Origin of the sequence: Agromyces cerinus (genome assembly GCF_016907835.1) — a bacterium.
Lineage (GTDB): Bacteria > Actinomycetota > Actinomycetes > Actinomycetales > Microbacteriaceae > Agromyces > Agromyces nitratus.
This window is the reverse complement of sequence record NZ_JAFBCT010000001.1, coordinates 2,334,953-2,390,965: the sequence shown is the minus strand read 5'-3', so window position 1 is coordinate 2,390,965 and position 56,013 is coordinate 2,334,953. Positions and strand designations below refer to the sequence as shown.

The following is a 56,013-nucleotide window of genomic DNA, read 5'->3' as shown; positions in this document are numbered from 1 at the left end:
CGGGCGAGGAGCTCGACCTCGACGGTGTGCGGCTGCGCGCCTTCGAGCGCGACGGCGCACTCGCGCTGCGCGTCATCGATCCGGATGCCCCGAGCCGCACCTCGCTCGTCGGCATCGAGGCCTACCCGCCCTCGTGGGAACGCGTCGTGACCGGCAGATTCACCCCGGCAGGCGACGGCGCGACCCTCGACGTGACCTCCGTCGACGGTCACGAGTCGAACGATCGCCTCGGCGGCGCGATCGAGCTCGAGATCGACGGCGTACCCGTCGCCCTCACCGTCACGCGCGACGATCACGGCCTCTCGGCGGTGTTCGCCGATGCCACGAGCGGCGGCGAGAGCTACCGCTTCCGGTTCCTCCGGGTGCCCGAACCTGCGGCCGACGGCACGGTGGCCGTCGACTTCAACCGCGCGTACCTGCCGCCGTGCGCGTTCTCCGACGAGTATGTCTGCCCGCTGCCGCCGCTCGGCAACCGCTGGCCGGTCGCGCTTCGTGCGGGGGAGCGGCTCGCCACGCGGCATCCGCTGCCCGAGGTCGACGCGCACGTCGATGCCGAGGCCGACGCCGCCTGATCGCGGGCAGCGAACCGCACTGTCGACGGCCGGTGCACCCGTGGTGGGATGAAGCATGACTTCTGTTCCACGCATCCAGCTCAACGACGGCCACTCGATCCCGCAGCTCGGCTTCGGCGTCTTCAAGGTCGACCCCGACGAGACGGTGCGCATCGTCAGCGGTGCGCTCGAAGTGGGCTACCGCCACATCGACACCGCGCGCATCTACGGCAACGAGGAGGGGGTCGGCACCGCGCTCGCCGAATCCGGCATCGCGCGTGAAGAGCTCTTCATCACCACGAAGCTCTGGAACACCGACCACGGCACGCAGTCGACGTTCGACGCGTTCGACGCGAGCCTCGATCGGCTGGGTCTCGACTACGTCGACCTCTACCTGATCCACTGGCCGTCGCCGAAGGGCGACCGGTACGTCGAGGCGTGGAAGGCGCTCGAGCAGATCCGCGTGAGCGGGCGTGCGCGATCGATCGGCGTCTCGAACTTCCTCGTGCCGCACCTCGAGCGGCTGCTCGCCGAGACCGATGTCGTGCCGGCCGTCGACCAGATCGAGCTGCACCCCGCCCATCAGCAGCCGGCCACCGCTGCGTTCGCCGAGCAGCACGGCATCGCGATCGAGGCCTGGGGCCCGCTCGGCCAGGGCAAGTACCCGCTCTTCGAGGTGCCAGAGGTCGCGGACGCCGCCGAGACGCATGGCAAGACGCCGGCGCAGGTCGTCATCCGCTGGCATCTGCAGCGCGGCCACATCGTCTTCCCGAAGTCGAACCGGCGCGAGCGCATGGCCGAGAATTTCGACGTCTTCGACTTCGAGCTGAGCGACGCGGAGGTGCAGGCGATCACCGCGCTCGAGCGCGAGGGCCGGGTCGGTTCACACCCCGACGACGTCGACTGACGGATGCCTCGGATCCCCGTACTTCGGCGCGACACGCCCGGGATGCGCTCCGGATTTGTCCGGGTGCGGGGATCCGCGTAAATTCTTACTCATCGCCACGGCGGTGCGGGAAGCGGCTGAGAGATCAGGGCTTCCCGGCCGAGACGGCGAGATTCTTAGCCAAATAGCCTCGTAGTCGCATTGCGACTCGGTGATTTCAAGCCTAAGATGAAACCCCCACTTCAGAACGAACATGATCTTCGGGTCGTGTTCTTGTTGTGTGAACAACTGCTGTTTCAGTCCGAGCGATCTTCAGATCCGAGTGGCTGAGTGACATCGAGCGATCGAGTCCGGCAAATGAAGTGGTACGGTAGGTAGGTTGCCCTGAGGGCAGGTCAAGAGACCGAAACTCGGGTGCGTCCGTTCCTTGAGAACTCAACAGCGTGCACTATGTTCAATGCCAAATTATTGAACCCCGACCAGTCCTTTGGGGCTGGGGAGGATTCCTTTGGATTGATGGACAGTCAGTTTGATTGTTCTTTCAGTCAGAGATTGAAACTCTCAATGCTCTTCGGAGTGTTGGAACCATTTTTTTTGGAGAGTTTGATCCTGGCTCAGGACGAACGCTGGCGGCGTGCTTAACACATGCAAGTCGAACGATGAACCTGGAGCTTGCTCTGGGGGATTAGTGGCGAACGGGTGAGTAACACGTGAGTAACCTGCCCTGGACTCTGGGATAACCCCGAGAAATCGGAGCTAATACCGGATAGGACCTGGAACCGCATGGTTTTGGGTGGAAAGTTTTTTCGGTCTGGGATGGACTCGCGGCCTATCAGCTTGTTGGTGAGGTAATGGCTCACCAAGGCGTCGACGGGTAGCCGGCCTGAGAGGGTGACCGGCCACACTGGGACTGAGACACGGCCCAGACTCCTACGGGAGGCAGCAGTGGGGAATATTGCACAATGGGCGAAAGCCTGATGCAGCAACGCCGCGTGAGGGATGACGGCCTTCGGGTTGTAAACCTCTTTTAGTAGGGAAGAAGGGCTTCGGCTTGACGGTACCTGCAGAAAAAGCACCGGCTAACTACGTGCCAGCAGCCGCGGTAATACGTAGGGTGCGAGCGTTGTCCGGAATTATTGGGCGTAAAGAGCTCGTAGGCGGTTTGTCACGTCTGCTGTGAAATCCCGAGGCTCAACCTCGGGCCTGCAGTGGGTACGGGCAGACTGGAGTGCGGTAGGGGAGATTGGAATTCCTGGTGTAGCGGTGGAATGCGCAGATATCAGGAGGAACACCGATGGCGAAGGCAGATCTCTGGGCCGTAACTGACGCTGAGGAGCGAAAGCGTGGGGAGCGAACAGGATTAGATACCCTGGTAGTCCACGCCGTAAACGTTGGGCGCTAGATGTGGGGACCATTCCACGGTTTCCGTGTCGTAGCTAACGCATTAAGCGCCCCGCCTGGGGAGTACGGCCGCAAGGCTAAAACTCAAAGGAATTGACGGGGGCCCGCACAAGCGGCGGAGCATGCGGATTAATTCGATGCAACGCGAAGAACCTTACCAAGGCTTGACATATACGAGAACGCCGCAGAAATGTGGAACTCTTTGGACACTCGTATACAGGTGGTGCATGGTTGTCGTCAGCTCGTGTCGTGAGATGTTGGGTTAAGTCCCGCAACGAGCGCAACCCTCGTCGTATGTTGCCAGCACGTAATGGTGGGAACTCATATGAGACTGCCGGGGTCAACTCGGAGGAAGGTGGGGATGACGTCAAATCATCATGCCCCTTATGTCTTGGGCTTCACGCATGCTACAATGGCCGGTACAAAGGGCTGCGATGTCGTAAGGCGGAGCGAATCCCAAAAAGCCGGTCTCAGTTCGGATTGAGGTCTGCAACTCGACCTCATGAAGTCGGAGTCGCTAGTAATCGCAGATCAGCAACGCTGCGGTGAATACGTTCCCGGGCCTTGTACACACCGCCCGTCAAGTCATGAAAGTCGGTAACACCCGAAGCCGGTGGCCTAACCCTTGTGGAGGGAGCCGTCGAAGGTGGGATCGGTGATTAGGACTAAGTCGTAACAAGGTAGCCGTACCGGAAGGTGCGGCTGGATCACCTCCTTTCTAAGGAGCACTGGCCACTTTGGTGGTCCAGGCATGCCAGATCAGACCGAACGTGTCTGCTGGCAGCTCATGGGTGGAACATTGACATAGGTGCTCGTCTGAATGGTTCAGACCTAGTACGCCGCTTCCTTTGGGGAGTGGTTGGAACGGTGGGGGCCGGCCGGTCGGGTGCATGCACGCTGTTGGGTCCTGAGGGGCCGGACAACTTCCCGCGCTTCGGCGTGGGGGTGATGGTTTCTTACAGACCTTCACGAAGCCGATGGGTTTTGATTCGGTGGGTGTGGGGGTTCTGGCCGTCTGTTGAGAACTACATAGTGGACGCGAGCATCTTAGAAACGGGACTTCGGTCCTGTTTCACAATAGGTGAGTCGCCAAGGGGTCGCCTTCGGGTGATCTTGTTGGCGTATTCACTGGTCAATTTCGCAGCATCGCCCTCGGGTGGTGTTGCACGATTCGATCTCATGTGATTTTCAAGTTTTTAAGAGCAAACGGTGGATGCCTTGGCATCTGGAGCCGAAGAAGGACGTCGTAATCTGCGATAAGCCTCGGGGAGCTGATAAACGAGCTGTGATCCGAGGATTTCCGAATGGGGAAACCCCGCCAGGCCCTTTGGGTGACCTGGTGACTCCCGCCTGAATATATAGGGCGGGTAGAGGGAACGTGGGGAAGTGAAACATCTCAGTACCCACAGGAAGAGAAAACAACCGTGATTCCGTTAGTAGTGGCGAGCGAACGCGGAAGAGGCTAAACCGAGCCATGTGTGATACCCGGCAGGGGTTGCATGGTCGGGGTTGTGGGACCTTTCGGACTGTACTGCCGTGCAGTCACGGTGACGCGTCAGGTATAGACGAACCGGATTGAAAGCCGGACCGGAGTGGGTGTGAGTCCCGTAGTCGAAATGCCTGGCGGCCCGGAGAGGTATCCCAAGTAGCGCGGGGCCCGAGAAATCCCGCGTGAATCTGTCAGGACCACCTGATAAGCCTAAATACTCCCAGATGACCGATAGCGGACAAGTACCGTGAGGGAAAGGTGAAAAGTACCCCGGGAGGGGAGTGAAATAGTACCTGAAACCGTTTGCTTACAAACCGTTGGAGCCTCCTTGTAGGGGTGACAGCGTGCCTTTTGAAGAATGAGCCTGCGAGTTAGTGATATGTGGCGAGGTTAACCCGTGAGGGGCAGCCGTAGCGAAAGCGAGTCTGAATAGGGCGATTCAGTCGCATGTCCTAGACCCGAAGCGAAGTGATCTATCCATGGCCAGGTTGAAGCGACGGTAAGACGTCGTGGAGGACCGAACCCACTTCAGTTGAAAATGGAGGGGATGAGCTGTGGATAGGGGTGAAAGGCCAATCAAACTTCGTGATAGCTGGTTCTCTCCGAAATGCATTTAGGTGCAGCGTTGCGTGTTTCTTGCCGGAGGTAGAGCTACTGGATGGCCGATGGGCCCCAAAAGGTTACTGACGTCAGCCAAACTCCGAATGCCGGTAAGTGAGAGCGCAGCAGTGAGACGGTGGGGGATAAGCTTCATCGTCGAGAGGGAAACAACCCAGACCACCAACTAAGGTCCCTAAGCGCGTGCTAAGTGGGAAAGGATGTGGAGTTGCACAGACAACCAGGAGGTTGGCTTAGAAGCAGCCACCCTTGAAAGAGTGCGTAATAGCTCACTGGTCAAGTGATTCCGCGCCGACAATGTAACGGGGCTCAAGCACGCCACCGAAGTTGTGGCATTGACATTGATGGTAGGCCTTCGTGGTCCAGCCGTGTTGATGGGTAGGAGAGCGTCGTGTGGGCAGTGAAGCGGCGGTGTGAACCAGCCGTGGAGGCCACACGAGTGAGAATGCAGGCATGAGTAGCGAAAGACGGGTGAGAAACCCGTCCTCCGGAAGACCAAGGGTTCCAGGGTCAAGCTAATCTGCCCTGGGTAAGTCGGGACCTAAGGCGAGGCCGACAGGCGTAGTCGATGGACAACGGGTTGATATTCCCGTACCGGCGAAGAACCGCCCACATGAAATCAGGAGTGCTAAGCATCCCAAGACGCGTGGATCCCTTCGGGGACGATCGTGAGGCGGCATGCGACCCCATCTGGTGGAGTGAGCGTATTAACAGGTGTGACGCAGGAAGGTAGCCCAACCCGGGCGATGGTTGACCCGGGGCAAGCGTGTAGGCCGAGCGATAGGCAAATCCGTCGCTCATGATGGCTGAGACGCGATGCGGATAAAAAGTGGGTGATCCTATGCTGCCAAGAAAAGCATCGACGCGAGGTTCCAGCCGCCCGTACCCCAAACCGACTCAGGTGGTCAGGTAGAGAATACTAAGGAGATCGAGAGAATCGTGGTTAAGGAACTCGGCAAAATGCCCCCGTAACTTCGGGAGAAGGGGGGCCTAAGGCGTGAATGGACTTGCTCCAGGAAGCGCTGCAGGGCCGCAGAGACCAGTGGGAAGCGACTGTTTACTAAAAACACAGGTCCGTGCTAAGTCGCAAGACGATGTATACGGACTGACGCCTGCCCGGTGCTGGAAGGTTAAGAGGACCGGTTAGCCGCAAGGCGAAGCTGAGAATTTAAGCCCCAGTAAACGGCGGTGGTAACTATAACCATCCTAAGGTAGCGAAATTCCTTGTCGGGTAAGTTCCGACCTGCACGAATGGCGTAACGACTTCCCAGCTGTCTCAACCGCGAACTCGGCGAAATTGCATTACGAGTAAAGATGCTCGTTACGCGCAGCAGGACGGAAAGACCCCGTGACCTTTACTACAGCTTGGTATTGGTGTTCGGTGTGGCTTGTGTAGGATAGGTGGGAGACTTTGAAGCTGGCACGCTAGTGTCGGTGGAGTCATTGTTGAAATACCACTCTGGTCACTCTGGATATCTAACTTCGAACCGTGATCCGGTTCAGGGACAGTGCCTGGTGGGTAGTTTAACTGGGGCGGTTGCCTCCCAAAAAGTAACGGAGGCGCCCAAAGGTTCCCTCAACCTGGTTGGCAATCAGGTGGCGAGTGTAAGTGCACAAGGGAGCTTGACTGTGAGACTGACAGGTCGAGCAGGGACGAAAGTCGGGACTAGTGATCCGGCAGTGGCTTGTGGAAGCGCTGTCGCTCAACGGATAAAAGGTACCTCGGGGATAACAGGCTGATCTTGCCCAAGAGTCCATATCGACGGCATGGTTTGGCACCTCGATGTCGGCTCGTCGCATCCTGGGGCTGGAGTAGGTCCCAAGGGTTGGGCTGTTCGCCCATTAAAGCGGTACGCGAGCTGGGTTTAGAACGTCGTGAGACAGTTCGGTCCCTATCCGCTGCGCGCGTAGGAAATTTGAGAGGATCTGACCCTAGTACGAGAGGACCGGGTTGGACGAACCTCTGGTGTGCCAGTTGTTCCGCCAGGAGCACCGCTGGTTAGCTACGTTCGGGATGGATAACCGCTGAAAGCATCTAAGCGGGAAGCCGGCCTCGAGATGAGATTTCCATACCCTTCGGGGTGAGAGGCTCCCAGCCAGACGACTGGGTTGATAGGCCGGATGTGGAAGACAGGACTAACGACTGTCGGAGCTGACCGGTACTAATAAGCCGATAACTTGATAATCACTACACTCACACACGTTTGAACATGTTCATGAAAAGGCCGTGTGAGTGGCCAAAGATACGCTCGCGTCCACTCTGTGGTTCCCTTCAGACGGAAACCCAACACATAACTCAACATTGTTGAACCCGCACCACCACACCCGCACGCGGGTGCAGGATGGTGCGGTCACCGAGACCACACACCCACCCCAACCCTGTTGGCGGGCGAGGTGTGGCAAGAGTTTCGGCGGCCATAGCGCGAGGGAAACGCCCGGACACATTCCGAACCCGGAAGCTAAGACTCGCAGCGCCGATGGTACTGCAGGGGGGACCCTGTGGGAGAGTAGGACACCGCCGGACATAATTTCGAAGAGAGCCGCCCAAGGTTGGGCGGCTCTCTTCGGTTTAACACCCACACACCACACACGAGCACGCATGCACGATGCAGTCGAGAAACGGCCGCCCAAGGGGCGGCCGTTCGTGTTTCCGATGAGTCGTCGGGTCGCGTCGCTATCCTGAGGGCATGGGGAGCCGACTCGGCGATGCGATGAGCCCCTACCTGCGTGCTCACGCGGCGAACCCGGTCGACTGGTATCCGTGGGGGGAAGCAGCCTTCGAGGCCGCCAAGCAGCGGGATGTGCCGGTGCTGGTCTCCATCGGCTACGCCACGTGCCATTGGTGCCACGTGATGGCACGGGAGAGCTTCAGCGACCCCGCGGTCGCCGCGGTGATCAACGACGGATTCGTCGCGATCAAGGTCGATCGAGAGGAACATCCCGACGTCGACGCGAGCTATCTGGCAGCGGCCTCCGCGTTCACTGGAGAGTTGGGCTGGCCGCTCACCGTGTTCGCCTCCCCGGAAGGGCACGCGTTCTACGCCGGCACCTACTTCCCGCCACGCGAGATCCGCGGGGTTCCCTCCTTCAGTGCCGTGCTCGCCGCGGTCGGCACCGCCTGGCGTGAACGGCGAGCAGAGCTCGACGCAACGGCGTCCGCCGTGGCCGAGGCGCTGGCGGCGGCATCCGCTGTTCGTACCGGAGGCGCGCTGCCCGGTCCCGCCGAACTCGCAGGGACCGTCGCAGCGCTCGCTGCTGGGGAGGACCGTGTGCACGGCGGGTTCGGCAATGCGCCGAAGTTCCCGATCGCCCCGGTGCTCGCCTTCCTGACCGCTGCGGGTGGACCCGGGCGGGCACTGGCGGAGCGGACCGTGCGGCTCATGGGTGCGTCCCCGCTGCACGACCCGGTCGACGGCGGTTTCTTCCGCTACTCGACGCAGGCGGACTGGAGCGAGCCGCACTACGAGCGGATGCTCACCGACAACGCGCTGCTGCTCCGCGTCGCGACCGAACTCGGGCGGGCGTGGCCGAACGACGAGCACACGGTGTCGATCGCCGACGGCGTCGCGAGATTCCTGATCGACCGGTTGCAGCTGCCGGACGGCGGCTTCGCGAGCGCACAGGACTCCGAGAGCGTGATCGACGGCGAGCGCAGCGAGGGCGGGTACTACCGCCAGGATGCCGACGGGCGCACCAGGCTCGCTCCACCTCCGCTCGACGAGAAGGTGCTCACCGGGTGGAACGGACTCGCGATCGGGGCACTCGCCCGGCACGGCTTCGTGCGTCGCGACGACCGGTCGGTGACGGCGGCGCGACGCAGCGCGGAGCTGCTGCTGGCCACGCATGTGCGGGCGGACGGCAACCTGGTGCGTGCCTCCCTCGACGGGCGGGCCTCGACGGCCGTCGCCACCCTCGAAGACACGGGCATGTTCGCCGGCGGGCTGCTCGAGCTCGCCGCAGTGACCGGTGAACCGGGTTACGCCGTGTCGGCGCGCGCCCTGATCGATGCGGCCCTTGCGGCCGCGAGCGACGAGGGCGACGGCGAGGGCCGGCTTCCGTTCGCGGCGCCCGGCGGGGGAGATCCCGTGCTGCGGGCGCGCGGACTCGCACTGCCCGACGACCCAGCGGAGGGCGCCGCGCCGTCGGGGCTCACGGCGTGTGCGGATGCCGCGTGGCGGCTGTACCTGCTCGGAGCGGGGGATGCGTACCTCGCGTCGGCCGAGCGCGCGATGGCCTCGGTCGCGGGCATCGCGCTCGAGCGGCCGCTCGCGTTCGGCGGGTCGCTCGAGCTCATGGCGAGGCTCGCCGCCCCGGTCGTGCAACTCGTGACGGTCGTGCCCGAGCCCGAGCCCGTCCCCGAGCACGAGCGCTCGAGCGCGGATGACGGAGCGGCATCCGACGAACCCGCACTCCTCGCCGCGACTCGGGGGCAGGAGGCCTCCGTCGCCGTGATCGTCGACGAGCGGCAGGCGCGCGCGTTCGCGGAGGCGGGATTCTCGTTGTTCGAGGAGCGCACTGCGCGGAACGGGGTGCCGGTCGCCTACCGCTGCGAGGCCTTCGTCTGCGGGCTGCCGGTCGAGGACCCGTCGATGCTCGGTTCGCTCGGGCCGCGCGAATGAGGTGGGCCGGCACCGGGGTGCGCACGGGAACTCCGGGATCCGTACGATGAGAGCATGATGCAGCCCGCGAACCACCGAACCGGCACGATCGCGATCGCGGCGGCCGTCGATGCGGTGCTCGTCGTCGTCTTCGTGTCGATCGGCCGGAGCAGCCATGCCGAAGGGCTCGACCTCGCGGGCGTCGCGGGCACCGCGTGGCCGTTCGTCGCGGCACTCGCCGTGGGCTGGATCGTGGCGCGAGCGTGGCGGCATCCGCTCGCGATCTGGCCGACGGGCGTCGTCGTGTGGGCGGTCACCGTCGTCGGCGGCATGCTGCTGCGTGCGCTCAGCGGTCAGGGCACGCAGTTCGCCTTCATCATCGTCGCGACCCTGACCCTCGCCGCGTTCCTGCTCGGATGGCGACTCATCGCGCTGCTCGTGACCCGCCCGGGCCGGGCGCGCACCGCCGACGCCTCGCGAACCGATCCGGCATGAACCCGATCGAGTGGCTCTTCGACGCTCAGCTCGTGATCGGCGACCAGGTCATCCTCTGGCGCGAGATCGTCGGCAACGGGTTCGGGCTTGCGAGCGCGCTCGGCGGGCTGCGGCGCAAGGTCTGGGCGTGGCCGGTCGGCATCGTCGGCAACGCGCTGCTCTTCACGGTCTTCATGGGTGCCCTCTTCGAAACGCCGAACCCGGTGAACCTGCTCGGGCAGGCCGGGCGGCAGCTCATGTTCATCGCCGTCTCGATCTACGGCTGGGTGCGCTGGTCGCAGCACCGGCAGGTGAGCGACGCGGCGGTCGAGCCGAGGTGGGCGAGTGCGCGAGCGCGGATCCTGCTCGGGGTCGCGCTCGTCGGCGGCACGCTCGTGCTCACCCCGATCTTCCGCGCCCTCGGCTCCTTCGAACCGGTCTGGGCCGACGCGTGGATCTTCATGGGCTCACTGCTCGCCACCTGGGGCATGGCGAAGGGATGGACCGAGTTCTGGCTGATCTGGGTCGCCGTCGACATCGTCGGGGTACCGCTGCTCATCAGCGCCGGCTACTACGCGTCGGCGCTGCTCTACGTCTTCTACGGGCTGTTCACGATCTTCGGCTTCATCACCTGGATGCGCGTGCAGCGGGTCACCAGCGCGACGGCACCCGGTCGAGCACCAACCACACCGCCGAGCTGAGCTCGGGGTGCTCGAGGGCGATCTCGCGCAGCAATTCGTACTCGAACTTCTGAACATCGCCCTCGCGAGCGGCGGGGTGGTAGGCGCGGGCGCGCACGCTGCGCCAGCGCTCGGAGTGCATGCGATCTTCACGCAGCGTCGCGACGACCTGTTCGTCGACTGACGGCAGGTCGGGCAGGAACACCCACGGGTCTTCGCCGAGGCGGCATCGGAGCTCGATGAGCGCCGAGAGCTCGTCGCGTGCGTCTTGACGCAGCCGTTCCAGTGTCGTCGACTCTGCCATGCGCGCCTCCCCTCGCCTCTTCTCGATCGTAATCAACGCTAAACGCACCGTGTGACGGGCGGGTTACAGGGCGTAGCCCGACGTGTACGCCAGATGACGAATCGATGACGGTCGGCATCGTCGATTCGGAGGGCGGCTGCTTGAATGGTGCGCACTGCCGGGGGCTCGACGCCGGCCGAACCCGAGGGGCGCGAGTTGACCGAGTACCTGATCCTGCACGGCTACGAGAACCGGCGCCCCGACGGGCACTGGGAACGCTGGCTCGCCGCCGAGCTCGAGGGGAGCGGGGCATCCGTTCGCTACCCGCAGCTGCCCGACCCCGACGACCCGGTGCTCGACGACTGGATCGCCGCGATCGAAGCGCAACTGGTCGGCACCGAGCCCGCCTCGCTGACCGTCGTCTGCCACAGTCTCGCCTGTGCGGCCTGGCTCGTCTTCGCCGCTCGGCGCGCGGCAGCGGGGCGAACGGATGCCGCGGCGCATCGTGTGCTGCTCGTCGCCCCGGTCTCGGACCCGGTGCTCCGGGGCATCCCACAGATCGCAGGGTTCGCTCTCGGCGGCGACCCGGTGCACGCCGCCGCGGAACACGTGATCGTGGTCGCGGGCGACACCGACCCGTACTGCCCCGAAGGGGCGGAGCCGGCGTTCGTCGAGCCGCTCGGGGCCGAGCACGTCATCGTGCAGGGAGGCGGGCACCTCACGATCGAAGACGGCTTCGGCCCGTTCCCGCTCGTGCTCGAGCTCGCGACCCGCTGACCGAACCGCCGCCGCGCTGGTGCGCTTGAATGGTCGGATGAGCACCGAGCCGCATCCGTCGCCCCTCACGCCCGCCGATGACGCTCGAGTCGACGAACTCCTGGGCCTCCTCCGCACCGACCTCGTCGCTGCGGACTTCACGGTCGCTGCGCTCGAGGCGCTCTGGGGAGACGACGCCGCAGCGGCCCTGCACCGGGGTGAGCGCGTGCCCGCGCGGCGAGTGCTCGACGCCCGCAGGCGGGAGCACGGGGCATCCGCCGGTCTCGCGACGCTCGCCGAGCTCTTCGTGCTCGGCGTTCCCGTGCCGCGCGGCGAGCTCGGCGAGGCGCTCGTCGGGCTCGGGGTCGACGGGGCCGTCGAGCTCGGGCTCGTGAGCGAGGTCGGCGAGGCTGGTGAGGCCGTCGTCTCGGGCGGCGAGGCATCCGTTCGCGCCCGGCTCGACCTGCGTCCCTATGCCTTCACCGACGCGCTCGGACACGGCGAGTGGTGGATCCTCTCCGACCTCGGCGAGCTCGCCCTCGGGCACGCGCTCGGCGAGCACCACGTGCTCGGCGTCGGGGGCGCGTCGATGACGCTCTCGGGCCTCATGCTGCCGACGCCCGCCCGATGCGTGCTCGACCTCGGCACCGGTTGCGGGATCCAGGCGATGCACGCCTCCCGGTTCGCCGACCGCATCGTCGCGACCGACATCTCCGAACGGGCGCTCGAGATCGCGCGGCTGAACCTCGTGCTGAATGGCATCGACGGCGTCGAACTCCGGCTCGGCAGCCTCTTCGAGCCCGTTGCGGGCGAGCGGTTCGACCGCATCGTCTCGAATCCGCCGTTCGTCATCACCCCGCGCATCGAGGGCGTGCCCGAGTACGACTACCGCGACGGCGGCATGGTGGGTGACGCCCTCGTCGAAGCGGTGATCCGCGGGGCCCACGACCACCTCGAACCCGGCGGCGTCGCCCAGTTGCTCGGCAACTGGGAGTATCGCGACGGCGGGGCCCCAGACGGCGACGCGGGCGGCGCCTCCGACGGACTCGAGCGCGTCGGCGACTGGGCCGCCGCGCTCGAGCATTGGGTCATCGAGCGCGAGGTGCAGCACGTCACCGAGTACGCCGAGACGTGGATCCGCGACGGGGGAACGAGGCCCGGCACCGCCGAGTTCGACCGGCTCTACGACGCCTGGCTCGACGACTTCGCCGCGCGCGGGGTCTCGCACGTCGGCTTCGGATACGTGCTGCTGCGACGAGCGGATGCCGCGGCATCCGCTGACTCGACGGCCGGTGCCGGCCGGCTCGCGCGGCTCGAACGGCTGCACGGCCCCCTCGGCTCGAACGAGGCCGGACTCGGCGCGCATCTGGCCGACTGCCTCGTCGAACACGACCGCCAGGCCGCCCTCGACGACGCCGCGCTCGCCGCAGCCCGGTTCACGACCGCCGGCGACGTCACCGAGGAGCGCCACTACTGGCCGGGCGATGATGACCCGACCGCGATGCTGCTGCGGCAGGGCGGCGGCTTCGGGCGCGCGATCAGCCTCGACACGGGACTCGCCGCCCTGGTCGGGGCGAGCGACGGGGATCTCTCGGTCGGTGCGATCGTGTCCGCCCTCGCCCAATTGCTCGAGGTCGACGAGACGGCGCTCGCGGCCGATCTGCTTCCGGCGGTGCGCACGCTCGTCGACGACGGCATGCTGCGTTTCGCCGACTGAGCCCGGCTGGGCTGCGCGGCGTCAGACGGTGCCGGCGGGCGGCCAGACGCCGATGATGAGCGCCATCACGACCACGGTCACGAACTCGTGCCCGATGTTCAGGATCGTGAGGCCGGGCGGTCGCCCCTCGAACACGTCGTGCGTGATGAAGCGCGCGGCGGTGAACCCCGCCCAGAGCATGAGGCCCGTCGTGATCGCCATCAGCAGGTAGTTGCCGCCGAGCGCCTGCCACGCGACCTGGGTCGCGATCGCGAGCACCCATGCCGAGATGAAGCTCACGATGAGCGTCGTGAGGATCGGCCCGACCGCTCCGCGGTCGCCGGAGTCATCGACCTTCGCGACCCGCATCCAGTAGTTGCCGAAGACCTTCGGCGTGTACCAGATCGATCCCACGAGCATCGTCGACAGCGTCGCGACGATCACGGCCCAATAATTCACGTCGATCAGCATTTCAGCCTCTCCCGCGACCCGCTCGGGCCCCTGTGGTCGGCAGTCTAGACCCGCGTGCAGCCGCGCCGCGGTATTCTCGTGGTCGCACATCCGAAAGCGAGCCCATGCCCGACAGTCCGCTCTCCGCCTCACCGTACGAGGTGCTCGGTGTCGCGTCCGATGCCGACGACGCGACGCTGCGGCTCGCCTATCGTCGTGCGCTCCGGAGCGCCCACCCCGACACGGGCGGCGATGTCGTGCGCTTCCATGCCGTGCAACTGGCCTGGGAGCTCGTCGGCACTCCCGACGCGAGGGCGCTCTTCGATCGCGGTGCCCGCGGCGGCGCCCCCGTTCCGAGCCGCGAGGCGTGGGCCCCGGCCGCACCGAAGCCGCGCCGCGACTCGCGTCCGCTCGCACGAACCTACGGCCACCCCGGCGGGCTGTCGCGCGAGCGCTACCTCGGCCTGATCCGGGAATGGGCAGGCCGCGGCGTGACCGTCGCCGACCCCTACGACCCCGCGCTCGTGCGGAGCGCGCCCCGCGACATCCGCCACGTGCTCGCCGACGCCCTCGCCGAGGAGGCGAGCGCCCGCGCGCTCTCGACGCTCGGCATCGCCTACACGGTCTGGCACGACGTCGCGACGGATGCCGCCGGCCACGGCCTGCCGCCGAAACTCGATCACCTCGTGCTCGGCCCCACGGGGCTCTTCGCGATCCAGTCCGAGGACTGGGGTGGACCGGTTGCCATGAAGCGCGGCGAACTCGTCGGTGCGGCGCTCGACGGCGAACGCCCGATGCGCGCGCTCGCCGCCCGTGCGAAGGCCATCGGGCGGGCCGCCAAGGTGAAGCCGACCGCCCTCGTCATCGTCGTGCCCGACGAGCACGCCGAGGAGTCCCTCGAACTCGGCGGCACGAATCGCGGTGCCGTGGTCGCGCTCGTACGCCGCTCGCGCCTCTCGAGCGCGGTGCGCGAGGGCCTGCCGGGATCGGCCCACCTCGGCGGCACCGAGGTCATGGAGGTGCGTTCGCGCCTGCAGGCCGTCGTGCGCTTCGCCTGACCTGCCGAGCGGCGAACTCGACCCCGGGGCGCAGGCGGTGTTGGATGGGGGGATGCCCGCATCACGCACCGACGCCTACATCGCCGACTTCGCCGAGTTCGTCCGCGCCTCGCCGTCGTCGTACCACGCCGCAGCCGAGGTTGCCCGGCGACTCGAGGCGGCCGGCTTCGACCGACTCGACGAGCGCGACGAGTGGCCGGCCGGCGGCGGCCGCCACGTGGTCGTGCGCGACGGCGCCGTCATCGCCTGGGTGGCACCGGCATCCGCCGAGGCCGCGACGCCGTTCCGGGTGCTCGGCGCCCACACCGATTCGCCCTCGTTCAAGCTGAAGCCGCGCCCGACGACCAGCTCGGAAGGCCTGCTGCAGGCGGGCGTCGAGGTGTACGGGGGGCCGCTCCTGAACTCCTGGCTCGACCGCGAACTCGAGCTCGCAGGGCGCGTCGTCACCGACGACGGCGCCACGCACCTCGTGCGCAGCGGGCCGATGCTGCGCATCCCGCAGCTCGCGATCCACCTCGACCGCGAGGTCAACAAGGGGCTCGCCCTCGACAAGCAGCGGCACATGCAGCCCATCTGGGGCGCCGGCGCCGAGGGCGACATCATGGGCGTGCTCGCGGCCTCCGCCGGTGTGGCGGCCGATCGGGTCGTCGGCCACGACGTGCTCGTCGCCGACACCCAGCCGCCCGCCCGGTTCGGCCTCGACGACGCGCTGTTCGCGTCGGGCCGCATGGACAACCTGAGCTCCGTCTACGCTGGACTCGTCGCCCTGCTCGCCGCTCCGAGCGATGCCGCGCACGTCAGCGTGCTCGCCGCGTTCGACCACGAGGAGCTCGGTTCCGAGTCGCGTTCGGGGGCGAGCGGCCCATTCCTCGACGACGTGCTCGTGCGCATCGGCGCCGGGCTCGGGGCCGGCGACATCGAGCGGCGGCGGGCCTACGCGGCATCCTGGATCGTCTCCTCCGACGCGGGCCATGCCGTGCACCCGAACTACCCCGACCGGCACGACCCGGCGAATCGCCCGGTGCTCGGCGGCGGCCCGCTGCTGAAGCTGAACGCGAACCAGCGCTACGCGAGCGACGCCGAGGGCACCGGCTTCTGGGCATCGGTCTGCCGGCAGGCGGGCGTCGCGACGCAGCCGTTCGTCTCGAACAACTCGATTCCCTGCGGCACGACCATCGGCCCGCTCTCGGCGACCCGACTCGGCATCCGCACGGTCGACGTCGGCGTGCCGCTGCTCTCGATGCACTCGTCGCGCGAGCTCGCACACGTCGACGACCTCGTCGCCCTCGGCGCCGCGGTGACCGCCTTCTTCGCGGGCTGAACCGGAGCTCCGCGGGCTCGCACCCCTGCGCAGGGCCGGGTGGCCGGGAGTGGCGGGAAGTCGCGCCACGACGGCGCGATTTCCCCTGCCCTCGACCGTCGACGGATGACAGGGTGAACAGCATGACCGAGACGATCACGGCCGCAACGCCCGCCGCACCGACCGCATCCGCCCTCTTCGCCCACGTCGCCACGAGCGACGCGGCGATCGCGCACTTCCGTGATCGCCTCGAGTTCGAATCCGACGTCTCGGATGTCGCCGCCGCGCTCGCCGGCGGCGACCCAGGCTTCGTGCTCGTCGACACGCGCAACGATGCCTCCTGGGCTCAGGGTCACGTGCCCGGCGCCGTGCACCTGCCCGGGCGCCGCATCGCGGCCGACGCGGCCGAGCTGATCCCCGCGGGCACGCCGATCGTCGTCTACTGCTGGGGTCCGGGCTGCAACGGGGCGACGCGTGCTGCGCTCGAGTTCGCGCTGCTCGGCCACCCCGTCAAGGAGATGCTCGGCGGATTCGAGTACTGGGTGCGCGAGGGCTTCGCCTACGACTCCGTCGACGGGCCGGCGCAGCTCGACGCCGACCCGCTCACGAACATCGCCGAGGCGGGGCTCGGCGGGCGCGCCGTCGTCGACGGCGCCATCAGCTGCGCCTGCTGACGCGGGCGCATCGAGCACGGGCGGGCGCCGGCCGGGACACCGGCGCCCACCCGGCAGTCATCATGCGGCCGTGGCTGCTCGCCTCACCGCAGCGGGCCGCGCCGGCTCTCGAGCCACATCGTGTGTTCGCGCAGGCCGTTGCGCACGGCCGCCTTGATGATCAGGTAGCCGATCCAGAGCATGAGCCCGAGCACGGCGAGATAGATCAGGAGGCCGATGACGAGGCCGATGAGGCCGGCGCCCCAGAACAGTTCGGGCATATTCGGGTCGGGGGTGTCCATCTGCACAGCGTGGCAGACGCTCGCGAGTCGCGCGAGAGTCCCGATCGGGGGACACGACGTGCGAACCGCGCGGCGGTCAGCACTCGATGACGTTGACCGCGAGGCCGCCTTCGCTCGTCTCCTTGTACTTCGTCATCATGTCGATGCCCGTCTGCCGCATGGTCTCGATGACGGTGTCGAGGGAGACCACATGGGTGCCGTCGCCGTGCAGCGAGAGCCGCGCGGCGGAGACGGCGGTCGACGAGGCGATCGCGTTCCGTTCGATGCAGGGCACCTGCACGAGGCCGCCCACGGGGTCGCAGGTGAGGCCGAGGTGGTGCTCCATCGCGATCTCGGCGGCGTTCTCGATCTGCCGAGGAGTGCCGCCGAGCACGGCGCACAGCGCGCCGGCGGCCATCGCACACGCGGAGCCGACCTCGGCCTGGCAGCCTCCCTCAGCGCCCGAGATCGACGCGTTCTTCTTGACGAGGGAGGCGATCGCCGCCGCGGTCAGCAGGTAGCGGCGGATGCCGGCGGCATCCGCGCCCGGGACGAACTTCAGGTAGTAGTGACCGACCGCCGGGATGATGCCCGCCGCGCCGTTCGTCGGGGCGGTGACCACCCGACCGCCTGAGGCGTTCTCCTCGTTGACCGCGAGCGCGAACGCCTGCAGCCACTCGGTCGAGGTGTCGCGCAGGTGCTCGTCGCGGTCGTACTCCTCGAGACGCTGCCGCACCTGCGATGCGCGCCGCCTCACGCGGAGGCCGCCGGGCAGCGTGCCGTCTGCCGACAGGCCGTTCGCGACGCACTCGGCCATCGCCGCCCAGATCGCGTCGAGGCCGTCGTCGATACCCTGCTCGCCGTGGACGGCGACCTCGTTGAAGCGGGCCACGTCGCAGAACGAGACGCCGTGCTCCTCGCAGAGCGCGAGCAGCTCGTCGGCGGTCGAGTAGGGCAGCGGATGCCGCAGCGCCTCGGCCTCGGAGGCGGTCTCGCCCTCGCGGCGGATGAACCCGCCGCCGACCGAGTAGTAGGTGTCTTCGGCGAGCGGCAGCGGGTCGTCGCCCCATGCCTGCAGCGTCATCGCGTTGGGATGGCCGGGCAGGCGGGTGCGGGGGACGAGCGCGACGTCGCTGCGGAGCATCCGGATCGGGTGCGTGCCGGCGATGCGCACCTCGGCGCCGTCGTCGCCGAGCGCCGACCAGGCGCCGCGCACCGCGTCGGGGTCGCAGTCGTGCGGTTCGAGGCCGGCCAAGCCGGCGATGACCGCATCGGGGGTGCCGTGACCGAGGCCGGTGGCGCCGAGCGAGCCGTAGAGCGAACACGTGATGCGGGTGACCCGGTCGAGCACGCCGTCGCCCGCGAGTCGCTCGGCGAAGGCCCGTGCGGCGCGCATCGGGCCGACGGTGTGGGAACTCGAGGGGCCGATCCCGATCGAGAAGAGATCGAGGGCTGAGACGAACGCTGTCACCCCTCAAGGCTACGCCGGGCGCCGCGCAGCGTTGTGCCGGGAATTCGCAGAATCATGCGCATGCGGCGACCGACGCGCTCGTTCGCCGCGCTATCGGGGACGTTCGCGCAGGCCCACGTTTCGGACGTCGCAGCGCTGCCCGTCGGCCTGCGCGCGGCTCGTAGGCTGGATGACGATGCAGCACCTCACTCCTCCCTTCGTCATCCGCCCGATCGGCGACGCCGAAACCACGATCGAACCCGCCCTCATCGCTCGGGCCTTCGAGGCGGGTCCGTACGGGCACCTGCCGGTGAGCGAGGAGCGACGTGCGCTTCAACGAGACGTGGCGGGGCGCGCGGCATCCGGTGCCGTGCTCGTGGCCGTCGCCGACGGCGGCGACGAAAGCGGCGACGGCGCGCAACTGCTCGGCACGGCGAGCGTGCTGCGTGCGGGCACGCCGTACTCGCGGGTGGCAGTCGGCGAGGAGGCCGAGGTGCGGCTCGTCGCCGTCGACCCCGCAGCGCAGGGCGCCGGCATGGGCGAGGCCCTCATGAGGGCGAGCATCGAGACCGCCCTGGGCTGGGGTGCCGATGCGTTGCTGCTCGACACCGGTGAGCGCAACCTCCGCGCGCAGGCCCTCTACGCGCGGCTCGGCTTCGACCGGCAGCCCGATCGCGACGAGCATTTCGGCGACGTCCTGGCGTTCGCCTACCGCTTCGCCCTGCAGGACCGGGCCGACATCCGCGTACGACTCATGCGTCCCGACGAGGTCGAGGCGGTCACCGAGCTCGTCGAATCGGCGTACGCGAGCGACTTCGAATTGAATGACGCGTATCGCGCCGACATCGTCGCGGTGGCCGAGCGCGCGCGCGACCACCAGGTCTGGGTGGCGACGGATGCCGCGACCGGCGCGCTGCTCGGCACGGCATCCACCCCCGTGGCGGGCGCGGCGATCTCGCCGCTCGCGCGAGACGGCGAGCTCGACTTCCGCTTCCTCGGCGTCGCCGCCGACGCCCGTCGCCGCGGTGTCGGCGAGGTGCTCGTGGCGCACGTGATCCGGCTCGCGCGAATCCGCGGCCTCGAGCGAGTCGTGCTGAACACCGGGCCCGACATGCTCGCGGCGCAGCGGCTCTACGACCGTCTCGGATTCCAGCGGATGCACGAGCGCGAGTTCACGTTCGAGCGCCCCGACGGCACGAGCTTCCTCATGATCGCCTACGGGCGCGACCTCGAGGCATCCGCCGCCTGAGCGCCCGTCGCCGAGGTCAGCGCGCGGCGATCGGTGTCGTGCGCGCCATCCACTGCTCGGGCTGGTCGAGCGGACGGAACCCGAACCGTTCGTAGAGGCCGTGCGCGTCGGCGGTCGTCAAGCCGATGCGTCGGAGCCCGAGCGGTTCGAGCGTCGCCATGACCTGCTCGATGAGCGCCACGCCGATGCCTCGACCGCGGGCCTCGCTGTCGACGAACACGTCGCACAGCCAGGCGAAGGTGACGCCGTCGGTGATGACGCGCGCGTAGGCGAGCTGCGCGCCGCTCGCACCGTCGTAGATGCCGTAGTTGCGCGAAGCCGCGACCGCCGTCTCGAGTGCCGCACGCGAGCGGCCCGCAGCCCAGTACGACTCGTCGGCGAGCCAGGTGTGCACCCGATCGAGGTCGATTCGTGCGGGGTCGGCGGAGAATTCGAAGTCGGCGGAGTCGTGCATTCCCCGATGCAATCGCAGCGGGGCACGTGGGGCAACGGCCAATTCGCGGTCGGTGGCCCGCGCCGCTCCGGGAGCCTGCGCCGCTCTGGGAGAATGGTGCGATGTCGACGACTGCATCGCACCGGCCCGAACGCTCATCATGGGGCAGGCGCGCGGTTCGCGTGCTGCTCGCGGTGCTCGTCGTGCTGACCCTCGTCGTCGTCGGGTTCCTGGTCTGGGCGAAGACCGTGATGCAGGGCGAGCGACCGGCCTCGCTCGAGGCATGGACCGATGAGCGCGTGAGCATCGAATCGTTCGACGACTCGATCGTCATGACGCCGGTCGACGACGCATCCGATCGCGGGCTCGTCTTCATTCCCGGCGCCAAGGTCGATCCCTATGCGTACATGGCCAAACTCGTCGACGCGGTGGCTGAGACCGGCACGACGGTGGTCATCACCAAGCCGATCCTGAACCTCGCGTTCTTCGACCAGCGGCCGCTCGAGACGTTCACCCGCCACGCGCCCGAGGCGTCCGAGTGGTACGTGGGCGGCCACTCGCTCGGTGGAGTGCGCGCGTGCATGATGGCGGCCGACGAGGAGGTCGCCGGCGTCGTGTTCTTCGGCTCGTACTGTGCGAACGACCTGAGCGGATCCGGACTCGCCGTGCTCAGCATCTCCGGCAGCGACGACGGGCTCAGCACTCCCGACAAGATCGAGGGCGCGGCGCACCTGCTGCCCGCCGACGCGACCTTCGTCGAGATCGCCGGCGCCAATCACGGGAGCTTCGGCGACTACGGAGTGCAGCCCGGCGACGGCGTGGCGACGGCCTCCGACCGCGAGGTGCGCGACGAGATCACGCGTGCGCTCGCGGAATTCTGGGGCGAGTAGGGGGAGGAGCGCCGGGCGAACCGGGCGTCGCTACAGCCGACGCGGGAGTGCAACGCCGTTCCGTTCGGCGATTTCAAGCAACTTCAGTTGACAAACTGAGATAAGCAACCTAAGTTGCTTGCATGACCCCGTACATTCCGGACCCGACCGGTGCCGAAGCCGACGACCTGGCCGCCGTCGTCGCCCTGCGCGAGCTCGCCGACCGACTCGAGGACGCGGCCGTCGAGCGTGCGATGCGCTCCGGTTGGAGTTGGACGCAGGTCGCCGAGGCGCTCGGCGTCACCCGTCAGGCCGTGCACAAGAAGCACCACCGCCGGCTCGAACTGGCCGGCATCGAGCTGAGGAGGCGCAATGCCTGACCGTCTGGACGACGACGCACTCGATCCGACGCTGAAGCAGGTCATCATCAACGCCATCGACGAGGCGATCGACCGCGGCGCGTCGAGCGTCGAGGCCGAGCACCTGCTGCTCGCGATCTCGGCCGGCCACGACTTCGCCGGTCGCACGCTCGCCGAGTTCGGTCTCGACCACGACGGCGTGGACGCCGCGCTCCGCGGTGAACGCGAACGGTCGTTGCGTGCAGCCGGCATCGAGCCCGTCGCCGAGGAGCGACTCGTGGCGACGCGGAAGTCGCGACCGACCTGGGGAGCCACGGTGCGCGAAGCGCTGCGACGCGCTGACTTCAAGACCCACCGGAAACGTGGCCGCGCGGAGCGTGAACGACTCGCCGTCGCCGACGCGCTCGTCGGCATCCTGCGCGCCGATCTCGGCACCGTTCCCCGTGCACTCGCCTACGCCGGCGTCGATCGAGCGGCGCTCATCGCCGCCCTCGGTCGAGCCTGATGCCGCGCTGATGGCAGGGGCAGAGCTGATGGCAGACGAGGGGACGACGGTGAACATCGATGAGCTCGCGATCGAGGTCGAAGGACTCCGACTGCGGTACGGCGCGACCGACGTGCTGCACGACGTGTCGTTCCGGGTGCACCGAGGCGAGGTGCTGGCCCTGCTCGGCCCGAACGGAGCGGGCAAGACGTCGACGATCGAGATCCTCGAGGGGTTCCGCATGCGATCCGCCGGTCGCGTCGACGTGCTGGGAACCGACCCTGCGCGAGGCACCGAGCAGTGGCGTGCCCGCATGGGCATCGTGCTGCAGTCGTGGCGCGACCACCCGAAGTGGCGCGTGCGCGAACTCCTCGCGTTCCAGGGCTCGCTCTACGAGCCCTATTCGACGGAGTCGATCCGCCGGCCGTGGGAGGTCGACGACCTCCTCGCCGCCGTCGGCCTGTCCGAGCAGGCCGATCGGCCGATCAAGGTGCTCTCGGGCGGCCAGCGCCGCCGGCTCGACGTCGCGATCGGTCTCGTGGGGCGACCGGAGCTGGTCTTCCTCGACGAACCGACGACGGGCCTCGACCCGAAGGCGCGACGCGACTTCCACGAGCTGGTGCGGCGCATCCGCGACGAGTACGAGACCACGGTGCTCATCACGACGCACGACCTCGACGAGGCGGAGAAGCTCGCCGACCGGATCGTCGTCCTCGCGGCCGGGCGCATCGTCGCCGACGGCACGTCCGCACAGCTGACACGGCAGATCGCCGGGCACGACGAGGTCCGCTGGGTGGCGGGAGGCGAGCACCTCGTGCGACATGTTTCCGACTCGACCGCGTTCGCGCGCGAGCTGTTCGCTCGCGACGGGGCGGAGATCCGCGAGCTCGAGATCCGCCGGGCATCGCTCGAAGACGCCTATCTGGCGCTCGTGCGGAACGCCGAATCGGCCGCGGTCGAGCCGGTCTCGGCAGAACCGGTCGCCCCCGTGCCGGAAGCGAATGGGGCATCGCGATGACCGCCGTCGGCCCCGCGCTCCGCGCCGGCGTCGGGCGCGGTCTCATCGAACTGCGGCAGGCGTTCACCGGCATGGAACTCGTGGGCCAGTTGCTCTGGCCGGTGGCCACGCTGGTGGCGGTGACCTTCCTCCGCGATGTCGCCATCGGCGGCTCCGGCGCCACGCTCGGCACGATGATCCTGCCGGGTGCGCTCGGCATGTTCGTCGCCTTGGGCATGCTGCTCGTCGTGCAACAGCTCGCCGCTGACCGCGAAGACGGCACGCTCCTGCGCGCCAAGGCGACGCCCAACGGCATCCGCGCCTATCTCGTGGGCAAGCTCGTGCAGATCTCGGCGACGATCCTCGCGTACCTCGCCATCGTCCTGATCCCCGGTGTCTTCCTCGTCGAGGGCCTCGAGATCGCCGATCCGAGCTCGTGGATCACCTTCGCGTGGGTGCTGGCGCTCGGTCTCGTCGCGACCCAGGCCATCGGGGTGCTCCTCGGATCCATGATCGCGACGCCGCGCGGCGCCGGGTACCTCTCGCTCCCGATCCTCGGGCTGATCGCGATCTCGGGCATCTTCGCCCCGATCACCGGCCTGCCCGAGTGGTTGCAGTGGATCGCGCAGGTGTTCCCGATCTACTGGCTCGGTCTCGGCATGCGCGCGTCGTTCCTGCCCGACGGCGCGGTGGTCGTCGAGATCGGCGAATCGTGGCGGCAGCTCGAGACCGCGGCCGTGCTCGGCGCCTGGGCGATCGTCGGGCTCGTGCTCGCGCCGATGGTGCTGCGGCGCATGACACGTCGGGAGTCGGGATCGCGCGTGGCCGAGCGCCGCGAGCAGGCGCTGCGGCGGGTCGGCTAGCGCTCGACCCGCACTCGTCAGCGAACGGTCTTGCGCGCCGTGATCTGGCCGGTGTCGAAGCCGAGCAGGTGCAGGCCGCCGTGGAAGCGGGCGTGCTCGACCTTGATGCAACGGTCCATGACGACGGTGAGCCCCTGCTCTTCGCCGTAATAGGCGGCCTCCTGGTTCCAGATGCCGAGCTGCACCCAGATGGTCTTCGCGCCCGAGGCGAGCACCTCGTCGACGACCTGCGGGATGTCGGAGCCGCGGCGGAACACCACGACGATGTCGGGCACCTCGGGCAGGTCGGCGAGGCTCGCGTAGGCGGGCTGGCCGAGGATCTCGGTCTCCATGGGGTTCACGAAGTACAGCCGGTAGTCGCTCGACTGCTGCAGGTACGTGCCGACGAAGAAGCTCGAGCGCTGCGGCTTCGGCGAGGCGCCGACGATCGCGACCGACTTCGCCGCGTTCAGGATCTTGAGCCGCTGCTTCGCATCGGGCCCGGTCCAGGTCCGCTGCGACTTCAGCAGCTTCGCGAGCGGTGAGCTCGCGGGCAGTTCGCACGAGAGCCCGTTGACGAGGCGCACGGTCTCGAGGTCGTCGCCTTCGAGGGCAGCGGATGCCGCGCCATCCGTCTCGTTCAGCGCCGTCGTCTGACTCAGCACCGCCGTGCTCGTGGCTTCTGCGGTCATCGTGCTGCTCCCGTCGCGATCGTGAGGGCCTGGTCGAGGTCGTCGATGATGTCCTCCACATCCTCGATGCCCACCGACAGTCGCACAACCCCGGGCAGGACGCCGGCGTCGACGAGCTGCTGCTCGGTGAGCTGCGCGTGCGTGGTGGATGCGGGGTGGATGATGAGCGTCTTGGCGTCGCCGATGTTGGCGAGGTGGCTGGCGAGGTTGACGTTCTCGATGAGCGCCTGACCGACGGCTCGGCCGCCCTTCACCTCGAAGCTGAACACCGAGCCCGGGCCCTTCGGCAGGTACTTCAGTGCCCGGTCGTGGTGCGGGTGGCCGGGCAGGCCGGCCCAGAGCACGCGTTCGATGCGCGGGTCGGCGTCGAGCCACTCGGCGACGGCGCGGGCATTGTCGATGTGCGCCTGGATGCGGTACGGCAGCGTCTCGACGCCCTGCGCGAGCAGGAACGCCGAGTGCGGTGCGAGGGCGGGGCCGATGTCACGGAGCTGCTCGGCGCGGAGCCGCGTGAGGAACGCGTACTCGCCGAAGTTGCCCGACCACTGGAGGCCGCCGTAGCTCGGCACCGGCTGGCCGAACAGCGGGAACTTCTCGGAGTGCCAGTCGAAGCGACCGGACTCGACGACGACGCCGCCGAGCGTCGTGCCGTGCCCGCCGAGGAACTTCGTGGCGGAGTGGGTGACGATGTCGGCGCCCCACTCGATCGGGCGGTTCAGGTAGGGGGTCGCGATCGTCGAGTCCACGATGAACGGGATGCCGTGGGCGTGCGCGACGTCGGCGAGCGCCTCGAGGTCGGCGATCTCACCCGAGGGGTTCGCGATCGTCTCGACGAAGAGCGCCTTCGTCGTGTCGGTGATCGCCGCGGCATAGTCGGCGGCGTCGGCCGATTGCACGAACGTCGTCTCGATGCCGAAGCGGCGGAGCGTGACGTCGAGCTGGGTGATCGAACCGCCGTAGAGGTTCGCCGAGGCGACGATGTGGTCACCGGTTCCCGCGAGGCTCGCGAAGGTGATGTACTGCGCGCTGAGTCCGGAGGCGGTGGCGACGGCGCCGAGGCCGCCCTCGAGGCTCGCCACGCGCTCCTCGAAGCTCGCGACGGTCGGGTTCGCGAGGCGCGAGTAGATGTTGCCGTACTTCTGCAGGGCGAACCGCGCCGCAGCATCGGCGGTGTCGTCGAAGACGAACGCGCTCGACTGGTAGATCGGCAGCGCGCGAGCGCCCGTCACCTGGTCGGGGATGTTGCCCGCGTGGATGGCGCGGGTCTTGAAGCCGTATTCGCGGTCTGCCATGCGGCAACGCTACTGCGGGCCGCTGCGGGCGCGGTTCGACGGCGTAACGCAGGGCAACGGATGTCGCGGAGGGCGCGCGCCGCACGCGATACCGTGGGGCTCGTGATCCTCGAACACGCGCTGCTGCCCGTCGTCCCCGGCCGGGAGGCCGACTTCGAGACGGCATTCGCCGAGGCGAAGTCGATCATCGCCGCCATGCCCGGCTTCATCGACCTGCGCCTCTCGCGCTCGATCGAGACGCCGAACGAGTACCTGCTGCTCGTGCAGTGGGAGAGCGTCGAGGCCCACGAGGTGGGGTTCCGCGGGTCGGCCGAGTACGGTCGCTGGCGCGAGCTGCTGCATCGGTTCTACGAGCCGTTCCCGGTCGTCGAGCACTTCGCCGAGGTCGCGCGCGCGCGCTGAGCGGGCTGGTGCGAGCGGTCGTGAGCCGCGGCTTCCGCTCGACCTGCTGCACATGGCCTGCACAGGCTGCGTTGCTAGCATCGTGACCAGGTCGCCGACTGCGGCCCCGGACGAGGGATCAGTACCCGGAACGCGACAAGACTGGCCACAGGAGTGAACAAAATGGCCTGGGTCATCCTCATCGTGTCCGGCGTGCTCGAAGCCGTCTGGGCCACCGCGCTCGGCAAGTCCGAGGGCTTCACGAAGCTCTGGCCGTCGGTCATCTTCTTCGGCGCACTCGCCCTCTCGATGGGCGGACTCGCCTGGGCCATGCGCGACATCCCGACCGGCACCGCCTACGCCGTCTGGGTCGGCATCGGTGCGGCGCTCACGGTCGTCTGGGCGATGGTGACGGGCGAGGCGGATGTCTCGTGGATCAAGATCGCCCTGCTGGTCGGGCTCGTCGGCTGCGTCGTCGGCCTCAAGTTCGTCGACGGCGGCAGCCACTAGGCGCGAAGGGCGCCGACAACGCCGCGAGCGGATCGACCTGGACGCCGCCTGCTACGGCGCCGACGCCCGACGCACCAGCCGGTACGGCGCCTGCTCCACCCGCGTCGGCGAGGCGGGGTCGTCGACGAGGCGCAGCACGGATGCCACCGCGAGACGCGCGAGTTCGCGGAGGTCGGGCGCGATGGTCGTGAGCGGTGGCGTCGCGAACGCCGACTCGGGTGCGTCGTCCCAGCCTGCGACGGCCAGCTGGGACGGTACGTCGATCCCGGCCTCCCGGAGGGCGCGGAGCGCGCCGATCGCGAGCAGGTCGTTCGCGCAGACCAGTCCGTCCAGCCCATCGAGTCCTCGTGGGCGGGTGAGCAGAGCACGGGTGCGGGCGTAGCCCTCCTCGCGCGAGTAGTCGCCTTCGGGGGAGTCGCGGTTCCACGGCGAGATCTCCAGCACGTCAGCCGGGTCGGGCTCGAGGCCTGCCCGCCGGAGCGCCCAGCGGAACCCCTCGAGACGGAGGTCGGCGGCCGCGGCGCCGCTCGCGGCATCCGGCACCGCGCCCAGGAAGCCGAGGCGGCGCCGACCTGACGCGATGAGGTGCGCGGTCGCATCGCGCGAGCTGGTGACGCTGTCGACGACGACCCGGTCGACGCGCGCCGTTCGGATCCGCTCTCCCAGCACGACGAGCGGAGTGCTGCCGCGCGCCGCGGCGAGCTGGTCGTCGCCGATCGACATCGCGCTCAGGATGACGCCGTCCGTGAGCAGCGTTCGGTACCCCGCTACCGCGCGGAGTTCGCGCTCGGGATCGCCGTGCGTCTCGTCGACGACGACGTCGTACCCTGCCTGTTCGGCCGCGCCGACCACCGCGTGCGCGAGCTGCGCGAAGTACGGCAACGACAGGAACGGCACCGACAGCGTGAGCAGGTTGGTGCGCCCGACACGCAGCTGCCGCGCCGCGAGCTGCGGCCGGTAGCCGAGCTCCGCGATCGCGGCCTCGACACGGGACTTCGTCGCCTCGCTCACCGGGACCTTGCCGCTGATCACGTTCGAGACGGTGCGGTAGGAGACGCCGGCGATCGCCGCGACATCCTTCAGCGTCGGCGCCGCCGCACGCCGCGCGGACCCGCGCCCCTCTGCGCCGCTCACCAGCGGTTCCTCACGTCCTCGGCCCAGCCCAGGAGCCCGGAGACCTCCACGCGTTCGCCGTCGGCCAGCACCCACCCCGAGTAGTGCCCGAAGCACTGATGCCCGTGCGAGCCGAAGACGATGAGCTCGGTCGCGCTCACGCGGTCCCAGAACGGCTCGAAGCGCAGGTCGGCGGATACCCCGTGGATGCGCCACGGCGCCAACCAGTCGCGCTCGTCGTACTCCCAGTCGAGCTCCTCCTCGATCTTCGAGAGTCGTCCGTCGACGACGACCGCGTTCTCGGTCGAACCCGTGCGGTCGGTCCACTTTCCGCCGAGCTGCAGGCCGATCGTGCGGCCGTTGACGGTGCCCGAGGCGGCACCCCAGTTCCACACCATGCGATAGGGCCAGCGGCCTCTGCCGTGGTCGAGCACTGCCCAGCTCTCGCCGGCAGGCAGTTCGATTCGCTCACGGCGGGCCTCGGCGGCGTCCAGCTCGAGCCAGCCGGTCGCGGGGCGAGCGACGTCCTTCACCGTGTACTGGAATCGCCTCGTCGACCACGGAACGACGACGCCGAGACGCTCGTGCCCCTCGGGCAGCTCGGCCAGGATCTCGAGGCGCGCGCCGTCGACCTCGGCGCGGAGCAGGGTGCCGTCCTCGACCTCCTCCACATCGATCGAGATGCCCTTCGCCCGCGCCCGCGCAGGTCCGTCGCCGAGCGATGCGGGCAGCGTCGTCCCGCCGCCGAAGGGCACGATCGCCGAGCGATCGAGTGTCGCCCCGGTTCGCCGGTCGTGCACGAGGACCGCGTGCACCGCGGCGTAGTCGATCGACGAGACCGTGAGCGCGATGAGGTGCGTGGGCGTGGTCACAGCCCAGTACTCCCAGCGCTTGTTGCGTCCCCAGACCCGGCGTCCGTCGATGCCGGAGGTGTCGTGCAGCGGCGTGCGGCTCCAGCCGACTGCGGCGGGGTTCAGGCTGCCGTCGGGCAGGCACAGGGCGACGGGGGTGGTGAGCTCACGCTCGACGATGGTGCGGGGCATCCTGGACCTCTGGTTCGAATGGAGACTCGGTGGGGGCAACGGGCGATGCGGTCGGTGAGGCGGTGGAAGCGGGGGCGACGGCGGTGGCGAAGCGCGCCGCGAGCTCGGCGTTCACCTCGCGCACCCGGTCGGCCCGAAGCTTCAGCACGGTCCGGTCGGCGGTGACGAGGCCGTTGAGCTCGTCCTCGACGTCGCTGAGCTGCGTGTAGACGTAACCGCTCAGCCCGGCGTCGACGGCGGGTCCGACCTCGATGCGATGCAGCGCGACGAAGGCGTCGGTGAGATCGTCGATCGTGCGGTAGCGGCGGTAGCCGAACTCCCGCGGACCGAACTCGTGGCCGGGCAGTCGCAGGCTGTAGCCGCCGTACTCCGAGACGACGATCGCCCGCCGCTCGGTCCGCCACGCCCGCTCGGGCCTGATCCGGCGGAAGTACACGTGGAGGCTCCGCAGGTCGCCGCCGCCCTGGTCGTGCCATCCGCTCGCGTGATCGATCACCCGATCGGGGTCGAGCGCGCGCAGCCGGTCGACCGCGTCGAGCGCGTCGAACTGGCCCCAGCCTTCGTTGAACGGCACCCAGACGACGACGCTCGGCGCGTTGCCGAGGAGGCGCACGGTCTCGTCGAGCTCGGTGCGGAAGTCGGCCCGGCCCGCGGCGTCCTGCCGGCCGAACAGTCGGTGCCGTCGGTCGTCCAGGCGCAGCGGCAGCTTCACCGGCACGGTCACGACAGCGGGGTGGTATCGGCGGCCGCCGTTCACGAGATCCTGCCAGACCAGCATGCCGAGACGGTCGCAGTGGTGGTACCAGCGCAGCGACTCGACCTTGATGTGCTTGCGCAGGGCGTTGAAGCCGAGCGACTTCATCTGCTCGATGTCGTGCACGAGCGCCGCGTCGGATGGCGGCGTGTACAGGCCTTCGGGCCAATAGCCCTGGTCGAGCACCGCCGCGTGCAGGATCGGCTCGCCGTTCAGCATCAGCCGGGGGCGGCCGTGCGCGTCGGCCGCGACGCCGACCGAGCGCATGCCGAAGTAGCTCTCGACGCGGTCTTCGCCGAGCCTGACTTCGAGGTCGTAGAGGAACGGGTCGTCGGGGTGCCAACGGTGGGGGCCGGGCAGCGGCAGGCGCATCGGCCGGCCGGCCGGCCCGGTCGCTCGCGCGACCTCCCGGCCGGCGTCGAGGACGACCACCGTCGCCTGGGGTGCGTCGGCCGGGCGAGGGCGGTCGGATGGCACGGGCTCGGGCTCGGACCCGCCCGCGCCGACCTCGACCAGCACTTCGACCTGCTCCTCGTCGAGCAGCGGCCGAACGCGGAGCTCCCGCACGTGCACCACCGGCACCCGCTCGAGCCACACCGTCTGCCAGATGCCGGATTGAGCGGTGTACCAGATGCCGCCCCGGCGAAGCGCCTGCTTGCCGCGGGAGTGGTAGGACGTGTCGCTCGGATCGACCACGTCGACGACGAGTTCGTGCTCGGCGCCGTCGCCGAGCGGGGCCGTCACGTCGATCGTGAACGGGAGGTAGCCGCCCGAGTGCTCGCCGACGACCTCGCCGTCCACGATGACCCGGCATCGCTGGTCGACGGCACCGAAGTGGAGCAGCAGCCGGCCTCCGTCGGCCCCGCCCGGGACCTGGACCGTCCGCCGGTACCAGAGACGCTCGTCGGGCTGCAGCTGACGCCCCACGCCGGACAGCTCGGCCTCGGGGGAGAACGGGACGACGATCCCGCCCTGCCACGTCTCGGGGATCGGCGGCGCCGCGATGTCGGCGCCCGCGGTGAACGCGTACGACCACACGCCGTTCAGGTTCAGCCAGTGCTCCCGCACGAGCTGCGGCCGGGGGTATTCGGGCAGCGGGCGCTCGCGGTCGAGGTCGCCGGCCCAGGGCGTGCGCCGGCTCATGCGCGGTCCGCCGGGGTTGCGGCCAGGGCCTTCTCGCCGCGCCGCAGCATCCGTGCACGCAGCATCGCGAGCGGTGGCACGACGACGAGCACGACGGCCGCCGCCAGGAAGATCTCGGGGCCGGGCACCGGGTGCGAGACGCCGAGGTCGACGTAGGTGTGGTCCGCGCCCGAGATCACGGCGGCGCCGATCGCCGGGCCGATCAGCATCGGAATCAGGATCGCCATGATCATGCGAGCGCCCTGCACGCCACCCGCCCGGTCTTCGGGGGTGCGGTCGCGCGTCATCGCGGAGACCGCGGCCACGGAGGCCATCATGCCGGCCATCATCACCGTCGCGGCGGCGATGACGCCGGTCATCTCGCGCACGAAGGTCATGGCGATGAGGCCGGCGGCGAACGCTCCGACGGCGTACGGGAGGAACCGGGGCTTGCCGATCCGGTCCATGAGGCGCCCGCCGGCCACGCTCAGCGCCGAGGCGAGCAGCAGCACGACGCCGAGCACGATCGCGTATCCGTCGAGCGCGAGCGAGTAGCGCAGGTAGATGAGCACGTACGGCAGGAAGACCTGCGAGCTGATCCCGACGACCGTCCAGATCGCGAGCGTCAGGAACAGGGCGGGTTCGCGTCGGACGGTCTGCGGACGAAGCCCCTCGAAGATCGCGCGCAGCACGCCGTGCGGGTGCTTCGCCACGCCGCGGTCGCGGACCAGGAACCAGGCGGCGATGCCGGTGATCACGGTGATCCCGCCGACGATGCCGAAGAACAGCCCCCACTGACCCGACTGCGTGAGCGGGTCGAGGAGCACGAAGACGAGCAGCATGCCGATGAGCGGCATGATGGCGAGCCATCCGTCGACGCGCCCGCGGTTGGCGGGCACCGTCGAATCGGTGACCCACGCGGCGAAGGCCGCATCGTTCGCGCCGGAGCCGATGAAGCTCATGACGCAGTCCAGCGCGATCACGGCGATCACGGCGGTCGCGGTCGCCGCGGCGGCGGTCGATGCACCGGATGCCCCGTCCGAGAGTGCCCCGGACGCGCCTCCGCCGACCAGGCCGAATGCGGCCGTGACGAGACCCCAGACGATGTAGCCGATGGCGACGAACTCGCGTCGACGGGCGAGTCGGTCCGACCAGGCGCCGAAGAGCAGCGTGGCCGCCGTCGCGGCGACGGCGCTCGCTGCGACCATGATCGCGATGATGGCGGGGTCGGTCGAGATCGTGTCGTAGACGAACAGGTTGAGGTACATGTTCTCGATGACCCAGGCGAGCTGCCCGACGAGTCCGACGGCGAGGATGGCCGTCCACGTGCGGCCGCCGAGATGCGGGGCGCGGAGCGCGTCGATGCGCCGAGTGCCGATGGTGTCCGGGGTGGGCATGTGCGGTGGTTGCTCCTCGCCGGTTTCAACGTTGAAACCGCGACCACGATAGCACCGGCACGACCCCACGACCGTCGTCCTGAGAGGCCAGGTCGCCGACGCAAGGAGGCCGTCGCGACGCCTCAGATGTCAAGAATGCTTGACACAATGTCGAGAATTCTCTACATTGGCAATGTCAAACATTTCTGACATTTCGAGGAGGACCACATGTCGTACGAGGAGAAGGGCACGTGGGTCTACCTCGTGGTCGCCGTCGTGGGCAGCACCGTGTACCTCTCGCTCATGCTGCCGCAGCTGCTGAACGGCACCGCGGCCGAGCAGATCGACTACGTGCCGGCCATGCTCTGGGTCATCGGCGGCGCGATCGTGGCCTCGATCATCGGGCGCATCCTCGTCGAGATCCTCTCGCCGAGCGAGAGCACGCGCGGCGATGTGCGCGACAAGGAGATCGACCGGCTGGGCGAGCGCGTCGGCAGCTCGTTCGTGGTGATCGGCGCCCTCGGCGCGCTCGTGCTCGCGATGTTCGACGTCGACGGCTTCTGGATCGCGAACACCGTCTACCTCTGCTTCGTGCTCTCCGCTGTCGTCTCGAGCATCACGAAACTCGTCGCCTACCGCAGGGGAGTGCCGACGTGGTGAAGCCGACGAGGGTCACGAACGACATCCGCTCGCTGCGGTTCCGGGCCGGCGAGATGACCCAGGCCGAGCTCGCGAAGCGTCTCGGCGTGACCCGGCAGACCGTCATCGCCATCGAACAGGGGCGCTACTCGCCGTCGCTCGAGATGGCATTCCAACTCGCGCGGATCTTCGGGGTGCCGCTCGACGACGTCTTCCAGTACCCCGATCACGACGCGGCGACGGACTCGGAGGAGTCGGCATCATGAGAATCGCAGTGTACGAACGATACGGTCCGCCCGAGGTGCTGCACCTGCAGGAGGCAGCCGAACCCACGATCGATGCGAGCGAGGTGCTCGTGCGGGTCGAGGCGAGCACCGTCGGCCCCTCCGACAGCGCCGGGCGCAGCGGCACCCCGCGCTTCGCCCGCCTCTTCTTCGGACTCACGAAGCCGAAGCACCCGGTGCTCGGCTCCGACTTCGCCGGCGTGGTCGAACGCGTCGGCAGCGACGTGACCCGGTTCGCGCCGGGCGACCGGGTCTTCGGCACGTTGGCGCCGTCGATGGGCGCGCACGCCGAACTGGTCGTGATCGCCGAGGACGCACCGATCGCGCACCTCCCCGCAGGGCTCGACGCCGCAGGGGCGGTCGCGACGGTCGACGGGTTCCTCACCGCACTGCCCTTCCTCCGCGATCTCGCCGGGGTGGCGCCCGGCCAGGTCGTGCTCGTCAACGGGGCGTCCGGCACGGTGGGCTCGGCGGCGGTGCAGCTCGCGAAGCACTTCGGTGCGACGGTCGTCGGCGTGTGCAGCGCCGCGAACGCACCGCTCGTCACCTCGCTCGGGGCCGATCGGGTGATCGACTACACGCGCGAGGACTTCACCGAGGCCCGCGGGGCATACGACGTGATCTTCGACGCGGTCGGCAAGCGCTCGTTCGGCGCCGCCCGCCGCGCGCTCGCACCGCACGGCATCTACCTCACGACGGTGCCGTCGGCCGCGATCATGGTGCAGTGGCCGCTCACGCGCTGGTTCAGCCACGGGCGGCGGGCGGCGATCGCCTTCACGGGGCTCCGCGACATCCGGCTCAAGGCGGCGGAGCTCGCCCTGCTCGTCGAGCTCATCGATGCGGGTGCGTTCGTGCCGGTCGTCGATCGGGTCGTCCCCTTCGACGACATCGCCGACGCGCATCGCCGCGTCGACACCGGGCACAAGGCCGGCAGCGTCGTAGTCGCGATGGCGCCCGCGGCGTCTGCGTCGTCGCCTGCTCCGTCTCCGAAGCCGGTCGCGGCATGAGGGCGATCGTGCAGCACCGCTACGGCGGCCCCGACGAGCTCGCGCTCGCCGAGGTCGACGTGCCGGAGCCCGCCGCCGACGAGGTGCTCATCCGCGTCGAGGCGGTCGCCGTCAGCATGGGCGACGTGCTGCTCATGCGCGGCGAGCCGCGAGCGGTGCGCCTCGCCTACGGCATCCGGCGACCGAAGCGGCCGATCATCGGCCGGGATGTCGCGGGCGAGGTCGTCGCGGTCGGCTCCGCCGTCACGCGGTTCGCGGTCGGCGACGCCGTCTTCACGGAATCCGACCAGGGCGGCTTCGCCGAGTTCGTCGCGGTCCCCGAGCGGTTCGTCGCCGCACGGCCCGCCTCCGTCGACGCGGTGCACGCCGCGGCCGTCGTCGTCTCGGGCACGACGGCGTTGCAGGGCCTGCGTCTCGCGGGCGTGACGGCCGGGCAGCACGTGCTCGTCAACGGCGCCTCCGGCGGCGTCGGCGGATTCGCCGTGCAGCTCGCGAAGGCCCGGGGCGCCGAGGCGACCGGGGTCTGCCGCGGGGCGAAGGCCGAGCACGTGCTGGCGATCGGCGCCGATCAGGTGATCGACTACACGGCCGAGGACTTCACCGCGAACGCCGGTCGCTACGACGTCGTCTTCGACCTCGTCGCGGACCACCCGCTCGGTCGCGTGCGCCGCTCGCTCACGCCACGGGGCACCCTCGTGCTGTCGTCTGGCCGGGGCGGCACGGTGCTCGGACCGATGCGGCGGATGGCCGCGGCATCACTCACCTCGCCGTTCGTGTCGCAGCGGCTCCGCCCGCTGGCGGCATTGCGCAGCGGCGACGACCTCGCCGAACTGGCCCGGCGCATCGACGCCGGCGAGCTGCGCCCCGTCGTCGACCGGGTGTTCCCGCTCGAGCAGGCGGCCGCCGCGGTCGCCATGCTCGAGTCGGGCGGGGTGCGCGGCAAGGTCGTCATCGCCGTGAGCGCCGGTGCAGGCGCTCAGCCGAGCAGCACGGCGCCGTAGGCGAGGCCCGCGACGAGCACCCACGAGGTGAGGCCGACGACGAGCGCCCGCCATCCGGTGCTCGCGAGCTCGCCGAGCCGGATCGAGGCGCCGAGTGCGAAGAGCGCCATCGCCAGCAGTGCGGTCTGCAGGGTGTCGGCGCCCGACAGCAGCCACTCGGGCAGTGGCACGAACGTGTTCAGCAGCACGGCGGCGAGGAACCCGGCGACGAAGAGCGGCACGATCGCCGGGCGCGGGCCCTCGACCTCGACCGCCCGTCGCCGCTCGACGGCTGCGGTGATCGCGACCATGGGGGCGAGCATGAGCACCCGGGTGAGCTTGACGACGACGGCGACGGCGAGGGCGGCGGTGCCGGCGATCTGCGCGGTCGCGACCACCTGGCCGACGTCGTGCACGCCCGCCCCGACCCAGTGCCCGAACTGCACGTTCGAGAGTCCGAGCGGATGCCACAGCGCCGGCAGCACCGCGATCGCGAGGGTGCCGCACAGGGTCACGAGGGCGACCGGCACGGCCTGCTCCTCGTCGCGGGCGCGCACCGCCGCGCCCATCGCACCGATCGCCGACGCGCCGCAGATCGAGAACCCGCTCGCGACGAGGAGCGGCTGGTGGCCGGGCAGGCCGAACGCCCGGCCGAGGCCGATCGTGCCGACGAAGGTGATCACGACCACCGCGACCGTCGTCGCGATCGTGACCCAGCCGAGCGAGGCGATGTCGACGAGGCTGAGTTTCAGTCCGAGCAGCACGATGCCGATGCGGAGCAGCCGACGGGCGGAGACCCGCAGTCCGGGCGCGAGCGGGCCGGTGAGCGCGACGCGGAGCGCCGGGATCTGGCCGACGACGATGCCGAGCGCGACCGCAGCGGTGAGCAGCGGCACCGCGGGGAGCGCGAGATGGCAGAGCCATGCGATGAGGGCCGCGGATGCCGCGACGACGAGTCCCGGCAGCAAACGACGCACCTCACAACGCTAGCCGACGGCTGCCGGTCTCGATCGGCGGCGGCCGATCGTCGTCGGTCCGCGGTAGCGTCGCCGCATGGAGCCGTTCACGGTCGACCTCGCCGACGATGTGCTCGTCGACCTGCGCCATCGCATCGCCCGGCGCCGCCTGCCGCCGTCGACGCCGGGGGCCCCGTGGTCGGCCGGCACCGATACGGCCGAACTCGAGCGACTGCTCGCTTACTGGGGCGGTGCGTTCGACTGGCGCTCGATCGAGCGACGGCTGAACGCGGTGCCGCAGTTCACCGCCGACGTCGGCGGAGGTCGCGTGCACTTCGCCTGGATTCGTGCGGAGCGGCGCGATCCCGCGCCGGTGCCGATCATCCTCACCCACGGCTGGCCGTACACCTTCGCCGAGATGCTGCCGATCGCGGCGTACCTCGTCGATCCGGCGCGTCACGGCGGCAGGCCCGATGACACCTTCGACGTGGTCATCCCGTCATTGCCCGGTTTCGGGTTCTCCGAGGCGCCGGGTGAAGCGCACTTCGTCGCGAACGAGATCGCCGAGCGGTGGCATGCGCTCATGCACGACGTGCTCGGCTACGAGCGATACGCGAGCTACGGCGAAGACGTCGGCACCTGGATCAGCGACTGGACGGCGGCGCTGCACCCCGAGTCGGTGCTCGGCCTCTTCGCGACCCATGCCGCGTTCCCCTCGGCCGAACGGCGCGACGACCTCACCGACGAGGAGATCGGGTTCCGCGCTGAGCTCGACGCGAAGTGGCTCGGCGAGTCGGCCTACAGCGAGCTGCAGTCGACGAAGCCCGACACGCTCGCCGCGGCGCTGAACGATTCGCCGGCGGGCCTCGCCGCGTGGCTGGTCGAGAAGTTCCGCACATGGAGCGGCGGCGACGAGGCGTACCGGGCGGCGTGGAGCGACGACGACGTGCTCACGACGGTCACGCTCTACTGGGCGACGCAGAGCATCGGCACCTCGTTCCGCGCGTACTTCGACGACCGTTTCGACACCGCGCCGATGCCGCTCGTCGAGGTGCCGGTGGGTGTGGCCGTGCAGTACGGCGAACGCGGGTTCCCGCAGAGCTGGGCCGCACGCACGTACCGGGACATCCGCGCCTGGCAGCAGCTGCCGAGCGGCGGGCACTTCACGGTCAAGCAGTCTCCCGAGCTCGTCGCCACTGCTATGCGGGAGTTCTTCCGGCCGCTCCGCGAGTGAGCCCGGTCGTCGCGCTGCGAGCGAGGGCGGTCGCCCGAGGGCTCAGCCCCAGCTCGGCAGCCAGAAGTGCAGCTGCCGGAACGTCGGCGTGACGGGCATGCCCGACCAGATCGGGAAGAAGAACGCCGAGACGGCCAGCACGAAGGCGAGGAAGATGACGACGACGGCGATGCCGCGTTCGCGTCGCCAATGCGGGTCGTCGCGGCGCCCGAGCACGAGCCCGATCACGAAGACGAGCGCGAGCAGCATGTACGGTTCGAACGCGATCGAGTAGAACTGGAAGACCGTGCGGTTCAGGTAGCCGAGCCAGGGCAGGTAGCCCGCCGCGAGCCCCACGAGGATCAGCCCGACCTGCCACTCGCGATACCGCACCAGCCGGTAGACCAGATAGAAGCTCGCCGCCGCTGCGGCCCACCAGATGAGCGGATTGCCGATCTCGATGATCGACGACCAGCAGGTGTCGGCGCCGCAACCGGCCGAACCGTCTTCGCTCGAGGAGTAGTACATGTTCGTCGGGCGGATCATGAAGAGCCACGTGAGCGGATTCGACTGCCACGGATGGGGGCTGTGCACGCCGACGTGGTAGCCGTAGGCCGCCTCGTGGTAGTGCCAGAGGCTCTGCAGCGCCAGTGGAACCCACGAGAACGTCCCGGTCGCGGCGTTGCCCGCCTCTTCGGCCCAGTGCCGGTAGTACCCGCCGTCGGTCACGAGCCATCCCGTCCAGGAGGCGAGGTAGACGACCGCGGCGACGGGCACGAGGAGGAGGAAGGTGACCGGGCCCTGCTTCAGGATCGACGCCGACAGCCAGAACGGCACCCCGGCGCGGCGGCGGGCGACGGCGTCGACGACGACGAGGTAGATGCCGAACGCGGCGAGGAACCAGAGCCCCGACCACTTCACCGCGGTCGCCGCGCCGAAGGCGACGCCTGCGGCGACCACCCACGGTCGGGCCCAGAGCGCCGGCCCGTAATGCGGTTCGAGTCCCCAGTCGCGAGCCGTCTCCAACCGCTCCTCGAGCAGGCGGGCCGACCGAGCCCGGTCGAGCAGCACGAACCAGAAGCCGAGCAGGGCGAAGAACATCACCCAGTTGTCGAGCAGCGCGACGCGCGACATCACGATCGCGTTGCCGTCGACCGCGAACAGCAGGCCGGCGATGACCGCGAGGATCGTCGAGGCGAAGAGGCGGCGGGCGATGACCGTGATCAGGAAGACGGCGATCGTGCCCGCGAGCGCGGTCGAGGCGCGCCACCAGAAGGCGTCGCCGGCGCCGAACGCGGCCATGCCGAGCGAGATCATCCACTTGCCGAGCGGCGGGTGCACGACGTACGAGGCCGCGTCGTTGAAGATGTCGGTGTCGCCGGCCGCGAAGTCGGCATCGGCGTCCTTCGGCCAGGTCGACTCGTAACCGTTGTGGAGGAGGGTCCACGCATCCTTCACGTAGTAGGTCTCGTCGAAGACGATCGCCTGCGGGTGACCGAGGTTCCAGAACCGCAGCACTGCGGCGATGAGCGCGACGAGGATCGGGCCGCCCCAGTACCAGAGCGTCCGGCGGCGCGACGTCGACAGCACCCGGGCCCACCAGTCGTCGAGCCGGGTGCCCCGGCGCTCCTCCACCGGATCCGGCTCCACTCCCATGCGCCCAACCCTAAACGAGTCCGGCTGACCCGCGAGTGTCATGCTTGAGACCATGATCATCCTCGCGGCGACGCCCATCGGCAATCTCGGCGACGCTTCCGCCCGGCTTCGCGACGCCCTCGAGTCGGCGACCGTCATCGCCTCGGAGGACACCCGGGTGACGCAGCGACTCCTCGCCGGCCTCGGCATCGAGAACCGTCCGAAGCTCATCGCCCTGCACGAGCACAACGAGCGGCAGAAGGCGGCCGAGCTCGTCGAGCTCGCCCGCGACACCGACCTGCTCGTGCTCAGCGACGCCGGCATGCCGACCGTGTCCGACCCCGGATTCCCGCTCGTGGCGGCGGCGGCCGATGCGGGTGTCGAGGTCACCGCCCTGCCCGGACCATCCGCCGTGATCACCGCGCTCGCCGTCTCAGGGCTGCCGACCGACCGGTTCGCCTTCGAGGGGTTCCTGCCGCGCAAGGCTGGGGAGCGCAGCCGTCGCCTCGCCGAGCTCGCCGGCGACCGTCGCACCCTGTTGTTCTTCGAGGGGCCGTCACGGCTCGCCGCGAGCCTCGCCGCGCTCGCCGAGGCGTTCGGCGCCGACCGGCCGGCGGCTGTCTGCCGCGAGCTCACCAAGATGTACGAGGAGGTGCGCCGCGGCCCGCTCGGCGAGCTCGCGACGTGGGCCGAGGGCGGGGTGCGCGGCGAGATCGTGATCGTCGTCGGCGGCGCCGGTGAGCATGAGGCCAACCCCGAGAACGCGCTCGCGCGGGTGCTCGAGCTCGCGGCATCCGGCACCCGGTTGAAGGATGCCGCCGCCCTCGTCGCCGCGGAGAGCGGGCTGAGCACGCGCGACCTGTACGAGGCGGCGCTGCAGGCGCGCAAGCGAGTCTGACGCGGCGCGCAAGCGACGCTGACTCGGGCCGCGCGCCGGACCGCTTACTGGGGGCCGGTGCCCCGTGTCCAGCCCTGTCGGAATCCTCCCGGCAGGCGGAGAATGGCACTATCCGTAGAGCGGTGGAGGTGCGAGATGACTCACGATCCGACCCACGACCTGGCTCACGTCGTCCGGTTCTCCGAGCACGGCGGACCCGAGGTGCTCGAGGTCGTCGAAGAGCCGATGCCGGTGCCCGGAGAGGGCGAGGTGCTCGTCGCGGTGTTCGCGACCGGGCTGAACCCCGTCGAGAGCGCGATCCGGCGCGGCGACCATCCCGAGCGCTGGCCCGTGAGCTTCCCCTCGCTGCAGGGCCGAGATCTCGCGGGGGTCGTCGCCGCGACCGGCCCCGGTGTCTCGTCGTTCTCGCACGGCGACGAGGTCATGGGGTTCGTCGATCGTGGCGCACATGCGACCCATGTGCTCGTGCCCGAGGCGCAGCTGCTGACGAAGCCGCCCGAACTCACCTGGGAGGTGGCGGGCTCGCTCTACGTCGCGGGCACGACCGCATGGACGGCTGTCGAGGGGCTCGCGCTGACGCCCTCCGACACGGTCGTCATCACGGCGGCAGCGGGCGGGGTCGGATGCCTCGCCGCCCAGTTCGCCCGCATGCGGGGAGCCACCGTGATCGGCACGAGCATCGAGACGCGGTTCGACTTCCTGCGGCAGTTCGGCGTGCTGCCCGTCGAGTACGGGCCCGACCTCGCCGAGCGGGTGCGGCCGGTCGCCCCTGGACCCATCACCGGCTTCCTCGACTTCCTCGGCGGGGAGACCGATGCGGCGATCGCGCTGGGAGTGCCGCGATCGCGGATCCTCACGGTGCTCGACTGGGACGCCGTGCAGGAGGAGGAGGCGGTCAAGCTCTACGCCGGCGACGTCGTGGCGCTCGGCCGCGTCGCCGCGCTCGTGGCAGCGCGGCGGGCGCGACTGCCGATCGCCGACGTGTTCCCGCTCGAGTCGGTCGCCGACGCCTATCGGGCACTCGACCGGCGCGAGGCGCCCGGCAAGATCGTGCTCGGCATGCGCATCGTCGACTACCCGGGGCAGCGGGTGCACGAGCCCGCGATCAAGGAGCAGGACGTGACGCTCGGCGTATCGACCCCGCACCAGCACATGGAGGTGGAGGAGGCGGTGCCTCCCGCCATCCTCGACGGGAGCGTTCGCCGCCGCCGGCGTAACCGGGACTCCGGGACATCCGCTCGCCCGTAGGATTGGGGAATGGCCGACGGCTCCTCGTTCTATATCACCACGCCCATTTTCTACGTGAATGACGTGCCCCACATCGGGCACGCCTACACGGAGGTCGCTGCCGACGTGCTCGCGCGCTGGCACCGCCAGGCGGGCGACGACACCTGGATGCTCACGGGCACCGACGAGCACGGCCAGAAGATCCTGCGCACCGCGACCGCCAACGGCGTGACGCCCAAGGAGTGGGCCGACAAGCTCGTCGCCGAGGCGTGGGTCCCGCTGCTCGAGACGGTCGGCATCGCCAACGACGACTTCATCCGCACCACTGAGGAGCGGCACGAGCGGAACGTGCAGAAGTTCCTGCAGAAGCTCTACGACGACGGCCACATCTACACCGGCGAGTACGAGGGTTATTACTGCGTCGGCTGTGAGGAGTACAAGCAGTCGTCCGACCTCGTTGCGGGCACGGGGGAGTACGAGGGCCAGCAGGTCTGCGCGATCCACTCGAAGCCGGTCGAGCTGCTGCACGAGAAGAACTACTTCTTCCGCATGTCGGCCTTCGCCGACAAGCTGCTCGCGCTCTACGAGGAGCGCCCCGACTTCGTGCAGCCCGAGTCCGCGCGCAACGAGGCCGTCTCGTTCGTGAAGTCGGGCCTCGCCGACCTCTCGATCTCGCGGTCGACGTTCGACTGGGGCGTGAAGGTCCCGTGGGACGAGTCGCACGTGGTCTACGTGTGGTTCGACGCGCTGCTGAACTACATCACCGCGGTCGGCTACGGGCAGGACGACGAGGAGTTCGCACGTCGTTGGCCCGCCCAGCACGTGATCGGAAAGGATATCCTGCGCTTCCACGCCGTGATCTGGCCGGCCATGCTCATGGCCGCCGGGCTCGAGGTGCCGAAGGGCGTGTTCGGCCACGGCTGGCTGCTCGTGGGCGGCGAGAAGATGTCGAAGTCGAAGCTCACGGGCATCGCCCCCGAGCAGATCACCGAGACCTTCGGCTCCGACGCGTTCCGCTACTACTTCCTTCGCGCGATCGCGTTCGGTCAAGACGGCTCGTTCTCGTGGGAGGACCTCGCGGCGCGCTACCAGGCCGAGCTCGCGAACGGCTTCGGCAACCTCGCCTCGCGCGTCGTGGCCATGATCAACCGCTACTGCGACGGCGCTGTGCCCACCGCGGGCACGCTGACGGCGGCCGACATCGAGATCGCGGCCATCGAGCGCCGGGCGACGGATGCCTCTTGGGAGGCCATCGACCGCCTCGCGATCCACGAGGCCATCGGCGCCGCGTGGGAGCTCGTCGACGCCCTCAACGGCTACCTCACGATCGAGGAGCCGTGGAGCCTCGCGAAGGACCCGGAGCAGCGCGATCGGCTCGAGACGGTGCTCGCCACGGCGTACCACGGCCTCGGCACGCTCGCCGTGCTGCTCTCGCCGGTGCTGCCGGTCGCCACGGCGAAGCTCTGGACCGCGCTCGGCGCGCCCGGCACCGTGCAGGAGCAGCGCATCGACCGCGCCCATGAGTGGACGACCGGCACGCAGGTCACGCCGCTCGAGGGGCTCTTCCCGCGCGTCGAGGTGGCCGAATGATGCAGCTCGGAGCAGCAGCGGCGTGAGCGACCCCTCGCCCGCACACCTCCGCACCCGCTCCGACGGCGGCCGCGCCGCCGAGTACCCGCCAGCGCCCGAGCCGCTGCCCGTTGCCGTCTACGACAACCACACGCACCTCGAGATCGCCGACGGCGCGCTGCCGCTCGACGTGCACGAGCACCTCGAGCGGGCGGCATCCGTCGGCATCGCCGGGGCCGTGCAGGTCGGCACGGATGTCGCGACGTCGCGCTGGTCGGCCGAGGTCGCCGCGCTCGAGCCGCGACTCCTCGCCGCGATCGCGCTGCACCCGAACGAGGCGCCCGAGCTCGAGGCATCCGGAACCCTCGACGAGGCCCTCTCCGTGATCGACGAGCTCGCCGCCCGCCCGCGGGTGCGCGCGATCGGCGAGACCGGGCTCGACTTCTTCCGCACCGGCGAAGACGGGCGCGGCGCGCAGTTCCGCTCCTTCGAGGCTCACATCGACATCGCGAAGCGGCACGGGCTCGCCCTGCAGATCCACGATCGCGATGCCCACGACGACGTCGTGTCGACGCTGCGCCGGGTCGGCGCGCCCGACCGCACGGTGTTCCACTGCTTCTCGGGTGGGGAGGACCTCGCCCGGGTCGCCGCCGACGAGGGCTGGTACCTCTCGTTCGCCGGCAACGTGACGTTCAAGAACGCCGAGAACCTCCGCGAGGCGCTGCGGGTCGCGCCGCGCGACCGCATCCTCGTCGAGACGGATGCCCCGTACCTCACGCCCGTGCCGCTCCGCGGCCGCCCGAACGCGCCGTACCTCGTGCCGCACACGGTGCGATTCATGGCCGAGGTGCTGGGCGCCGACCTCGGCGAGTTCTGCGAACAGCTCGCGGCGAACACCGTGGCGGTGTACGGCTCGTGGCAGGATGAGCCCGTGACGGGGGCGAGAGCGTGAACGCGCATCGGCATGCGGCCGAAGGCGCCGAGACGGCGCCGCGCCTGCTCGGGCCGGCCGAGATCCGCGATCTGGCCGAACTCCTCGACGTCACGCCGACGAAGAAGCTCGGCCAGAACTTCGTGCACGACGCGAACACCGTACGCCGTATCGTGCAGACCGCGGGCGTGCAGTCGGGCGAGACGGTGCTCGAGATCGGGCCCGGCCTCGGCTCGCTGACCCTCGGGCTGCTCGAGGCCGGGGCATCCGTCATCGCCGTCGAGATCGACAAGCGCCTCGCCGCCCAGCTGCCGCACACCGCGGGCATCATGCAACCCGGCACCTCGCTCACGGTCGTCACCGAAGACGCGCTGCGCGTCACCGAACTGCCCGGCGAGCCGGTGCGGCTCGTCGCGAACCTGCCGTACAACATCTCGGTGCCGGTGCTGCTGCACCTGCTCGAGCACTTCGACTCGCTGCAGTCGGGCATCGTGATGGTGCAGGCCGAGGTCGGCTACCGGCTCGCCGCCGAGCCCGGCTCGAAGGTCTACGGCGCCCCGAGCGTCAAGGCCGCCTGGTACGGCGACTGGCGCACCGCCGGCCAGGTCTCGCGCATGGTCTTCTGGCCGGTGCCGAACGTCGACTCCGTGCTCGTCGGCTTCGAACGGGCGGATCCTCCCGGCACCGAGGCCGAGCGCATCGCCACGTTCGCCCTCGTCGACGCCGCGTTCCAGCAGCGACGCAAGATGCTGCGCCAGTCGCTCTCGACGGTGCTCGGCGGCGGGTCGGCGCAGGCGTCGGCCGTGCTCGAGGCCGCGGGCGTCGACCCGCAGCAACGCGGCGAGCAACTCACCGTCGCCGACTTCCTCCGCATCGCCCGCGCGGCCTGATCACGCGCTAGCGTGGGTGCCGTGGGGAAGCAGGACACGGGGATGCCGGCCGACGGCGACCGAGGTGTCGGCGGCAACGCCGACGGCATCGGCGACGACGCGGTGCTCGGCGCGACCGGAAGGCCCCGCGAGGAGTGGTTCGCGCTGCTCGACGAGGCCGGCGCCACGGGGTGGAAGCACCAGGCGATCGCGAACCGGCTCGTGACCGAGCACGGGGTCGACCCGTGGTGGGCGCAGGCCGTCACCGTCGGGTACGAGCAGGCACGCGGCATCCGGCTGCCCGGCCAACGCCAGGACGGCACGTTCGAGGTGAGCGTCACGCGCACCGTCGCGGGCGACGTGGAGCCGGCGCTGCGTGCACTCGCCGCGGTCGTCACCGCACAGACCGGTGCCCGGCCGCTGGCCCTGAACCTCGCGGCGAAGTACCCGACCGCTCGCTTCCCGCTCGACGGCGGCGAGTTCCTGCTCGCTTCGGCGTCGGCCCGCGGTGCTGGCAAGACCTCGATCGGTCTGGTGCGCGGGCGCATGGCCCGCGGCGACGACCTCGCGGGTGCCAAGCAGACGCTTCGCAGCTGGCTGGCCGCAGTGACCGTCGACTCGGTCGGTTAGCGTGGAGCCATGACGATCGCGGCGACCGACGAGGCAGTGCACGTTCGGGCACCCGGCAAGATCAATCTCTTCATGCGAGTCGGCGGCGTGCAATCCGACGGCTATCACGACGTCGCCACGGCGTATCAGGCGGTCTCGCTCTACGAGGACGTGCGGGCCTGGCCCGCCGACGAGTTCAGCGTGGCGTTCAGCGGCAGCATCGACACCTCCGGGCTGCCGACCGATCGCTCGAACCTCGCGATCAAGGCCGCGAAGCTGCTCGCGCGCACCGCGGGCGTGCCGGGCGGCGTGCACCTCGAGATCGACAAGCACGTGCCGATCGCGGGCGGCATGGGCGGCGGCTCGGCCGATGCCGCGGCGACGCTCGTCGCGTGCGACGCCCTGTGGGGCACGGCCCTCGCGAAGGAGGAGCTGCACGCCATCGCCGCCAAGCTCGGCGCCGACGTGCCCTTCGCCCTCTCGGGTGGCACGGCGATCGGCACGGGTCGCGGCGACCAGCTCAGCCCGGCGCTGGCGACCGGGTCGTTCCACTGGGTGCTCGCGGTCGCCGAGTTCGGGCTGTCGACCCCCGCCGTCTACCAGGAGCTCGACCGCCAGCGCGCGTCGCGGCTCGGACTCGTCACTGACGAAGCCCCGGTCGTCGATGCGGCCGTGCTGCAGGCGCTCCGGGCCGGCGATGCCCATCGACTCGCGGGGTCGCTGCACAACGACCTCGAGGCGGCGGCGCTCAGCCTCGCCCCCGGGCTCGGAGGCATCCTCGAACTCGGGGCGGCGCACGGCGCGCTCGCCGGGCTCGTCTCGGGGTCGGGCCCGACGGTCGCGTTCCTCGTCGACGGCACCGACTCGGCGCTCGAACTGCAGGTGGCGCTCTCAGCCGCGCGCCTGCACGCCGTGCACGTGCACGGGGCGGTGCACGGGGCGCGCATCGTCTCGGGCTGAGCAACTGCAAGTAGGCTCGGAGGGACATGGCACACCTTCTCGGCGCCGAGCGCCTGCACCTCGAATTCCCGACGCGCGTCGTCTTCGACGAGGTCACCCTCGGCATCGACGAGGGCGACCGCATCGGCGTCGTCGGCCGCAACGGCGACGGCAAGTCCACGCTCCTGAAGCTCCTCGACGGCCGGCTCTCGGCCGACGGTGGTCGGGTCACACATCGCCGCGGCATCCGCATCGGCACGCTCGACCAGTCCGACGTCGTCGACCCGGGCAAGACGGTGGCCGAGTTCGTCGTCGGCGGCATCGAGGAGCACGTCTGGGCGGGCGACGCGAAAGTGCGCGACGTCATCGCCGGCCTCCTCGGCGACGTGCCGTGGCACGGTCAGATCGCGAGCCTCTCGGGCGGCCAGCGTCGCCGCGTCGGTCTTGCCGCACTCCTCGTCGGGGACTGGGACGTCGTCTTCCTCGACGAGCCCACGAACCACCTCGACGTCGAGGGCATCGCCTGGCTCGCCGGGCACCTCAAGCGCCGCTGGCCCGCCGATTCCGGCGCGCTCGTCGTCGTGACGCACGACCGGTGGTTCCTCGACGAGGTCTGCACCGCCACGTGGGAGGTGCACGACGGCATCGTCGAGCCCTTCGAGGGCGGCTACGCGGCCTACGTGCTGCAGCGCGTCGAGCGCGACCGCTCCGCCGCGGCATCCGAGGCGAAGCGCCAGAACCTCATGCGCAAGGAGCTCGCGTGGCTGCGCCGCGGAGCCCCCGCACGCACGTCGAAGCCCAAGTTCCGCATCGACGCGGCGAACGAGCTCATCGCGAACGAGCCGCCCATCCGCAACAAGGTCGAGCTCGACCGGCTCGCGGTCTCGCGCCTCGGCAAGGACGTCGTCGACCTCATCGACGTGTCGGTGCAGTTCCCGATGGTCGACCCGGTGACGGGCGAGCCGGCGACGCGCACGGTGCTGCACGACGTCGAGTGGCGCATCGCGCCCGGCGAGCGCACGGGCATCCTCGGCGTCAACGGCGCGGGCAAGTCGACGTTGCTCGGGCTCGTGACGGGCGCCGTCGAGCCGACGAGCGGGCGTGTCAAGCGCGGCAAGACGGTGCGCATCGCGACCCTCAGCCAAGAGTTGAACGAGCTCACCGAGTGGGCCGACTCGCGGGTCTCCGCGGTCGTCGCCGAGCAGCGATCGAGCTACCAGGTCGGCGACAAGGAGATGACGCCCGGGCAACTGCTCGAGCGGCTCGGCTTCACGACGGCGCAGCTGTCGACGCCGGTCAAGAACCTGTCGGGCGGGCAGAAGCGGCGCCTCCAGCTCCTGCTCATCCTGTTGCAGGAGCCGAACGTGCTCATCCTCGACGAGCCGACCAACGACCTCGACACCGACATGCTCGCCGCCATCGAGGACCTGCTCGACTCGTGGCCCGGCACGCTGCTCGTCGTCTCGCACGACCGATACCTGATCGAGCGCGTCACCGATCGCCAGTTCGCGATCCTCGACGGTCACCTGCGCGACCTGCCGCGGGGCGTCGAGCAGTACCTCGAGCTGCGCAGGGCATCGGATGCCGCGGCCACCGCGTCTCCGGGCGCGTCGACGACGCCGCAGCCTGCAGCCGCGACGGCGGCGTCCGCGGGAACGGTGAGCTCGCTCGCGGGCGCCGACAAGCGCAACGCCGAGAAGGAGCTCGCCTCGATCGACCGCAAGCTCGAGAAGTTGGCGGCCCAGATCGCGGCGCAGCACGAGAAGCTCGCGGTGCACGACCAGGGCGACTACGTCGGACTGGGGGCGCTCGGCGACACGCTGCGCGAGCTCGAGGCATCCGTCGCCGACCTCGAAACCCGCTGGCTCGAAGTTTCCGAGTCGCTGGAGGCATAGCGTCGCAGATGCTGTGACGCACTGTGACCCTGGCGTGGAGAGGGCAAAGAATCTTCGCTTAGCGTTGTTCGTGCACCCGCGATCGCGGCATCGAAGCCCCCACCGTCAACCACGTGTGGCGGAGCCATGCCTGCTCCACGCCAACAGCACCCCGATCGCGTGCACCACAGCGAAAGGGAACCACCATGTCACGTCAGCACCAGTCACGTCAGACGAAGCTCATCGCCGCGCTCGCCGCAGTGCCGCTCGTCTTCGGCCTCGCCTCATGCGCCGCTCCGGCCGCGGGTGAGGGCGACGCCGCGAACGAGGTCATCACGATCGGCGTCGTCGGCAAGGCCGACCCGCAGTGGGCCGCCTTCGAGGAGGCCGCAGCCGACGCGGGCATCGAGATCGAGCTCGTCGACTTCTCGGACTACGCCCAGCCGAACCCGGCGACCACCGAGGGCGAGCTCGACCTGAACCAGTTCCAGCACATCGTCTACCTCGCCGACTACAACGTGGCGTCCGGTGAGGACCTCGCGCCCATCGGCTCGACCGCGATCTACCCGCTCGGGCTCTACTCGACGAAGTACGACTCGGTCAAGGACATCCCGAAGGGCGAGACGGTCGCCGTGCCGAACGACGCCTCGAACCAGGCGCGGGCGCTGCTCGTGCTGCAGTCGGCCGGCCTCATCGAACTGAAGAGCGGCGGCACGATCTTCTCCGACCTCGCCGACGTCGACGAGTCGGCGTCGAAGGTCAAGGTCACCGCGCTCGAGGCCTCGCTCACGCCGACGTCGCTGCCCGACGTGGCCGCAGCCGTCATCAACAACGACTACGTCGCCGACGCCGGTCTCAGCTTCGACGACGCGATCGCCCAGGACGACCCGACCGACCCGAACGCGCTGCCGTACGTCAACATCTTCGCGACCCGAGCCGAAGACGCGGACAACGAGACCTACCTGAAGCTCGTCGAGATCTTCCAGACCGACCCCGAGGTGCAGGCCGGCCTCCTCGAGGCGTCCGGCGGCACCGGCGTCTCGGTGCAGACCCCCGTCGCCGACCTCGAGAAGTCGCTCGCCAAGGTCGAGGCCGACACCGAGGCAGCCAAGGGCTGATCCGCCGAGTTCCGACCGGAGCGATCCGGATCGACTCAGGCGATCGACCACTCGCCGACGGGCGGCGGGCACCGAGACCCGGTGCCCGCCGCCCGGTTCGGCGTTGAAGGAGAACACCATGGCGCTCGTCGCCCTGCGCAACGTCACCAAGACGTACCCGGCACCGGAGAAGGGGGCCCCGCCCGTCGTCGCGATCGACGGCGTGAGCCTCGAGATCGAACCCGGTGACGTGTACGGAATCATCGGCTACTCGGGTGCCGGCAAGTCCACGCTCGTGCGGCTCGTGAACGCGCTCGAACCCGCGACGTCGGGCTCGATCGAGGTCGACGGCCGCGAGATCACGACCATGCCGGAGCGAGAGCTCCGCGGCATCCGGCTCGGTATCGGCATGATCTTCCAGCAGTTCAACCTCTTCAACTCGAAGACCGTCCGGGCGAACATCGCGTACCCGCTGCAGGTCGCCGGGGCATCGAAGCGCGAGATCGCGGCGCGCGTCGACGAACTGCTCGAGTTCGTCGGGCTCACCGGCAAGGCGAGGAGCTATCCCGACCAGCTCTCGGGCGGGCAGAAGCAGCGCGTCGGCATCGCCCGCGCACTCGCGACCTCGCCGCGGCTCCTGCTCGCCGACGAGGCGACGAGCGCACTCGACCCCGAGACGACGCAGGAGGTGCTGGCGCTCCTGAAGCGCGTGAACCGCGAGTTCGGGGTGACCATCATCGTCATCACGCATGAGATGGACGTCATCCAGTCGATCGCGACGAAGGTCGCGGTCATGGACGGCGGCCGCGTGATCGAGCACGGCGACGTGTTCGACGTGTTCTCGAACCCGCAGAACCCGTCGTCGCAGCGCTTCGTCGGCACCGTCGTGAAGGGCATCCCCTCGCCCGCAGAGCTGGATGTGCTGCGCGAACGGCACGAGGGTCGCATCGTCACGATCTCGTTCCGCGACGGCGACGCCTCGCAGGCCGCGGTCTTCGTCGCGCTCGCGACCGCCGGCGTCGAGTTCGAGCTCGTCTACGGCGGTATCAACGACATCCAGGGCCGGGCGTTCGGTCACCTCACCCTCGCGATCAGGGGTGCGGATGCCGCGGTCGACGCGGTGCTCGCCGAGATATCCTCCCGCGTCGACGTGACGGAGGTGCCGTGATGGATCGCCTGTTCGAACTCGGCCCCGAATTCTGGGTCGCCGCGGCCGAGACGCTCTACATGGTCGCGGCCACGCTCATCATCGGCGGGTTCTTCGGGCTCCTGCTCGGCGTGGTGCTCTACGCGACGCGGCCCGGAAGCCTGCTGTCCAATCGCGCGGTGTTCAACATCGTGAACGTGGTCATCAACTTCTTCCGGCCGATCCCGTTCATCATCTTCCTCGCCGCGGTGCAGCCGCTCGCTCGCTACGTGATCGGCATCGGCATCGGCAACGACGCGCTCATCTTCTCGCTCTCCATCGCGTCGTCGTTCGCGATCTCGCGCATCGTCGAGCAGAACCTCGTCACGGTGTCGCCGGGCACCGTGGAGGCCGCGCGGGCGATGGGCGCCGGGCCGATCCGGATCCTCTGCACCGTCGTGATTCCCGAAGCGCTCGGGCCGCTGATCCTCGGCTACACCTTCATCCTCGTGGCGATCGTGGACATGACGGCGATGGCCGGCTTCATCGGCGGCGGCGGCCTCGGAAACTTCGCCCTCGTCTACGGCTACCGGCAGTTCCAGCCGGCGATCACCTGGGCGGCGCTGCTGCTCATCGTGATCTTCGTGCAGAGCCTGCAGTTCCTCGGAAACTGGCTCGCCCGCAAGGTCATGCGACGCTAGTCGCGCCGTTCAGTCGAATCCGAGGCTGAGCTTGCGCAGCAGCCCGGCGAGCCGTTTCTGCTCCGCGGCCGGGAGGCTCCGCAACAGCTCGGCCTCGGCGTCGACGAGTCGCGTGATCGCTGCGTCGACCCGGGTGAGGCCGGCGCCGCTCATCTCGACGAGGATGCCGCGGCCGTCGTTGGGGTCGGTCTGGCGCGTCACGAGGCCGCGCTCGACGAGCCGGTCGATGCGGTTGGTCATGGTGCCGCTGGAGACGAGCGTCTGCTGGAGCAGTTGCTTGGGGGAGAGCCGGTATGGCGCGCCCGCACGGCGGAGGGCCGAGAGCACGTCGAACTCCGACGACTCCAACTCCGATCGGGCGAAGGCCTGCCGCCGCGCACGATCGAGGTGCTTCGCAAGGCGCGCGACGCGCGAGAGCACCTGCAGGGGGGCGAAATCGAGGTCGGGGCGCTCGCGCTCCCAGTCGTCGACGATCCGGTCGACCTCGTCAGCATCGGTCATCCCGTCATTATCCCGCGCGCGGACGGGGCGGGACCGCAGATGTCGACGGATGCCGCGGGGTACCGGCCGCTCATTGCCGACGGCCGGGGCATGGCAGACTGGTTGTCGCGCACGGGCTCGGCCCCGAGCGATCCGCCATAGTGTAACGGCAGCACGGCAGCCTTTGGAGCTGTTCGGTCCAGGTTCGAATCCTGGTGGCGGAGCCGGAACGGCCGCCCGAACGATCCCACGACTGCACCGATAGGAATACGCGCGAATGACCGACCAGAACCTCGCCATCATCGTCCTCGCCGCAGGCCAGGGCACGCGCATGAAGTCCGCCGTGCCCAAGCTGCTGCACCCGCTGGCCGGTGCGCCGATCGTCGCGCACGTGCTGGCCACCGCGCGTGCCCTCGAGGCCGTGCACATCGTCGCCGTCGTGCGCCACGAGCGCGACCTCGTCGCCACGGTGGTCGAGCGCGAGCTGCCGGGCACGATCATCGTCGATCAAGACGAGATCCCGGGCACCGGCCGCGCGGTCGAGCAGGCGATCGCCGCGCTTCCCGCCGACTTCGCGGGCGAGGTGCTCGTGCTGAACGGCGACGTGCCGCTCCTGAACGCCGACACCCTCGCCGCCTTCCTCGAGCAGCACCGGGCGGATGCCGCCGAGGCATCCGTGCTCTCGGCCGTCTACGACGACCCCACCGGCTACGGCCGCGTCGTGCGCGACGCCGCCGGGCTCTTCGACCGCATCGTCGAGCAGAAGGACGCGAGCGACGACGAGCGCGCCATCGCCGAGATCAACGCGGGCATCTACGCGTTCGGTGCGGCCGCGCTCCGCGACCAGCTCGCGAACCTCACGACCGACAACGCGCAGGGCGAGAAGTATCTCACCGACGTGATCGGCCTGCTGCGCGCCGCCGGCTCCGAGGTCGAGGCCGTTCCGGTGTCCGAGCCGTGGCTCGTCGCCGGCATCAACGACCGCGCGCAGCTCTCCGAGACCGCCGCCCGCCTGAACGCGCTCATCGTGCGCGGCTGGCAGCTCGCCGGCGTCACGATCGAAGACCCCACGACGACCTGGATCGACCTCGCCGTGCGCATCGAGCCCGACGTCACGATCCGCCCCGGCACGCAGCTGAAGGGGGCGACGCTCATCGCCACCGGCGCGATCGTCGGCCCCGACACCACGCTCGTCGACTGCGAGATCGGCGAGAACGCCGAGGTCAAGCGCACCGACGCCACCCTCGCGGTCGTCGGCGCGGGGGCCACCGTCGGGCCCTTCTCGTACCTGCGACCGGGCACGGTGCTCGGTGCCGACGGCAAGATCGGCGCCTTCGTCGAGACGAAGAACGCGAACATCGGCGAGGGCAGCAAGGTGCCCCACCTCAGCTACATCGGCGACACCACGATCGGCGAGCACTCGAACGTCGGCGCAGGGTCGATCACCGCGAACTACGACGGCGTGAACAAGCACCGCACCGAGATCGGCTCGCACGTGCGCACCGGCTCGCACGGCGTCTTCGTCGCGCCCGTTAGGATTGGTGACGGCGTCTACACGGGTGCCGGCACCGTCGTCCGCAAAGACGTCCCCGCCGGCGCACTCGCCGTGAACGTGGCGCCGCAACGCAATATCGAGGGATGGGTCCAGACGCATCGAGCCGGCTCCGCGGCTGCTGAGGCAGCCGCCGCCGCCGAGACGACGGGCCCCGCTGCCGACTGACGCACCGGCCGAGGCGGGTGGAGAGGACACACCGAGACATGTCGGGAATCGAGACCACCGGTTCGAAACGCCTCGTACTCGTGTCGGGGCGGGCGCACCCGTCGCTGGCCACCGAGATCGCCGCCGAGCTCGGCGCCGACCTCGTGCCGACCGATGCGCGCACCTTCGCCAACGGCGAGATCTACGCCCGCTACGACGAGAGCGTGCGCGGGTGCGACGCGTTCGTGATCCAGTCGCACACCTCGCCGATCAACGAGTGGCTCATGGAGCAGCTCATCATGATCGACGCGCTGAAGCGCGCCTCGGCCAAGCGCATCACGGTCGTCGCACCGTTCTACCCGTACGCGCGCCAAGACAAGAAGGGCCGCGGTCGCGAGCCCATCTCGGCCCGTCTCGTCGCCGACCTCTTCAAGGCCGCCGGTGCCGATCGCATCATGTCGATCGACCTGCACGCCGCGCAGATCCAGGGCTTCTTCGACGGCCCCGTCGACCACCTGTTCGCGATGCCCGTCCTGCTCGAGGAGTTCAAGAACTCCCTCGACCCCTCGACGCTCACCGTCGTCTCGCCCGACATGGGCCGCGTGCGCGTCGCCGACATCTGGAGCGACAAGCTCGGCGTGCCGCTCGCCATCATCCACAAGCGCCGCGACCCGCTCGTGCCGAACCAGGTCTCGGTGCACGAGATCATCGGCCCGGTCGAGGGCCGCGTGTGCCTGCTCGTCGACGACCTCATCGACACGGGCCGAACGATCGTGAAGGCCGCAGAGGCGCTGAAGGCGGCCGGCGCCACCGGTGTCGTCGTCGCCGCGACGCACGCCGTGTTCTCCGACCCGGCCACCGAGATCCTGCAGTCCGACTTCATCGACCGCGTCGTCGTCACCGACACCCTGCCGATCCCCGAGGCGAAGCGCTGGGATCGCCTTACAGTGCTGCCCATCGCGCCGCTCCTGGCCCGGGCGATCCACGAGGTGTTCGAAGACGGCTCGGTCACGAGCATGTTCGACGGTGCGGCGTAAGGCGCGATCGTGACCATCACGACACCTCGCCCCTGGCTCTCGAGCTACGCCGCGGGGGTGCCGACCGACCTCCCGGCCGAGACCGGCTCGCTCGCCGACCTCATCCGCACGTCGGTCGAGACCTACCCCGACAACGTCGCGCTCGAGTTCTTCGGCCGCACCACGAGCTACGGCGAGCTCGGCGAGCAGATCGAGCGCGCCGCCGAGGGCCTGCGGCTGCTCGGCGTGCAGAAGGGCGACCCGGTCGCCCTCGTGCTGCCGAACTGCCCCCAGCACATCGTCGCGTTCTACGCGGTGCTGCGGCTCGGTGCGATCGTGGTCGAGCACAACCCGCTCTACACCCCGCGTGAACTCCGGCACCAGTTCGAAGACCACGGCGCGCGCGTCGTCATCGCCTGGAACAACGTCGTCGAGACGATCCAGGCGTTCCCGTCGGATGTCGCGGTGCAGACGATCATCTCGGTCGACGTGACCCGTGCCATGCCCTTCACGATGCGTGCGATGCTGCGCCTGCCGATCGCGAAGGCCCGCGAGTCCCGCGCCGCCCTCACCACGGCCGTGCGCGGCACGACCTCGTGGGAGAAGATCGTCGGCGCCGAGCCGATCGACGCGCACATCATCGGCCCCGAGGTCTCCGACGTCGCCGTGATCCAGTACACGAGCGGCACGACCGGCAGCCCGAAGGGCGCGACACTCACGCACGGCAACCTCGGCGCGAACGCGGCGCAGGCGCGCGCGTGGGTGCCCGAGATCGAACGCGGCACCTCGGTCGTGTACGCGGTGCTGCCGATGTTCCACGCCTACGGGCTCACGCTCTGCCTGACCTTCGCGATGAGCATGGGCGCGCGCCTCGTGCTGTTCCCGAAGTTCGATCCCGATCTCGTGCTGAAGGTCGTGAAGCGGCATCCGCCGACGTTCCTGCCCGCCGTGCCGCCGATCTACGACCGGCTCACCAAGGCCGCGGTCGCCGAGGGCGTCTCGCTCGACGGCATCCGCATCGCGATCTCGGGCGCCATGCCGCTCTCGGCCGCCGTCGTCGAGCCCTGGGAGGCGGAGACCGGCGGGTACCTCGTCGAGGGCTACGGCCTCTCGGAGTGCTCGCCCGTGCTCATGGCGAACCCCGTCGCACCGAACCGCAAGGCCGGCACGGTCGGCCTGCCGCTGCCGTCGACCGAGGTGCGCGTCGTCGATCCCGAATCTCCCGGCACCGACGTGGCGACCGGCGCTGAGGGCGAACTCGTCGTGCGGGGCCCGCAGGTGTTCTCGGGCTACTGGATGAAGCCCGAGGAGACCGAGGCCGTCTTCGTGCCCGCAACCGACGGCGGCGCCGACTGGTACCGCACCGGCGACATCGTCTCGATCGACGACGAGGGCTTCGTGCGCATCGTCGACCGCATCAAGGAGCTCATCATCACGGGCGGCTTCAACGTCGCGCCGAGCGAGGTCGAGGAGGCGCTGCGCGCCCACGCCGACGTCGAGGAGGCCGCGGTCGTCGGCCTGCCCGACGAGCACTCGGGCGAGCAGGTCGTCGCCGTGGTCGTGCTGCGCGACGGTGCCACCCTCGACGAGGCGGCGCTGCGCGACTTCGTGCGCGACGGACTCACGCCGTACAAGGTGCCGAAGCGCATCGTGCAGGCCGATGAGCTCCCGAAGTCGCTCATCGGCAAGGTGCTGCGCCGCGAGGTGCGCAACGGCCTGCTGAACGGCTGAGCGGGCCGCCGTGTCGTTCCTCTCCGCCGAGACCGCCCGCGCGCTCGCCGAGCTCATGGGCCTCGACGCACTGCACGGCGACGTCTCCGACGACGAGACGGATGCCTCGCCGCTCGAGCGGCTCCGGGGCATCCGCTCGCTCGCCGCAGCCCTCGAGGCCGACCCGGCATCGCTCGAAGCGGTGCGCGAGGCGATCGGCGCCGGGCGCACGTGGGACGAGATCGCGGATGCCGCGGGCCTCAGCGCCTCGGCGGCGAAGTACCGCTGGGCGGGCGACGACGATGAGATCGAGGCACGGCACGAGGCGAGCCGCAAACGCAAGCGCGAGCGCCCGTCGAGCGTGCCGACCGAGCTGCCGGGTCTCTCGGTCTCCGAGGCCGCGGCGAAGCTCGG

52 protein-coding genes, 1 tRNA gene, 3 rRNA genes and 1 riboswitch (2 of these 57 only partly in view) are annotated in these 56,013 nt (G+C 69.4%); of the genes, 42 read left to right on the top strand and 14 right to left on the bottom strand.

What is annotated here, in order from left to right; genetic code table 11:
- The 8 genes from JOE59_RS11115 to pnuC all read left to right on the top strand — a co-directional run.
- A protein-coding gene (locus JOE59_RS11115) for a DUF1684 domain-containing protein (RefSeq protein WP_204460511.1) crosses the window boundary here: on the top strand, window positions 1-572 show its 3' portion. Its footprint begins 211 nt before the window's first position; only the last 572 of its 783 coding nucleotides appear in the window; its start codon lies beyond the left edge, outside the window; it ends in the stop codon at window positions 570-572.
- A gap of 55 nt (window positions 573-627) precedes the next feature.
- Entirely contained in the window at window positions 628-1,458 is an 831-nt protein-coding gene (locus tag JOE59_RS11110; protein ID WP_204460510.1) for an aldo/keto reductase, read from the top strand.
- Between the two features lie 570 nt (window positions 1,459-2,028).
- Window positions 2,029-3,556: ribosomal RNA gene (locus JOE59_RS11105) — 16S ribosomal RNA — on the top strand.
- Between the two features lie 468 nt (window positions 3,557-4,024).
- Window positions 4,025-7,131: ribosomal RNA gene (locus JOE59_RS11100) — 23S ribosomal RNA — on the top strand.
- 221 nt (window positions 7,132-7,352) lie between these two features.
- Window positions 7,353-7,469: ribosomal RNA gene (rrf, locus tag JOE59_RS11095) — 5S ribosomal RNA — on the top strand.
- Together the 16S, 23S and 5S rRNA genes form the textbook arrangement of a ribosomal RNA operon.
- Window positions 7,470-7,632: 163 nt before the next feature.
- Window positions 7,633-9,564, top strand: a complete 1,932-nt coding sequence (locus JOE59_RS11090) for a thioredoxin domain-containing protein (protein WP_204460509.1) — start codon at window positions 7,633-7,635, stop codon at window positions 9,562-9,564.
- Between the two features lie 54 nt (window positions 9,565-9,618).
- Complete coding sequence (locus tag JOE59_RS11085) at window positions 9,619-10,038, top strand: DUF3054 domain-containing protein (protein ID WP_307837036.1); 420 nt, start codon at window positions 9,619-9,621, stop codon at window positions 10,036-10,038.
- Window positions 10,035-10,718 carry a nicotinamide riboside transporter PnuC gene (pnuC, locus tag JOE59_RS11080; protein WP_179552443.1) on the top strand — a complete coding sequence of 228 codons (684 nt, stop codon included), beginning with the start codon at window positions 10,035-10,037 and terminating at the stop codon, window positions 10,716-10,718. The genes JOE59_RS11085 and pnuC overlap by 4 nt, the downstream gene beginning before the upstream one ends.
- Here pnuC and JOE59_RS11075 read toward each other — a convergent pair.
- A complete protein-coding gene (locus tag JOE59_RS11075) occupies window positions 10,669-11,001 on the bottom strand; it encodes a hypothetical protein (protein WP_204460508.1) in 333 nt (110 codons plus the stop codon). The two genes, pnuC and JOE59_RS11075, sit on opposite strands and share 50 nt — an antisense overlap.
- Before the next feature lie 144 nt (window positions 11,002-11,145).
- Here JOE59_RS11075 and JOE59_RS11070 point away from each other — a divergent pair, with 144 nt between their 5' ends.
- Together JOE59_RS11070 and JOE59_RS11065 are read left to right on the top strand one after the other, a co-directional pair.
- A complete protein-coding gene (locus tag JOE59_RS11070; RefSeq protein WP_204460507.1) occupies window positions 11,146-11,757 on the top strand; it encodes an RBBP9/YdeN family alpha/beta hydrolase in 612 nt (203 codons plus the stop codon).
- Between the two features lie 37 nt (window positions 11,758-11,794).
- On the top strand, window positions 11,795-13,453 hold the full coding sequence (locus tag JOE59_RS11065) for a DUF7059 domain-containing protein (RefSeq protein WP_204460506.1): 1,659 nt from the start codon (window positions 11,795-11,797) through the stop codon (window positions 13,451-13,453).
- A 21-nt stretch (window positions 13,454-13,474) separates the two neighbouring features.
- On the opposite strand, the gene JOE59_RS11060 is transcribed toward JOE59_RS11065, so the two are convergent.
- Window positions 13,475-13,903: a DUF1761 domain-containing protein gene (locus JOE59_RS11060; RefSeq protein ID WP_204460505.1), complete on the bottom strand. Its 429-nt coding sequence runs from the start codon at window positions 13,901-13,903 to the stop codon at window positions 13,475-13,477.
- A gap of 104 nt (window positions 13,904-14,007) precedes the next feature.
- Here JOE59_RS11060 and JOE59_RS11055 point away from each other — a divergent pair, with 104 nt between their 5' ends.
- The 3 genes from JOE59_RS11055 (at window position 14,008) to JOE59_RS11045 (ending at window position 16,914) form a co-directional block, all read left to right on the top strand.
- Entirely contained in the window at window positions 14,008-14,940 is a 933-nt protein-coding gene (locus JOE59_RS11055) for a DnaJ domain-containing protein (protein WP_204460503.1), read from the top strand.
- A 52-nt stretch (window positions 14,941-14,992) separates the two neighbouring features.
- Window positions 14,993-16,261, top strand: a complete 1,269-nt coding sequence (locus JOE59_RS11050) for a M18 family aminopeptidase (RefSeq protein WP_204460501.1) — start codon at window positions 14,993-14,995, stop codon at window positions 16,259-16,261.
- A gap of 122 nt (window positions 16,262-16,383) precedes the next feature.
- Window positions 16,384-16,914, top strand: coding sequence for a rhodanese-like domain-containing protein (locus JOE59_RS11045; RefSeq protein ID WP_204460499.1), 531 nt, complete (start codon window positions 16,384-16,386; stop codon window positions 16,912-16,914).
- A gap of 83 nt (window positions 16,915-16,997) precedes the next feature.
- Here the strand turns inward: JOE59_RS11045 and JOE59_RS11040 are convergent, their stop codons facing one another.
- Both JOE59_RS11040 and JOE59_RS11035 read right to left on the bottom strand, forming a co-directional pair.
- Complete coding sequence (locus JOE59_RS11040) at window positions 16,998-17,195, bottom strand: hypothetical protein (protein WP_179552451.1); 198 nt, start codon at window positions 17,193-17,195, stop codon at window positions 16,998-17,000.
- 76 nt (window positions 17,196-17,271) lie between these two features.
- Window positions 17,272-18,645 (bottom strand): L-serine ammonia-lyase, encoded by a 1,374-nt coding sequence (locus tag JOE59_RS11035; protein ID WP_204460497.1) that lies wholly within the window; start codon window positions 18,643-18,645, stop codon window positions 17,272-17,274.
- A 175-nt stretch (window positions 18,646-18,820) separates the two neighbouring features.
- On the opposite strand from JOE59_RS11035, the gene JOE59_RS11030 reads away from it, so the two are divergent.
- A complete protein-coding gene (locus JOE59_RS11030) occupies window positions 18,821-19,873 on the top strand; it encodes a GNAT family N-acetyltransferase (protein ID WP_204460495.1) in 1,053 nt (350 codons plus the stop codon).
- 16 nt (window positions 19,874-19,889) lie between these two features.
- Here the strand turns inward: JOE59_RS11030 and JOE59_RS11025 are convergent, their stop codons facing one another.
- Window positions 19,890-20,327: a GNAT family N-acetyltransferase gene (locus JOE59_RS11025; RefSeq protein ID WP_204460492.1), complete on the bottom strand. Its 438-nt coding sequence runs from the start codon at window positions 20,325-20,327 to the stop codon at window positions 19,890-19,892.
- Window positions 20,328-20,428: 101 nt separating this feature from the next.
- On the opposite strand from JOE59_RS11025, the gene JOE59_RS11020 reads away from it, so the two are divergent.
- From JOE59_RS11020 to JOE59_RS11000, 5 genes are all read left to right on the top strand, one after another.
- Window positions 20,429-21,196, top strand: coding sequence for an alpha/beta hydrolase (locus tag JOE59_RS11020; protein WP_204460489.1), 768 nt, complete (start codon window positions 20,429-20,431; stop codon window positions 21,194-21,196).
- 122 nt (window positions 21,197-21,318) lie between these two features.
- Complete coding sequence (locus tag JOE59_RS11015) at window positions 21,319-21,555, top strand: helix-turn-helix domain-containing protein (RefSeq protein WP_204460487.1); 237 nt, start codon at window positions 21,319-21,321, stop codon at window positions 21,553-21,555.
- Window positions 21,548-22,039, top strand: a complete 492-nt coding sequence (locus JOE59_RS11010) for a Clp protease N-terminal domain-containing protein (protein WP_204460485.1) — start codon at window positions 21,548-21,550, stop codon at window positions 22,037-22,039. Before JOE59_RS11015 ends, JOE59_RS11010 begins: the two co-directional genes overlap by 8 nt.
- Window positions 22,040-22,067: 28 nt before the next feature.
- A complete protein-coding gene (locus tag JOE59_RS11005) occupies window positions 22,068-23,036 on the top strand; it encodes an ABC transporter ATP-binding protein (RefSeq protein WP_204460484.1) in 969 nt (322 codons plus the stop codon).
- Entirely contained in the window at window positions 23,033-23,878 is an 846-nt protein-coding gene (locus JOE59_RS11000; protein ID WP_239560210.1) for an ABC transporter permease, read from the top strand. Before JOE59_RS11005 ends, JOE59_RS11000 begins: the two co-directional genes overlap by 4 nt.
- Before the next feature lie 17 nt (window positions 23,879-23,895).
- Here the strand turns inward: JOE59_RS11000 and JOE59_RS10995 are convergent, their stop codons facing one another.
- Window positions 23,896-24,387 (bottom strand): CoA-binding protein, encoded by a 492-nt coding sequence (locus JOE59_RS10995; RefSeq protein ID WP_374191138.1) that lies wholly within the window; start codon window positions 24,385-24,387, stop codon window positions 23,896-23,898.
- Between the two features lie 158 nt (window positions 24,388-24,545).
- Window positions 24,546-25,841: an O-acetylhomoserine aminocarboxypropyltransferase/cysteine synthase family protein gene (locus tag JOE59_RS10990; protein ID WP_179552463.1), complete on the bottom strand. Its 1,296-nt coding sequence runs from the start codon at window positions 25,839-25,841 to the stop codon at window positions 24,546-24,548.
- A gap of 102 nt (window positions 25,842-25,943) precedes the next feature.
- Here JOE59_RS10990 and JOE59_RS10985 point away from each other — a divergent pair, with 102 nt between their 5' ends.
- Together JOE59_RS10985 and JOE59_RS10980 are read left to right on the top strand one after the other, a co-directional pair.
- On the top strand, window positions 25,944-26,243 hold the full coding sequence (locus tag JOE59_RS10985; protein WP_204460483.1) for an antibiotic biosynthesis monooxygenase family protein: 300 nt from the start codon (window positions 25,944-25,946) through the stop codon (window positions 26,241-26,243).
- Window positions 26,244-26,328: 85 nt separating this feature from the next.
- Window positions 26,329-26,393, top strand: a riboswitch (guanidine-III (ykkC-III) riboswitch).
- A gap of 12 nt (window positions 26,394-26,405) precedes the next feature.
- Complete coding sequence (locus JOE59_RS10980) at window positions 26,406-26,732, top strand: DMT family transporter (protein ID WP_179552465.1); 327 nt, start codon at window positions 26,406-26,408, stop codon at window positions 26,730-26,732.
- Between the two features lie 51 nt (window positions 26,733-26,783).
- On the opposite strand, the gene JOE59_RS10975 is transcribed toward JOE59_RS10980, so the two are convergent.
- From JOE59_RS10975 to JOE59_RS10960, 4 genes are read right to left on the bottom strand one after another with little or no spacing between them, the layout of a single operon-like run.
- Window positions 26,784-27,866 carry a LacI family DNA-binding transcriptional regulator gene (locus tag JOE59_RS10975; protein WP_204460482.1) on the bottom strand — a complete coding sequence of 361 codons (1,083 nt, stop codon included), beginning with the start codon at window positions 27,864-27,866 and terminating at the stop codon, window positions 26,784-26,786.
- A complete protein-coding gene (locus tag JOE59_RS10970) occupies window positions 27,863-28,888 on the bottom strand; it encodes a DUF2804 domain-containing protein (protein WP_204460481.1) in 1,026 nt (341 codons plus the stop codon). The genes JOE59_RS10975 and JOE59_RS10970 overlap by 4 nt, the downstream gene beginning before the upstream one ends.
- Window positions 28,863-30,785, bottom strand: a complete 1,923-nt coding sequence (locus JOE59_RS10965) for a glycoside hydrolase family 2 protein (protein ID WP_204460479.1) — start codon at window positions 30,783-30,785, stop codon at window positions 28,863-28,865. Before JOE59_RS10965 ends, JOE59_RS10970 begins: the two co-directional genes overlap by 26 nt.
- A complete protein-coding gene (locus JOE59_RS10960) occupies window positions 30,782-32,161 on the bottom strand; it encodes an MFS transporter (RefSeq protein WP_179552468.1) in 1,380 nt (459 codons plus the stop codon). Before JOE59_RS10960 ends, JOE59_RS10965 begins: the two co-directional genes overlap by 4 nt.
- Window positions 32,162-32,368: 207 nt before the next feature.
- On the opposite strand from JOE59_RS10960, the gene JOE59_RS10955 reads away from it, so the two are divergent.
- From JOE59_RS10955 to JOE59_RS10940, 4 genes are read left to right on the top strand one after another with little or no spacing between them, the layout of a single operon-like run.
- Window positions 32,369-32,800, top strand: coding sequence for a hypothetical protein (locus tag JOE59_RS10955; RefSeq protein ID WP_179552469.1), 432 nt, complete (start codon window positions 32,369-32,371; stop codon window positions 32,798-32,800).
- Entirely contained in the window at window positions 32,794-33,045 is a 252-nt protein-coding gene (locus JOE59_RS10950) for a helix-turn-helix transcriptional regulator (RefSeq protein WP_159441005.1), read from the top strand. Before JOE59_RS10955 ends, JOE59_RS10950 begins: the two co-directional genes overlap by 7 nt.
- Window positions 33,042-34,070: an NAD(P)-dependent alcohol dehydrogenase gene (locus JOE59_RS10945; protein ID WP_204460477.1), complete on the top strand. Its 1,029-nt coding sequence runs from the start codon at window positions 33,042-33,044 to the stop codon at window positions 34,068-34,070. The genes JOE59_RS10950 and JOE59_RS10945 overlap by 4 nt, the downstream gene beginning before the upstream one ends.
- A complete protein-coding gene (locus JOE59_RS10940) occupies window positions 34,067-35,071 on the top strand; it encodes an NAD(P)-dependent alcohol dehydrogenase (protein WP_204460476.1) in 1,005 nt (334 codons plus the stop codon). Before JOE59_RS10945 ends, JOE59_RS10940 begins: the two co-directional genes overlap by 4 nt.
- On the opposite strand, the gene JOE59_RS10935 is transcribed toward JOE59_RS10940, so the two are convergent.
- Window positions 35,047-36,027 (bottom strand): YeiH family protein, encoded by a 981-nt coding sequence (locus JOE59_RS10935; RefSeq protein ID WP_204460475.1) that lies wholly within the window; start codon window positions 36,025-36,027, stop codon window positions 35,047-35,049. The two genes, JOE59_RS10940 and JOE59_RS10935, sit on opposite strands and share 25 nt — an antisense overlap.
- Window positions 36,028-36,103: 76 nt before the next feature.
- Here JOE59_RS10935 and JOE59_RS10930 point away from each other — a divergent pair, with 76 nt between their 5' ends.
- Window positions 36,104-37,240 carry an epoxide hydrolase family protein gene (locus JOE59_RS10930; protein WP_204460474.1) on the top strand — a complete coding sequence of 379 codons (1,137 nt, stop codon included), beginning with the start codon at window positions 36,104-36,106 and terminating at the stop codon, window positions 37,238-37,240.
- 42 nt (window positions 37,241-37,282) lie between these two features.
- Here the strand turns inward: JOE59_RS10930 and JOE59_RS10925 are convergent, their stop codons facing one another.
- Window positions 37,283-38,875, bottom strand: a complete 1,593-nt coding sequence (locus JOE59_RS10925) for a dolichyl-phosphate-mannose--protein mannosyltransferase (RefSeq protein WP_204460473.1) — start codon at window positions 38,873-38,875, stop codon at window positions 37,283-37,285.
- A 52-nt stretch (window positions 38,876-38,927) separates the two neighbouring features.
- On the opposite strand from JOE59_RS10925, the gene rsmI reads away from it, so the two are divergent.
- The 11 genes from rsmI to JOE59_RS10870 all read left to right on the top strand — a co-directional run bounded on the left by rsmI (window position 38,928) and on the right by JOE59_RS10870 (window position 50,694).
- The gene (gene rsmI / locus JOE59_RS10920) at window positions 38,928-39,752 is read left to right on the top strand and encodes a 16S rRNA (cytidine(1402)-2'-O)-methyltransferase (protein WP_204460470.1); all 825 of its coding nucleotides are present in this window, start codon (window positions 38,928-38,930) and stop codon (window positions 39,750-39,752) included.
- A 135-nt stretch (window positions 39,753-39,887) separates the two neighbouring features.
- Window positions 39,888-41,000 carry an NADP-dependent oxidoreductase gene (locus tag JOE59_RS10915; RefSeq protein ID WP_204460469.1) on the top strand — a complete coding sequence of 371 codons (1,113 nt, stop codon included), beginning with the start codon at window positions 39,888-39,890 and terminating at the stop codon, window positions 40,998-41,000.
- Window positions 41,001-41,009: 9 nt separating this feature from the next.
- Entirely contained in the window at window positions 41,010-42,569 is a 1,560-nt protein-coding gene (metG, locus tag JOE59_RS10910; protein WP_204460467.1) for a methionine--tRNA ligase, read from the top strand.
- A 22-nt stretch (window positions 42,570-42,591) separates the two neighbouring features.
- On the top strand, window positions 42,592-43,500 hold the full coding sequence (locus JOE59_RS10905; RefSeq protein WP_307837035.1) for a TatD family hydrolase: 909 nt from the start codon (window positions 42,592-42,594) through the stop codon (window positions 43,498-43,500).
- Window positions 43,497-44,369 (top strand): 16S rRNA (adenine(1518)-N(6)/adenine(1519)-N(6))-dimethyltransferase RsmA, encoded by an 873-nt coding sequence (rsmA, locus tag JOE59_RS10900; RefSeq protein ID WP_204460465.1) that lies wholly within the window; start codon window positions 43,497-43,499, stop codon window positions 44,367-44,369. The genes JOE59_RS10905 and rsmA overlap by 4 nt, the downstream gene beginning before the upstream one ends.
- A gap of 21 nt (window positions 44,370-44,390) precedes the next feature.
- Complete coding sequence (locus JOE59_RS10895; protein ID WP_204460464.1) at window positions 44,391-44,978, top strand: DUF4287 domain-containing protein; 588 nt, start codon at window positions 44,391-44,393, stop codon at window positions 44,976-44,978.
- Window positions 44,979-44,987: 9 nt separating this feature from the next.
- Window positions 44,988-45,917: a 4-(cytidine 5'-diphospho)-2-C-methyl-D-erythritol kinase gene (locus JOE59_RS10890; RefSeq protein WP_204460462.1), complete on the top strand. Its 930-nt coding sequence runs from the start codon at window positions 44,988-44,990 to the stop codon at window positions 45,915-45,917.
- A gap of 26 nt (window positions 45,918-45,943) precedes the next feature.
- Window positions 45,944-47,791: an ABC-F family ATP-binding cassette domain-containing protein gene (locus JOE59_RS10885; protein ID WP_204460461.1), complete on the top strand. Its 1,848-nt coding sequence runs from the start codon at window positions 45,944-45,946 to the stop codon at window positions 47,789-47,791.
- 185 nt (window positions 47,792-47,976) lie between these two features.
- Window positions 47,977-48,888 carry a MetQ/NlpA family ABC transporter substrate-binding protein gene (locus JOE59_RS10880; protein ID WP_204460460.1) on the top strand — a complete coding sequence of 304 codons (912 nt, stop codon included), beginning with the start codon at window positions 47,977-47,979 and terminating at the stop codon, window positions 48,886-48,888.
- 118 nt (window positions 48,889-49,006) lie between these two features.
- Window positions 49,007-50,035 carry a methionine ABC transporter ATP-binding protein gene (locus tag JOE59_RS10875; protein WP_204460459.1) on the top strand — a complete coding sequence of 343 codons (1,029 nt, stop codon included), beginning with the start codon at window positions 49,007-49,009 and terminating at the stop codon, window positions 50,033-50,035.
- Complete coding sequence (locus tag JOE59_RS10870; protein WP_204460458.1) at window positions 50,035-50,694, top strand: methionine ABC transporter permease; 660 nt, start codon at window positions 50,035-50,037, stop codon at window positions 50,692-50,694. The genes JOE59_RS10875 and JOE59_RS10870 overlap by 1 nt, the downstream gene beginning before the upstream one ends.
- A gap of 9 nt (window positions 50,695-50,703) precedes the next feature.
- On the opposite strand, the gene JOE59_RS10865 is transcribed toward JOE59_RS10870, so the two are convergent.
- Entirely contained in the window at window positions 50,704-51,195 is a 492-nt protein-coding gene (locus JOE59_RS10865) for a MarR family winged helix-turn-helix transcriptional regulator (RefSeq protein ID WP_179552485.1), read from the bottom strand.
- Between the two features lie 131 nt (window positions 51,196-51,326).
- On the opposite strand from JOE59_RS10865, the gene JOE59_RS10860 reads away from it, so the two are divergent.
- From JOE59_RS10860 to JOE59_RS10840, 5 genes are all read left to right on the top strand, one after another.
- A tRNA-Gln gene (locus JOE59_RS10860) sits at window positions 51,327-51,398 on the top strand.
- Between the two features lie 53 nt (window positions 51,399-51,451).
- A complete protein-coding gene (gene glmU, locus JOE59_RS10855; protein WP_204460457.1) occupies window positions 51,452-52,894 on the top strand; it encodes a bifunctional UDP-N-acetylglucosamine diphosphorylase/glucosamine-1-phosphate N-acetyltransferase GlmU in 1,443 nt (480 codons plus the stop codon).
- Window positions 52,895-52,932: 38 nt separating this feature from the next.
- Window positions 52,933-53,910 (top strand): ribose-phosphate diphosphokinase, encoded by a 978-nt coding sequence (locus JOE59_RS10850; protein WP_204460456.1) that lies wholly within the window; start codon window positions 52,933-52,935, stop codon window positions 53,908-53,910.
- Window positions 53,911-53,916: 6 nt separating this feature from the next.
- Entirely contained in the window at window positions 53,917-55,620 is a 1,704-nt protein-coding gene (locus JOE59_RS10845) for a long-chain-fatty-acid--CoA ligase (RefSeq protein WP_374191137.1), read from the top strand.
- 10 nt (window positions 55,621-55,630) lie between these two features.
- Window positions 55,631-56,013: the 5' portion of a hypothetical protein gene (locus JOE59_RS10840; protein WP_204460454.1), read on the top strand. 112 nt of this gene lie beyond the right edge of the window; the window shows 383 of its 495 coding nt (coding positions 1-383); the start codon lies at window positions 55,631-55,633; the stop codon falls past the right edge of the window.

Bases quoted from the DNA above. Each gene is read 5' to 3' on its own strand.
- JOE59_RS11110 (WP_204460510.1), top strand. From the start codon at position 628: ATGACTTCTGTTCCACGCATCCAGCTCAACGACGGCCACTCGATCCCG.
- JOE59_RS11090 (WP_204460509.1), top strand. From the start codon at position 7,633: ATGGGGAGCCGACTCGGCGATGCGATGAGCCCCTACCTGCGTGCTCAC.
- JOE59_RS11085 (WP_307837036.1), top strand. From the start codon at position 9,619: ATGATGCAGCCCGCGAACCACCGAACCGGCACGATCGCGATCGCGGCG.
- pnuC (WP_179552443.1), top strand. From the start codon at position 10,035: ATGAACCCGATCGAGTGGCTCTTCGACGCTCAGCTCGTGATCGGCGAC.
- JOE59_RS11075 (WP_204460508.1), bottom strand. From the start codon at position 11,001: ATGGCAGAGTCGACGACACTGGAACGGCTGCGTCAAGACGCACGCGAC.
- JOE59_RS11070 (WP_204460507.1), top strand. From the start codon at position 11,146: ATGGTGCGCACTGCCGGGGGCTCGACGCCGGCCGAACCCGAGGGGCGC.
- JOE59_RS11065 (WP_204460506.1), top strand. From the start codon at position 11,795: ATGAGCACCGAGCCGCATCCGTCGCCCCTCACGCCCGCCGATGACGCT.
- JOE59_RS11060 (WP_204460505.1), bottom strand. From the start codon at position 13,903: ATGCTGATCGACGTGAATTATTGGGCCGTGATCGTCGCGACGCTGTCG.
- JOE59_RS11055 (WP_204460503.1), top strand. From the start codon at position 14,008: ATGCCCGACAGTCCGCTCTCCGCCTCACCGTACGAGGTGCTCGGTGTC.
- JOE59_RS11050 (WP_204460501.1), top strand. From the start codon at position 14,993: ATGCCCGCATCACGCACCGACGCCTACATCGCCGACTTCGCCGAGTTC.
- JOE59_RS11045 (WP_204460499.1), top strand. From the start codon at position 16,384: ATGACCGAGACGATCACGGCCGCAACGCCCGCCGCACCGACCGCATCC.
- JOE59_RS11040 (WP_179552451.1), bottom strand. From the start codon at position 17,195: ATGGACACCCCCGACCCGAATATGCCCGAACTGTTCTGGGGCGCCGGC.
- JOE59_RS11030 (WP_204460495.1), top strand. From the start codon at position 18,821: ATGCAGCACCTCACTCCTCCCTTCGTCATCCGCCCGATCGGCGACGCC.
- JOE59_RS11025 (WP_204460492.1), bottom strand. From the start codon at position 20,327: ATGCACGACTCCGCCGACTTCGAATTCTCCGCCGACCCCGCACGAATC.
- JOE59_RS11020 (WP_204460489.1), top strand. From the start codon at position 20,429: ATGTCGACGACTGCATCGCACCGGCCCGAACGCTCATCATGGGGCAGG.
- JOE59_RS11015 (WP_204460487.1), top strand. From the start codon at position 21,319: ATGACCCCGTACATTCCGGACCCGACCGGTGCCGAAGCCGACGACCTG.
- JOE59_RS11010 (WP_204460485.1), top strand. From the start codon at position 21,548: ATGCCTGACCGTCTGGACGACGACGCACTCGATCCGACGCTGAAGCAG.
- JOE59_RS11005 (WP_204460484.1), top strand. From the start codon at position 22,068: ATGGCAGACGAGGGGACGACGGTGAACATCGATGAGCTCGCGATCGAG.
- JOE59_RS11000 (WP_239560210.1), top strand. From the start codon at position 23,033: ATGACCGCCGTCGGCCCCGCGCTCCGCGCCGGCGTCGGGCGCGGTCTC.
- JOE59_RS10990 (WP_179552463.1), bottom strand. From the start codon at position 25,841: ATGGCAGACCGCGAATACGGCTTCAAGACCCGCGCCATCCACGCGGGC.
- JOE59_RS10980 (WP_179552465.1), top strand. From the start codon at position 26,406: ATGGCCTGGGTCATCCTCATCGTGTCCGGCGTGCTCGAAGCCGTCTGG.
- JOE59_RS10970 (WP_204460481.1), bottom strand. From the start codon at position 28,888: ATGCCCCGCACCATCGTCGAGCGTGAGCTCACCACCCCCGTCGCCCTG.
- JOE59_RS10965 (WP_204460479.1), bottom strand. From the start codon at position 30,785: ATGAGCCGGCGCACGCCCTGGGCCGGCGACCTCGACCGCGAGCGCCCG.
- JOE59_RS10960 (WP_179552468.1), bottom strand. From the start codon at position 32,161: ATGCCCACCCCGGACACCATCGGCACTCGGCGCATCGACGCGCTCCGC.
- JOE59_RS10955 (WP_179552469.1), top strand. From the start codon at position 32,369: ATGTCGTACGAGGAGAAGGGCACGTGGGTCTACCTCGTGGTCGCCGTC.
- JOE59_RS10945 (WP_204460477.1), top strand. From the start codon at position 33,042: ATGAGAATCGCAGTGTACGAACGATACGGTCCGCCCGAGGTGCTGCAC.
- JOE59_RS10940 (WP_204460476.1), top strand. From the start codon at position 34,067: ATGAGGGCGATCGTGCAGCACCGCTACGGCGGCCCCGACGAGCTCGCG.
- JOE59_RS10930 (WP_204460474.1), top strand. From the start codon at position 36,104: ATGGAGCCGTTCACGGTCGACCTCGCCGACGATGTGCTCGTCGACCTG.
- JOE59_RS10925 (WP_204460473.1), bottom strand. From the start codon at position 38,875: ATGGGAGTGGAGCCGGATCCGGTGGAGGAGCGCCGGGGCACCCGGCTC.
- rsmI (WP_204460470.1), top strand. From the start codon at position 38,928: ATGATCATCCTCGCGGCGACGCCCATCGGCAATCTCGGCGACGCTTCC.
- JOE59_RS10915 (WP_204460469.1), top strand. From the start codon at position 39,888: ATGACTCACGATCCGACCCACGACCTGGCTCACGTCGTCCGGTTCTCC.
- metG (WP_204460467.1), top strand. From the start codon at position 41,010: ATGGCCGACGGCTCCTCGTTCTATATCACCACGCCCATTTTCTACGTG.
- JOE59_RS10890 (WP_204460462.1), top strand. From the start codon at position 44,988: ATGACGATCGCGGCGACCGACGAGGCAGTGCACGTTCGGGCACCCGGC.
- JOE59_RS10885 (WP_204460461.1), top strand. From the start codon at position 45,944: ATGGCACACCTTCTCGGCGCCGAGCGCCTGCACCTCGAATTCCCGACG.
- JOE59_RS10880 (WP_204460460.1), top strand. From the start codon at position 47,977: ATGTCACGTCAGCACCAGTCACGTCAGACGAAGCTCATCGCCGCGCTC.
- JOE59_RS10875 (WP_204460459.1), top strand. From the start codon at position 49,007: ATGGCGCTCGTCGCCCTGCGCAACGTCACCAAGACGTACCCGGCACCG.
- JOE59_RS10870 (WP_204460458.1), top strand. From the start codon at position 50,035: ATGGATCGCCTGTTCGAACTCGGCCCCGAATTCTGGGTCGCCGCGGCC.
- JOE59_RS10865 (WP_179552485.1), bottom strand. From the start codon at position 51,195: ATGACCGATGCTGACGAGGTCGACCGGATCGTCGACGACTGGGAGCGC.
- glmU (WP_204460457.1), top strand. From the start codon at position 51,452: ATGACCGACCAGAACCTCGCCATCATCGTCCTCGCCGCAGGCCAGGGC.
- JOE59_RS10850 (WP_204460456.1), top strand. From the start codon at position 52,933: ATGTCGGGAATCGAGACCACCGGTTCGAAACGCCTCGTACTCGTGTCG.